50 protein-coding genes and 1 tRNA gene (1 of these 51 only partly in view) are annotated in these 57,671 nt (G+C 68.5%); 29 read left to right on the top strand and 22 right to left on the bottom strand.

The annotated features are described in order from the left end of the window. The first annotated feature begins 461 nt into the window (after nucleotides 1-461). The 8 genes from valS (at nucleotide 462) to FNH24_RS21975 (ending at nucleotide 7,943) form a co-directional block, all read left to right on the top strand. Entirely contained in the window at nucleotides 462-3,062 is a 2,601-nt protein-coding gene (gene valS, locus FNH24_RS22005) for a valine--tRNA ligase (RefSeq protein WP_152364392.1), read from the top strand. Nucleotides 3,063-3,247: 185 nt separating this feature from the next. Next, complete coding sequence (locus tag FNH24_RS22000; protein WP_217428416.1) at nucleotides 3,248-4,207, top strand: carbohydrate ABC transporter permease; 960 nt, start codon at nucleotides 3,248-3,250, stop codon at nucleotides 4,205-4,207. Next, nucleotides 4,204-5,028 (top strand): carbohydrate ABC transporter permease, encoded by an 825-nt coding sequence (locus FNH24_RS21995; RefSeq protein ID WP_152364390.1) that lies wholly within the window; start codon nucleotides 4,204-4,206, stop codon nucleotides 5,026-5,028. The genes FNH24_RS22000 and FNH24_RS21995 overlap by 4 nt, the downstream gene beginning before the upstream one ends. Before the next feature lie 29 nt (nucleotides 5,029-5,057). Continuing rightward, on the top strand, nucleotides 5,058-6,431 hold the full coding sequence (locus FNH24_RS21990) for an ABC transporter substrate-binding protein (protein ID WP_152364389.1): 1,374 nt from the start codon (nucleotides 5,058-5,060) through the stop codon (nucleotides 6,429-6,431). A gap of 97 nt (nucleotides 6,432-6,528) precedes the next feature. Next, nucleotides 6,529-6,960, top strand: coding sequence for a hypothetical protein (locus FNH24_RS21985; RefSeq protein ID WP_152364388.1), 432 nt, complete (start codon nucleotides 6,529-6,531; stop codon nucleotides 6,958-6,960). A 32-nt stretch (nucleotides 6,961-6,992) separates the two neighbouring features. Next, nucleotides 6,993-7,343: an ArsR/SmtB family transcription factor gene (locus FNH24_RS21980; RefSeq protein WP_152364387.1), complete on the top strand. Its 351-nt coding sequence runs from the start codon at nucleotides 6,993-6,995 to the stop codon at nucleotides 7,341-7,343. 37 nt (nucleotides 7,344-7,380) lie between these two features. Then, nucleotides 7,381-7,518 (top strand): hypothetical protein, encoded by a 138-nt coding sequence (locus FNH24_RS31570; protein ID WP_161606258.1) that lies wholly within the window; start codon nucleotides 7,381-7,383, stop codon nucleotides 7,516-7,518. Next, nucleotides 7,515-7,943: a cupin domain-containing protein gene (locus FNH24_RS21975; protein ID WP_152364386.1), complete on the top strand. Its 429-nt coding sequence runs from the start codon at nucleotides 7,515-7,517 to the stop codon at nucleotides 7,941-7,943. Before FNH24_RS31570 ends, FNH24_RS21975 begins: the two co-directional genes overlap by 4 nt. Here FNH24_RS21975 and FNH24_RS21970 read toward each other — a convergent pair. After that, complete coding sequence (locus tag FNH24_RS21970) at nucleotides 7,927-8,526, bottom strand: hypothetical protein (RefSeq protein ID WP_217428414.1); 600 nt, start codon at nucleotides 8,524-8,526, stop codon at nucleotides 7,927-7,929. The genes FNH24_RS21975 and FNH24_RS21970 overlap by 17 nt on opposite strands. 99 nt (nucleotides 8,527-8,625) lie before the next feature. Then, complete coding sequence (nhaA, locus tag FNH24_RS21965; protein ID WP_246187016.1) at nucleotides 8,626-10,599, bottom strand: Na+/H+ antiporter NhaA; 1,974 nt, start codon at nucleotides 10,597-10,599, stop codon at nucleotides 8,626-8,628. 170 nt (nucleotides 10,600-10,769) lie between these two features. Here nhaA and FNH24_RS21960 point away from each other — a divergent pair, with 170 nt between their 5' ends. Next, complete coding sequence (locus FNH24_RS21960; protein ID WP_152364385.1) at nucleotides 10,770-12,404, top strand: extracellular solute-binding protein; 1,635 nt, start codon at nucleotides 10,770-10,772, stop codon at nucleotides 12,402-12,404. Between the two features lie 2 nt (nucleotides 12,405-12,406). Beyond that, nucleotides 12,407-13,417: a LacI family DNA-binding transcriptional regulator gene (locus FNH24_RS21955; RefSeq protein WP_152364384.1), complete on the top strand. Its 1,011-nt coding sequence runs from the start codon at nucleotides 12,407-12,409 to the stop codon at nucleotides 13,415-13,417. A gap of 83 nt (nucleotides 13,418-13,500) precedes the next feature. Here the strand turns inward: FNH24_RS21955 and FNH24_RS21950 are convergent, their stop codons facing one another. From FNH24_RS21950 to FNH24_RS21900, 11 genes are all read right to left on the bottom strand, one after another. Then, a complete protein-coding gene (locus tag FNH24_RS21950) occupies nucleotides 13,501-15,378 on the bottom strand; it encodes a DUF2264 domain-containing protein (protein WP_152364383.1) in 1,878 nt (625 codons plus the stop codon). A 34-nt stretch (nucleotides 15,379-15,412) separates the two neighbouring features. Further along, entirely contained in the window at nucleotides 15,413-17,041 is a 1,629-nt protein-coding gene (locus tag FNH24_RS21945; RefSeq protein WP_246187021.1) for an extracellular solute-binding protein, read from the bottom strand. Nucleotides 17,042-17,043: 2 nt separating this feature from the next. Beyond that, nucleotides 17,044-18,672: an extracellular solute-binding protein gene (locus FNH24_RS21940; protein WP_152364381.1), complete on the bottom strand. Its 1,629-nt coding sequence runs from the start codon at nucleotides 18,670-18,672 to the stop codon at nucleotides 17,044-17,046. A 51-nt stretch (nucleotides 18,673-18,723) separates the two neighbouring features. Beyond that, nucleotides 18,724-20,358: an extracellular solute-binding protein gene (locus tag FNH24_RS21935; protein WP_152364380.1), complete on the bottom strand. Its 1,635-nt coding sequence runs from the start codon at nucleotides 20,356-20,358 to the stop codon at nucleotides 18,724-18,726. A gap of 23 nt (nucleotides 20,359-20,381) precedes the next feature. Then, nucleotides 20,382-22,019 carry a type 2 periplasmic-binding domain-containing protein gene (locus FNH24_RS21930; RefSeq protein WP_152364379.1) on the bottom strand — a complete coding sequence of 546 codons (1,638 nt, stop codon included), beginning with the start codon at nucleotides 22,017-22,019 and terminating at the stop codon, nucleotides 20,382-20,384. Beyond that, nucleotides 22,016-23,662: an extracellular solute-binding protein gene (locus FNH24_RS21925; protein WP_152364378.1), complete on the bottom strand. Its 1,647-nt coding sequence runs from the start codon at nucleotides 23,660-23,662 to the stop codon at nucleotides 22,016-22,018. The genes FNH24_RS21930 and FNH24_RS21925 overlap by 4 nt, the downstream gene beginning before the upstream one ends. A gap of 24 nt (nucleotides 23,663-23,686) precedes the next feature. Next, a complete protein-coding gene (locus tag FNH24_RS21920) occupies nucleotides 23,687-24,646 on the bottom strand; it encodes a carbohydrate ABC transporter permease (protein WP_152364377.1) in 960 nt (319 codons plus the stop codon). Further along, nucleotides 24,643-25,632 (bottom strand): ABC transporter permease, encoded by a 990-nt coding sequence (locus FNH24_RS21915; RefSeq protein ID WP_246187015.1) that lies wholly within the window; start codon nucleotides 25,630-25,632, stop codon nucleotides 24,643-24,645. Before FNH24_RS21915 ends, FNH24_RS21920 begins: the two co-directional genes overlap by 4 nt. A gap of 239 nt (nucleotides 25,633-25,871) precedes the next feature. Beyond that, nucleotides 25,872-27,161 (bottom strand): ATP-dependent Clp protease ATP-binding subunit ClpX, encoded by a 1,290-nt coding sequence (gene clpX / locus FNH24_RS21910; protein WP_152364376.1) that lies wholly within the window; start codon nucleotides 27,159-27,161, stop codon nucleotides 25,872-25,874. A gap of 105 nt (nucleotides 27,162-27,266) precedes the next feature. Continuing rightward, entirely contained in the window at nucleotides 27,267-27,917 is a 651-nt protein-coding gene (locus tag FNH24_RS21905; RefSeq protein WP_175047906.1) for an ATP-dependent Clp protease proteolytic subunit, read from the bottom strand. A 29-nt stretch (nucleotides 27,918-27,946) separates the two neighbouring features. Further along, the gene (locus FNH24_RS21900) at nucleotides 27,947-28,540 is read right to left on the bottom strand and encodes an ATP-dependent Clp protease proteolytic subunit (protein WP_152364451.1); all 594 of its coding nucleotides are present in this window, start codon (nucleotides 28,538-28,540) and stop codon (nucleotides 27,947-27,949) included. A gap of 141 nt (nucleotides 28,541-28,681) precedes the next feature. Between FNH24_RS21900 and FNH24_RS21895 the strand changes: the two genes are divergently transcribed. After that, entirely contained in the window at nucleotides 28,682-29,167 is a 486-nt protein-coding gene (locus FNH24_RS21895) for a glutathione peroxidase (protein WP_152364375.1), read from the top strand. Nucleotides 29,168-29,278: 111 nt separating this feature from the next. On the opposite strand, the gene tig is transcribed toward FNH24_RS21895, so the two are convergent. Then, nucleotides 29,279-30,685 (bottom strand): trigger factor, encoded by a 1,407-nt coding sequence (gene tig / locus FNH24_RS21890; protein ID WP_152364374.1) that lies wholly within the window; start codon nucleotides 30,683-30,685, stop codon nucleotides 29,279-29,281. Nucleotides 30,686-30,859: 174 nt separating this feature from the next. On the opposite strand from tig, the gene FNH24_RS21885 reads away from it, so the two are divergent. The 3 genes from FNH24_RS21885 (at nucleotide 30,860) to FNH24_RS21875 (ending at nucleotide 33,526) form a co-directional block, all read left to right on the top strand. Continuing rightward, the gene (locus FNH24_RS21885) at nucleotides 30,860-31,828 is read left to right on the top strand and encodes an LLM class F420-dependent oxidoreductase (RefSeq protein ID WP_152364373.1); all 969 of its coding nucleotides are present in this window, start codon (nucleotides 30,860-30,862) and stop codon (nucleotides 31,826-31,828) included. Between the two features lie 44 nt (nucleotides 31,829-31,872). Further along, complete coding sequence (locus FNH24_RS21880; protein ID WP_161606257.1) at nucleotides 31,873-32,943, top strand: MFS transporter; 1,071 nt, start codon at nucleotides 31,873-31,875, stop codon at nucleotides 32,941-32,943. A 214-nt stretch (nucleotides 32,944-33,157) separates the two neighbouring features. Then, nucleotides 33,158-33,526 carry a VOC family protein gene (locus FNH24_RS21875; RefSeq protein ID WP_152364371.1) on the top strand — a complete coding sequence of 123 codons (369 nt, stop codon included), beginning with the start codon at nucleotides 33,158-33,160 and terminating at the stop codon, nucleotides 33,524-33,526. 61 nt (nucleotides 33,527-33,587) lie between these two features. Here FNH24_RS21875 and FNH24_RS21870 read toward each other — a convergent pair whose 3' ends face one another. Together FNH24_RS21870 and FNH24_RS21865 are read right to left on the bottom strand one after the other, a co-directional pair. Then, the gene (locus FNH24_RS21870; protein WP_152364370.1) at nucleotides 33,588-34,571 is read right to left on the bottom strand and encodes a nucleotidyl transferase AbiEii/AbiGii toxin family protein; all 984 of its coding nucleotides are present in this window, start codon (nucleotides 34,569-34,571) and stop codon (nucleotides 33,588-33,590) included. Then, a complete protein-coding gene (locus FNH24_RS21865) occupies nucleotides 34,568-35,161 on the bottom strand; it encodes a hypothetical protein (RefSeq protein ID WP_152364369.1) in 594 nt (197 codons plus the stop codon). The genes FNH24_RS21870 and FNH24_RS21865 overlap by 4 nt, the downstream gene beginning before the upstream one ends. A 148-nt stretch (nucleotides 35,162-35,309) precedes the next feature. Between FNH24_RS21865 and FNH24_RS21860 the strand changes: the two genes are divergently transcribed. Continuing rightward, nucleotides 35,310-35,385: transfer RNA gene (locus FNH24_RS21860), tRNA-Pro, on the top strand. Between the two features lie 19 nt (nucleotides 35,386-35,404). Here FNH24_RS21860 and FNH24_RS21855 read toward each other — a convergent pair. Together FNH24_RS21855 and FNH24_RS21850 are read right to left on the bottom strand one after the other, a co-directional pair. Further along, on the bottom strand, nucleotides 35,405-35,809 hold the full coding sequence (locus FNH24_RS21855; RefSeq protein ID WP_152364368.1) for a DUF3224 domain-containing protein: 405 nt from the start codon (nucleotides 35,807-35,809) through the stop codon (nucleotides 35,405-35,407). A gap of 51 nt (nucleotides 35,810-35,860) precedes the next feature. Next, entirely contained in the window at nucleotides 35,861-36,625 is a 765-nt protein-coding gene (locus FNH24_RS21850) for an IclR family transcriptional regulator (protein ID WP_152364367.1), read from the bottom strand. 81 nt (nucleotides 36,626-36,706) lie between these two features. Between FNH24_RS21850 and hutH the strand changes: the two genes are divergently transcribed. Genes hutH through hutI form a run of 6 tightly spaced genes read left to right on the top strand, consistent with a single transcriptional unit; the run spans nucleotide 36,707 to nucleotide 45,144 of the window. Continuing rightward, the gene (gene hutH, locus FNH24_RS21845) at nucleotides 36,707-38,269 is read left to right on the top strand and encodes a histidine ammonia-lyase (protein WP_152364366.1); all 1,563 of its coding nucleotides are present in this window, start codon (nucleotides 36,707-36,709) and stop codon (nucleotides 38,267-38,269) included. 28 nt (nucleotides 38,270-38,297) lie between these two features. Then, a complete protein-coding gene (hutU, locus tag FNH24_RS21840; protein WP_152364365.1) occupies nucleotides 38,298-39,956 on the top strand; it encodes a urocanate hydratase in 1,659 nt (552 codons plus the stop codon). 2 nt (nucleotides 39,957-39,958) lie between these two features. Further along, on the top strand, nucleotides 39,959-41,389 hold the full coding sequence (locus FNH24_RS21835; RefSeq protein ID WP_152364364.1) for a purine-cytosine permease family protein: 1,431 nt from the start codon (nucleotides 39,959-39,961) through the stop codon (nucleotides 41,387-41,389). Then, nucleotides 41,386-42,597 (top strand): allantoate amidohydrolase, encoded by a 1,212-nt coding sequence (locus tag FNH24_RS21830; protein ID WP_152364363.1) that lies wholly within the window; start codon nucleotides 41,386-41,388, stop codon nucleotides 42,595-42,597. The genes FNH24_RS21835 and FNH24_RS21830 overlap by 4 nt, the downstream gene beginning before the upstream one ends. After that, entirely contained in the window at nucleotides 42,594-43,919 is a 1,326-nt protein-coding gene (locus tag FNH24_RS21825; RefSeq protein WP_152364362.1) for a formimidoylglutamate deiminase, read from the top strand. Before FNH24_RS21830 ends, FNH24_RS21825 begins: the two co-directional genes overlap by 4 nt. A gap of 37 nt (nucleotides 43,920-43,956) precedes the next feature. Then, nucleotides 43,957-45,144, top strand: coding sequence for an imidazolonepropionase (gene hutI, locus FNH24_RS21820; protein WP_152364361.1), 1,188 nt, complete (start codon nucleotides 43,957-43,959; stop codon nucleotides 45,142-45,144). A 655-nt stretch (nucleotides 45,145-45,799) separates the two neighbouring features. On the opposite strand, the gene FNH24_RS21815 is transcribed toward hutI, so the two are convergent. Both FNH24_RS21815 and FNH24_RS21810 read right to left on the bottom strand, forming a co-directional pair. Then, a complete protein-coding gene (locus FNH24_RS21815) occupies nucleotides 45,800-46,429 on the bottom strand; it encodes a hypothetical protein (protein ID WP_152364360.1) in 630 nt (209 codons plus the stop codon). A 2-nt stretch (nucleotides 46,430-46,431) separates the two neighbouring features. Then, nucleotides 46,432-47,070, bottom strand: coding sequence for a hypothetical protein (locus FNH24_RS21810; RefSeq protein WP_152364359.1), 639 nt, complete (start codon nucleotides 47,068-47,070; stop codon nucleotides 46,432-46,434). An 88-nt stretch (nucleotides 47,071-47,158) separates the two neighbouring features. Here FNH24_RS21810 and dnaN point away from each other — a divergent pair, with 88 nt between their 5' ends. From dnaN to FNH24_RS21785, 6 genes are all read left to right on the top strand, one after another. Continuing rightward, on the top strand, nucleotides 47,159-48,313 hold the full coding sequence (gene dnaN / locus FNH24_RS21805; RefSeq protein WP_152364358.1) for a DNA polymerase III subunit beta: 1,155 nt from the start codon (nucleotides 47,159-47,161) through the stop codon (nucleotides 48,311-48,313). 46 nt (nucleotides 48,314-48,359) lie between these two features. Next, nucleotides 48,360-49,061, top strand: a complete 702-nt coding sequence (locus FNH24_RS21800; protein ID WP_152364357.1) for a thiamine pyrophosphate-dependent enzyme — start codon at nucleotides 48,360-48,362, stop codon at nucleotides 49,059-49,061. A gap of 2 nt (nucleotides 49,062-49,063) precedes the next feature. After that, nucleotides 49,064-50,008 carry a transketolase family protein gene (locus FNH24_RS21795; RefSeq protein WP_152364356.1) on the top strand — a complete coding sequence of 315 codons (945 nt, stop codon included), beginning with the start codon at nucleotides 49,064-49,066 and terminating at the stop codon, nucleotides 50,006-50,008. Nucleotides 50,009-50,077: 69 nt separating this feature from the next. Next, nucleotides 50,078-50,947: a M23 family metallopeptidase gene (locus tag FNH24_RS21790; protein WP_152364355.1), complete on the top strand. Its 870-nt coding sequence runs from the start codon at nucleotides 50,078-50,080 to the stop codon at nucleotides 50,945-50,947. 69 nt (nucleotides 50,948-51,016) lie between these two features. Next, on the top strand, nucleotides 51,017-51,547 hold the full coding sequence (locus FNH24_RS31565) for a hypothetical protein (protein WP_161606256.1): 531 nt from the start codon (nucleotides 51,017-51,019) through the stop codon (nucleotides 51,545-51,547). Continuing rightward, nucleotides 51,499-52,341: a DUF2786 domain-containing protein gene (locus FNH24_RS21785; RefSeq protein ID WP_161606255.1), complete on the top strand. Its 843-nt coding sequence runs from the start codon at nucleotides 51,499-51,501 to the stop codon at nucleotides 52,339-52,341. Before FNH24_RS31565 ends, FNH24_RS21785 begins: the two co-directional genes overlap by 49 nt. Before the next feature lie 10 nt (nucleotides 52,342-52,351). Here the strand turns inward: FNH24_RS21785 and FNH24_RS21780 are convergent, their stop codons facing one another. Beyond that, nucleotides 52,352-52,936, bottom strand: a complete 585-nt coding sequence (locus FNH24_RS21780; protein WP_152364353.1) for a GNAT family N-acetyltransferase — start codon at nucleotides 52,934-52,936, stop codon at nucleotides 52,352-52,354. A 48-nt stretch (nucleotides 52,937-52,984) separates the two neighbouring features. Next, nucleotides 52,985-55,732 carry a glycoside hydrolase family 3 C-terminal domain-containing protein gene (locus FNH24_RS21775; RefSeq protein WP_152364352.1) on the bottom strand — a complete coding sequence of 916 codons (2,748 nt, stop codon included), beginning with the start codon at nucleotides 55,730-55,732 and terminating at the stop codon, nucleotides 52,985-52,987. Nucleotides 55,733-55,986: 254 nt separating this feature from the next. Here FNH24_RS21775 and FNH24_RS21770 point away from each other — a divergent pair, with 254 nt between their 5' ends. Together FNH24_RS21770 and FNH24_RS21765 are read left to right on the top strand one after the other, a co-directional pair. Then, entirely contained in the window at nucleotides 55,987-57,642 is a 1,656-nt protein-coding gene (locus FNH24_RS21770; RefSeq protein ID WP_152364351.1) for an extracellular solute-binding protein, read from the top strand. A 15-nt stretch (nucleotides 57,643-57,657) separates the two neighbouring features. Further along, on the top strand, nucleotides 57,658-57,671 hold the 5' end (the start) of the coding sequence (locus FNH24_RS21765; RefSeq protein WP_152364350.1) for an ABC transporter permease. Its footprint extends 940 nt past the window's final position; the window shows 14 of its 954 coding nt (coding positions 1-14); its start codon is at nucleotides 57,658-57,660; the stop codon falls past the right edge of the window.

Raw genomic sequence — 57,671 nt, 5'->3', positions numbered from 1 at the left:
GTCCCAACGATTGCTCCCAGGGCCGGTCTGCAGCCTCACCACGGGAACCCAACCACTGTCTTGATGGCGACCCTAGCGAAGCCGACCCGTCCTCTGTCCAGCCGACACGACCAGAAATGATCACTTCGTGGACAGGGTCCACCAAGATCGTGAATCCCTTGATCACGAGTGATCGTTGATCTTCGCCTCAACGCAGCGTTGTATCCGATACAAGGCCGTATCGGCCGACGCGATCATCAGCGATGAAGATCAACTCGGCACCGGATCGATGATCACGACCAGGCCCGGAGCGCCGTTCCGCCACCCGACAGGACTGCTAACGTGATCGGCGGTCAGCAACGAGTCCGGCGACCAGGTCGTTGGCGACGCCGCGCTCAGCCCGATGGCGACCGGACGGTACGTCCTGTCCCGGCGGTAACCAGGATGCGACCGATCGGCCGGATTCCGTAGGATCAACGGTTATGACCGAAACCTCGACCGAACCTCGTACGACTCCTCCGGCTGCCACCGCGCCCGAGGTAGTCGCGCAGGTACGGTCGGTGCCGGACAAACCGGCCCTGGAAGGGCTGGAGGCCAAGTGGTCGGAGCGCTGGCAGCAGGACCAGACCTACGCGTTCGTCCGGCCCGAGCGGCGGGACCAGGTGTTCAGCATCGACACGCCGCCGCCGACCGTGTCCGGCTCCCTCCACGTGGGACACGTGTTCTCCTACACCCACACCGACGTGATCGCCCGCTATCAGCGGATGACCGGCAAGTCGGTGTTCTATCCGATCGGCTGGGACGACAACGGGCTGCCGACCGAGCGCCGGGTGCAGAACTTCTACGGTGTGCGCTGCGACCCGACGGTGCCCTATCAGGCTGACTTCACTCCCCCGATCAAGCCCGATCCCAAGCGTCAGGTGCCGATCAGCCGGCGCAATTTCGTCGAGCTGTGCCACGAGCTGACCCAGGTGGACGAGAAGGCGTTCGAGGACCTGTGGCGCCAGGTCGGGCTGAGTGTGGACTGGTCGACGCTTTACACGACGATCTCCGACGACTCGGCCGCCGTGGCCCAGTGCGCGTTCCTGCGCAACGTGAGCCGCGGCGAAGCCTACCTGGCGGAGGCGCCGACGGTCTGGGACGTGACCTTCCAGTCGGCCATCGCGCAGGCCGAGGTGGAGGCCCGGGACTATCCGGGCGCGTTCCACAAGATCGCCTTCCACAGCGCCCAGGGTCCCGTGTATATCGAGACCACCCGGCCGGAACTGATCGCGGCCTGCGCCGCGCTGCTCACCCATCCCGACGACGAGCGGTTCGCCGGACTGGTCGGGCAGACGGTGACCAGCCCGGTGTTCGGGGTCGAGCTCCCGGTGCTCGCCCACCCGCTGGTGGAGAAGGATCTCGGCTCCGGCCTGGTGATGTGTTGCACCTTCGGTGATCAGACCGACGTGACCTGGTGGCGCGAACTGCAGCTGCCGGCCCGGGTGATCATCGGCCGGGACGGCCGGATCCTGGCCGAGGTGCCGGAGTGGATCCCGGCCGCGGCCCAGGAGGCGTACGAACAGCTCGCCGGCAAGACCACCTTCAGCGCCCGCGAGGCCATGGTCGGGCTGCTCCGCGAGTCCGGTGATCTCGACGGCGAGCCGAAGCCGACCCAGCGCAAGGCGAACTTCTTCGAGAAGGGCGACAAGCCGCTGGAGATCGTGTCCACCCGGCAGTGGTACATCCGCAACGGTGGCCGCGACACCGTGCTCCGGGACCGGCTGCTGGAACGCGGCCGGGAGCTGGCCTGGGTGCCCGACCACATGCGGCACCGGTACGAGGACTGGGTGGGCGGCCTCAACGGCGACTGGCTGATCTCCCGCCAGCGCTTCTTCGGCGTGCCGTTCCCGGTCTGGTATCGGCTCGATGATCAAGGTGAGCCGGACTACGAAAGCCCCTTGTTCGCCGACGAATCCGCGCTGCCGGTCGATCCGAGCACCGACACTCCGGCCGGGTTCGACGAGTCCCGGCGCGGCGTGCCCGGCGGCTTCATCGCCGACCCGGACGTGTTGGACACCTGGGCCACCTCCTCGCTCACCCCGCAGATCGTCTGCGGCTGGCTGCGTGACCCGGAGCTGTTCGAGCTCACCTTCCCGATGGACCTGAACACCAACGCGCACGACATCATCCGCACCTGGTTGTTCGACCGGGTGATCAGGTCGCACTTCGAGCACGGCTCGCTGCCCTGGATCCGGTCCATGATCAGCGGCTTCGTGACCGACCCGGACCGCAAGAAGATGAGCAAGTCCAAGGGCAACGCCACCGTGCCGACCGAGATCCTGGAGAAGTACGGCACCGACGCGGTGCGCTGGCGGGCCGCGCTGGCCCGGCCGGGCCTGGATTCGCCGTTCGACGAGACCCAGATGAAGGTCGGCCGGCGGCTGGCGATGAAGGTGTTGAACGCCAGCCGGCTGATCCTCGGCTACCCCGAGCCGGGTCCCGACGCGACGGTGACCGAGCCGGCCGACCGGGCCATGCTGGCCGAGCTCCGGTCGGTGATCGGCACCGCGACCAAGCACTTCGAGGCGTTCGACTACACCAGCGCGCTCGAGGTGACCGAACGGTTCTTCTGGCAGTTCTGCGACGACTATCTGGAGTTGGTCAAGGAGCGGGCGTACGGCTCCGCCGGCGAGGAGGCGGCAGCGTCCGCACGGGTCGCGCTGAACCAGGCGCTGAACGTGATGCTGCGCCTGCTGGCGCCGATCCTGCCGTTCGTGACCGAAGAGGTCTGGTCCTGGTGGCAGCAGGGTTCGATCCACACCGCGGCGTGGCCGACGACCGAGGAGATCGACGCCGACGGAGACCCGCGACTGCTGGCCGACGTCGCCGCGGCCTTGATCGCCATCCGCGGCGCCAAGTCGAACGCCAAGGTGTCGATGAAGACCGAGATCAGCCACGCCGCGTTCGGTGCCCCGGCGGAGACCCTGCAGCGCATCCGGTCGGTCGAAGTCGATCTTCGCGCGGTCGGCCGGATCACCGGCGGGATCGACTGGCAGGAGTCCGCCGGCGACCTCCGGGTGGACGTCACGCTGGCCGACTGACTCATCGTTCCCTGAGCCTGCCGAAGGGCCAAGGTGATCAACTGTGCTTGCCCTTCGACAGGCTCAGGGAACGAACAACCGCAGCCGGCTTGTCCGGTCACTGGATTAGCTGGTGGGGCCGTGTTCATGGTCGAGCCACGGTCCCGGCGGTAGCGCGTTACCTTCGCTGTTCATGATCAACCATCGTGAGCACGAGCACGGCCGTTCGGGGCGCGGCCGTCACCGCGCCAGTCGATCCTGCGCCGCCCCCACCGCGACCCGCCCGCCGCAACCGCAATCTCCGCAACGCCTTGCTGTTCGGCGCGCTGATCGCGCCGAACCTCATCGTCATCCTGGTCTTCTCCTACTGGCCGACGATCTACAACTTCTACCTGAGCTTCACCAAGTGGGACCTGGTCGATCCGACGCCGACCTTCGTCGGGCTGCGGAACTACCTGTCGATGATCAACGATTCCCGCTTCCACGCGGCGTTGATCAACACGGCGATCTTCACCGGCGTCGGCACGATCGTGAGCCTGATCGGCGGCATCCTGATGGGGCTGCTGCTGGCCACCCGGATCCGGTTCAGCGGCATCGTCCGGACGATCGCGTTCGCCCCACATCTGTTGCCCGGGGCGGCGATCGGCGTGCTGTGGCTGTTCATCTTCGACCCCACCTACGGCTTGTCCCGGGTCGCCTTCGACCTGATCGGGATGGACTCACCGCGCTGGACGACGACCTCGGACTGGTCGGTCTGGGCGATCACGGTGGCCTACCTGTGGCAGCGGCTCGGGTTCGTGACGATCATTTACTACACCGCGATCCTGGACTTGCCGAAGGACGTGTACGAGGCCGCAGCGCTGGACGGCGCCACCGGCTGGCGGCTGCATCGCCATCTCACCCTGCCGCTGCTCTCCCCCGCCACCCTGTTCCTGTCGATCACCGGGCTGATCGGTGCCGCCCAGGCCTTCGACATCATCGCCACCCTGACCGAGGGCGGGCCGGGTGACTCCAGCACCACGCTGAGCTGGCTGATCTACGCCGACGCCTTCCGCGAGTTCGACGTCGGAGCCTCGGCCGCCTCCGCCACCCTGATGTTCCTTCTGCTGCTGGTGCTGACGATCATCCAGCTCCGGATCGGCGATCGGTCGGTGCACTACCAGTGAAGACCCAGGTGCTCCGCCCGATCCTGCTCTATCCGTTGCTGGTGATCACGTTCGCCGTCTTCGCGATCCCGCTCTACTGGCTGTTCAGCACTTCGCTCAAGGCACCGGAGGAGATCTACACCTTTCCGGTCACCTGGTTCCCGGCACTGCCCCGCTGGGAGAACTTCGTCGAGGCCTGGACCGCCGCGCCGTTCGACCGGTTCCTGCTCAACTCGGTGATCACCACCACGGTCGGCACGACGCTGGAGCTGTTGCTGGCGATCATGAGTGCGTACGCCTTCGCCTTCGTGCCGTTCCGCTGGAAGCGGCCGATCCTGCTGCTGATGCTGGGATCGTTGATGCTGCCCGGGCACGTCACGCTGCTGGTCAACTACATCACGATCGGCAATCTCGGTTGGATCAACACTTATCAGGGGCTGATCCTGCCTGGCATCGGCACCGCGTTCGCGATGTTCCTGCTGCTGCAGCAGATGCGCCGGATCTCGGCCGAGCTGGTGGACGCGATGACGCTGGACGGAGCCGGCCACGTGCACCGGCTGATCCAGCTGGTGCTGCCGCTGTCCCGGCCGATGATCATCACCGCGACCCTGATCATCCTGATCGGAAAGTGGAACGACTTCGTCTGGCCGTTGATCGCCACCAACACGGTCACCATGCGCACGCTGCCGATCGGGCTGATGTTCCTCCGGTCCGAGGAGGGCTACAACAACTGGGGTGCCGTGATGGCCGGCACCGTGATCACCGCGCTACCGATGTTGATCATCTTCTTCCTGGCCCAGCGCCGCATCGTCGGCGGTCTCGCCGCCGGCGCGCTGCGCTGACCGTACCCACCAAGAAATCGGAGTCGATCATGACAGAGTCCACCCTGCCCACCCACTCCCGCCGGGCGATGTTGTCCGTGCTCGGCCTGACCGGCGCGGCCGCCGCCCTGGCCGGCTGCGGAGCGCCCGGCGCGAGCACCGAGGGCACGGTCAACAACGCCTATCGGCAGGCGGATCTGCAGGTCCCGCAGGAATACCAGGGCCGCACACCGGTGCTGTTCTGGTCGCCCTGGACGGCCGGACCACAGGACGCGATCAACGAGATGCTGCGCCGATTCAACGAGTCGCAGACCGACATCGTCGCCGTCTCCGAATCGCAGCTGAACTACCAGACCCTGAACCAGAAGCTGACCGCCGCGCTGCAGGCCCGGCAGGTGCCGGACGTGGTCTGCTTCCCGGAGTTGCAGTGGCTGCAGTTCTACTTCTCCGGCGTCTTCGCCGAGCTCGATCCGTACTTCACCGCCGACTGGTCGCTGGACGTCTATCTGGACAACTACGTCGGCGAGGGCGTCGCGGCCGGCAAGACCTACGTCGTCCCGTTCGCCCGCTCGAATCCCTTGTTCTACTTCAATCGCGAGGTGTTCCGGCAGGTCGGGCTGCCGGCGGAGGGACCGAGGACCTGGGACGACCTGGCCGATTACGCACCGGAGCTTGCCAAGATCACGGTCAGCGGCAAACCGCTGCAGGCGATGGCGTTCGGCTCGGCCGACAACTGGTTCGGCCAGGCCCAGATCTGGGCCTGGGGCGGGGCGTTCTCGAAGGAGTACGAGATCACCATCGACCAGGAGCCCGGCGTGGCCTGGCTGGACTGGCAGCGCGACTTCATCCACCGGCGGAAGTTCGGCTATCTGGCCAAGGAGGCGATGACCGACTACACCACCGGCCTCGCCGCCTGCTGCCATGGCTCGACCGCTTCGCTGCGCGGCGCGATGCAGGCCGCGAAGTTCGACATCGGCGTGGCTTTCATGCTGGGCAAGGAATCCGAGCGGACCCAGGTGCCCACCGGCGGCTCCGGGCTGTCGATCGTCAAGGCCGACTCCAAGGACCGGCAGGACGCGGCGGCCGAACTGTTCAAGTTCCTCGCCACTCCGGAGATCGCCGCCTACTGGCACGCCAGCACCGGCTACGTGCCGATCGTCAAGGCGGCCCGGGAGACGAAGACGGTCAAGGAGCTGGTCGCCGAGAACCCCAACTTCGGCGTCGCCCTGGAACAGCTGCCCAACGCCAGGACCGCCGACCGGATCTCCTGGTTCCAGGCCGGTACGGACGAGATCAGCCGAGCCATGACGAAGGTGTACGGCGACAACGTGCCCGCGGCCGAGGCGCTGAGCGGGATCCGGCCGCGGCTCGAGGAGATCATGGCCGACAACCGGGAGGACCTGGAGCGGGTGGTCACCACCTGAGGTCGGACCCGGTCCTCGTGCCGCGGTCTGAGGACCGGGCCGGACGGCTGCACCGCGGCCAGACGATTTCCGACCGCCGCCGACTCAGGCTGGGAGCATGGCTGAAGCAACGATCGGTACCGTCACCACCCCGACGCGCTCCGAGCGGCGTACGTCCTCCCGGCCACATCCCGTCGTCGGACCCTTGGCGCGGGCCTACCTGAGCACCGGGATCGCCGGCGCGATCTTCGGTCTCGGCTACGGGCTCAGCCTGATCGAGTCAGCGAGCTGCACGATCCAGGGCTGGGCCTGTGCCGCGCCGCGGGCCCTGTTGCTCGCGGCCTTCCTGGCCGCCGCCCTCGCCGCGCTGGTCTTCGCCGCGCACCGGACCGGCCTCGGCATGTCCTGGTTCCTGATCACCGCCGGCCTGGTCGGCCTGACGCTGGCCTCCGGGCTGCCGCTGCCCCTGCTCGTCGTCCTGCTGCTGTTGATGCCCGGCGTTGCGGCTGGCTTGGTCCACCTCGTCCGGTCCCGGTGGCCGAAGGGTTGATTAGTTGACACACTCGTGAAATATTCACGGATGTGTCTACGAGTTCGGTCGCCCGGTCCTTCGTGGCCCTGTCGGATCCGCACCGCTGCCAGGTCGTCGAACTGCTCGGTGCCCGACCGCATTCGGCCGGTGAGTTGGCCCGGCTGACCGGACTCTCCCCCTCGGCGATGAGCCGGCACCTGCGCCTGCTGTTGCAGCACGGCCTGGTCACCGACCAGCGCAATCGCGACGACGCCCGGGTCCGCGTCTTCTCGCTCAACCCCGAGGGGCTGGTCGGCTGCCAGGCCTGGCTCGATCAGGTCCAGGCGCACTGGCAGGCCAACCTCGCCTCCTTCAAGCGGCACGTCGAGGGCGGCGCCGGACGAGCCCCGAGCCAACCCTGACCGCGCGGCCCCGCGCTGCCACGAAAGGACCATGATCATGACCGATCAGCCCACGATCCCGCCGGGACGGTCTCCGTCGACCCCGGAGAAGGTGGTCCCCTACCTCGCCGTCAACGGAGCCGCCGAAGCACTCGCCTTCTACGCCGAGGCGTTCGGGGCGGAGGACGAGCGATGAGTGACCTCATCCGCCCCGCCCTCGCGGCGCAGGAGCTCGATGCCGGTTCCGACTTCGTCGTGGCCGAGTGGACCCAACCGGTGTCCCGGAGCGGGCAGCCCGAGCCGGTGGCGCCGCTGCACGTCCACAACGGCGACGACGAGGCCTGGTACGTGCTCGACGGCAGCCTCGGATTCTCCTTCGACGGCAGGGAGTTCGACGTCCCGGCGGGTGGGGCGGCGCTGGCCAAGGCGGGCGTCGTGCACACCTACTGGAACGCCGGCCCCACCGTTGCCCGCTATCTGTTGATCATGACGCCCAAGATCAGGGAGCTGATCGCGGTGCTGCACAACCCGGAGCGGCAGCAGGGCCGGAGCATGCCGGAGATCTTCGCCGCGTACGACTCCGAACTGGTCCCGCCGGAGTCGGTCAGCCGGCGAGAGTGATCCAGGTGATGATCAAGGTCACCGCGCCGAGACCGAAGTCGAGCACCATGCAGGTTTCGGTCAGTGACCGGTTGACCACCTTGTCCCGGCGGTGGTGCACCAGGTCCCAGACGCCGTGGCCGATCGCCGCCAGCGCGGCCAGGTGGGCGGCGAGCACCGGGGTCACCATCATCGCGGTCAGTCCCAACGCGGTGAAGCCGGCGAAGCCGGCGGCCTGCAGACCGAGCTCGCGCCAGCCCGATCGGGGCAGTCGGATCAGGCCGACCACGACCAGGAGCACCGCCAGGACCAGCAACATCACGATCGCGTCCACGGCCGGGATGGCCATCGCCGCCAGCAGTAGGCCGAAGACCACCGGGATCGCGATCCAGCCGGCGGGACGCCAGCCGACGGCGGCGGCGGCGAGGTAACACAGGGCCGCGCCCATGATCACGGTTGCGGTGATGTGGGCATCGACGCCGTCGGCGGAGGTCGCGACGAGAGCGGCCAGCCCGACCACGCTCGGCCAGCGGGCCAGCACCCGGCTCAGCACGGTCGGGGTCCGATGATCATGGGTCGGGGTGTCGGAGATCTTGGTGTTCATGGGACAACCCTGACCCGGGTCGGACGCCGGCGCAGGGTGCGTGGTGTCACCGGAATCCGTGCGGTCCGCACCTAGTGTCCCCCGCCAGGGACACTAGGATCACGACCCGGCCGGCTTCTCCTCCGACTTCTCCGACTCGGCCGCAGTGTCCGCTCGACCCGCCGGCTCCGGATCCGGCTCGGGTGGCGCCTCGACGGCGCCGGGAGGAGCCTCCCGCGACTCGGCCAGTTCCCAGATCAGCCGGGCCGCGTCGTAGGGCCCGATCAGCCGTTCCTCGCCGATGTAGAAGGCCGGCGTCCCGGTGAGTTCCGACGTCTCGGCGTCGATCAGATCGTCGGTGACCCGGGCGGCATGGGCCCGGGTCCGCAACGCCTCGTCGTACGCCTCGAGGTCGAGCTCCAACTGCTCGGCATAGCCACGCAACTGCTCCGGCTCCAGAGCGTCGCTGTTCGCGAACAGCAGGTCGTGCAGCTCCCAGAACTTGCCCTGCTCCGCGGCCGCCTCACTGGCCAACGCGGCCTGGAAGGCTCGCGGATGATCATGTTCGATCGGTAGGTGCCGAAACACGTAGCGCAGGTCGTCGCCGAAGAACTCCCGGACCTCGCGGATCGACCCGGTCGCCCGGGAACAGAACGGGCACTCGAAGTCGCCGTACTCGATCAAGGTGTACGGCGCGTCGACCCGGCCACGGATGTGATCACGTTCGGGATCGACCGGCCGGAGCAGCTCCAGCGGCGGACCCAGATCGCGGGTCTGGCCGCGGATGGCGAAGAAGATCAGTGCCCCGAGCCCGGCGGCGATCAAGGAGGCGGTGAACACGCCGACCCGGGCCTGGTCCTGCAACACCGGGTCGGTCAGCGCCAGATCGACGATGAACAGCGAGATGGTGAAGCCGATCCCCGACAGCGCGGCTCCGCCGACGAGCTGCGGCAGGGTCAGACCCGGCGGCAACGCCCGCGGTCTGAGCCGGGTGATGATCGCGCCGGCACCGGCGATGCCGACCAGTTTGCCGACCACCAGCCCGGCCACGATCCCCCAGGTCAGCCAGGATCCGTAGGCCGCGGCCAGCATCTCCGGCCGCAGCGTGACGCCGGCGTTGGCCAGCGCGAACAGCGGAATGATCACCAGCGCGTTCGGCGGGTGGAACGCGATCTGCAGCCGCTCGTTCACCGAGACGGCGGTGGTCAGCCCGACTCGGGCGGCCCGCTCGTACTTGGCGTTCGGCGACTGCCGGAAAGCCCGCGCCAGCTGGGCGGCCCGCTCGACCGCCTGACGTTTCGGCGGGAACACCGGCAACAGCAGGGCGATCACCACGCCGGCCAGCGTCGGGTGCACGCCGGACAGATACATCGCCACCCAGGTCGCGATGCCGACGACGAAGTAGCCGGCGCCGCGCGCGACCCGCAGCCGGCGCAGCCCGAGGATCAGCCCGAATCCGACCAGGGCCGCAAACAGTGCCGCGAGGTTGATCGACTCGGTGTAGAAGAACGCGATGATCAACAGCGCACCGATGTCGTCGGTGATCGCCAGCGCCAGGATGAACAGCCGCAGTCGGGCCGCCCGGCGCGGGCCGACCAGGGCCAGCACGCCGAGCACGAAGGCGGTGTCGGTCGACACCACGACACCCCAGGCCCCCGCCCCGGGCCCCGACGCGTTCATGATCAGGAAGATCACTGCCGGCAGCGCCAGCCCGGCCATCGCGGCCAGCACCGGCACCACCGCCCGGGACCGGTCGGTCAGCTCACCGATCGCCAGCTCCCGCTTCACCTCCAGCCCGACGGCGAAGAAGAAGAACGCCATCAGCCCGTCGTTGACCCAGTGCTTGAGGTCCATCGAGAACTCGACGTCGCCGAGCGAGAGCCCGAGCTCGGTGTGCCAGAACGCCTGATACGTCCCGCCCGGCAGGTTGGCCCAGATCAGCGCCAGCACCGTCGCGACCAGCAGCAGGGCGGCGCTGCGCGGCTCGTTGTAGGAGAACCGGAACAGGCCGTGCTCCAGCCGGAGCAGCGCCGGCTCCGGCGGTCCCTGGTCCAGTGATCTACCCGGCGTCCCCGGCTCGACCCGCGCGCTCACCCGGTCCTCGCCGGCCGCCGATTTCCCACGAGCAGAGCCTACGACGAGACGCCACGACGGATCCGGCAAGCCCGCGGCAACCGGTTGACAGACATTTGCAGCGCTGTAAACCTGAGGATCCGAGGCGTGATCTCGCAGGTGGCGCCGCAGCCCGACCAAGGAGCCGACCCATGCAGCGTTCCCACGACTCGGTGCTGAGCCGCCGGTCCCTGATCGGCGGCGGGCTGGCCGTCGGCGCGGTCGGCCTGGCCGCCACTGCGTGCAGCAACGAGGGCCGCGGCGGGGCGCCACAGCCGGACGCCGGCGGTGACGGCAAGACGTCGCTGCCGACCCACGTTCGCTACGAAGGAGTGAAGCCGGATTTGTCCGGTGCGGAGCAAGGCATCGACGACGGCTTCCTCAGCTATCCCGAAGGCCCGATCCAGGCGGTCACGGAACCACCCGGTGACGGGCAACCGATCACGGTCATGACCGGCACGACCCAGCCCATCCCGCCGGGACTCAACAACAACGTCTTCTGGCAGCGGCTGAATGAGGCCGTCGGGTCACCGATCGAGATCAGCCTGACTCCGGTCGAGGATTACGGAGACAAGTTCGCGACGGTGGTGGCGGGCAACCGGCTGCCCGACATCTTTCAGGTCGCCTCGGTGGCGCAGCGGGCGCAACTGCTCGCGGCGACCGCGGTCGAGCTGACGCCGCTGCTGGCCGGGGACAAGATCAAGAAGTATCCGCACCTGGCCAACATCCAGACGGCCAGTTGGCGCGCCGGCCTGGTCGGCGGTCAGCTGTACGGAATCCCGATCCCCCGTGGCCCCATCTCCACCCAGGTGTTGTATTCCCGGGCCGACATTCTCGAACCGATGGGGTTGACCGGCGATCCCCGGTCGCTCGACGACTTCGTCGAGCTGTGCGGGCAGCTGACCGACCCGCGCCGGAACCGGTGGGCCCTCACGGTCGCGCCGACCGTCTACGTACGGCAGATGTTCGGCGTCCCGAACGCCTGGTCCCTCGATGGCGACAACCTGGTCAGCGCCAACGAACATCCGGGGCACGAGCCCGCGCTCGAGGCGGTGCGGAAGCTGTGGCAGGCGAAGCACATCAACCCGGACGGCTTCGGTGGCCAGAACACCGACCACAAGATCAGGTTCGGCAACGGGACCTGCCCGCTGGCCGTAGACACCTTCAGCGGCTGGCCCGGCCTGGTCGAGGCGCTGCCCGGTGGCCGCGGCACCTTCAGGATCCTTCCGGTGCCGCTGCACGACGGATCCGGGCCGGGTCGGGCCTGGATGGGCGGGCCGACCCTGCACACCGTGTCGATCAACAAGAACTCCGAATCCCGGATCGAAACGATCTTGAGCTACCTCGACTACCTGGCCGCGCCGTTCGGCACGAAGGAGCACCTGTTCGTCAAGTACGGCCTGGAAGGCGTCCACCATCAGCGGCAGAACGGCAACCCGGTGCTGACCGACAAGGGCAAGAGCGAGACCCGACTCGAGCTGGGGTACCAGGCCGCCGCACCCTATGCACTCTTCGTGCCCACCCAGGAAGGGGGCACCCAGGCGATGTACGACGCGCAGTCCAAGATCATTCCGACCGCGCAGACCAACCCGGTCGCCGGCCTCTACTCCGAGACCGATTCCCGGAAGGGAGCCCAGATCAACAAGGGCGTCAACGACATCGTCGAGGAGATCATCCAGGGTCGGCGGCCGGTCTCCGCCTGGTCCGAAGAGGTCAAGAAGTGGAAGAGCGGCGGCGGGGACCAGATCCGCGACGAGCTGGCCGAGGCCCGTCAAGCCGCCGGCTGATCATGGCGGCGCCGCGATTGATCGACGTCGCCCGCCACGCCGGGGTGTCGATGAAGACCGTCTCCAACGTCGTCAACGGCTATCGACATGTCCGGCCGGACACCAGGCAGCGGGTGCAGTCGGCGATCGACGCCCTCGGCTACCGGCCCAACGCCTCGGCCCGCCGGCTGGCCACCGGGCGGACCGGCACGATCGCGGTCGTCGTCTGGACCACCGACGTGCCCTACTTCGGCGAGATCGCTCGGGCCCTCCAGATCGCCGCCCAGGCCCACGGCCAGCGGGTGGTCGTCGAGCAGCTCACGCCGCGGACCGAGCCGGAGCGGGCCGTGTTGCAGAATCGCGATCGCGGTTTGGTGGACGGCGTGATCTTCCATCCGGTCCGGCTGACCGCCGATGATCTTGCGAACCTCCAGCCGGACTTTCCGCTGGTGCTGCTCGGCGAGGCCATCCGGCCGACGGCGATCGACCACGTCGGCGTCGACAACGTCGCGGCGGCGGCAGCGATGACCGAACATCTGATTCGCGGCGGGCGTCGGTCGATCGCCTTCCTCGGCCGGCAACGAGAACCGATGGGCGAGACCAGCCGGCAACGGTTGACCGGCTACCGACAGGCGTTGGCCGCGGCCGGTCTGCCGCACGACCCGAGCCGCGAACTGTTGCTGGACGGGCTCAGCGCGGACGGCGGCTACCGCGTCGTCGCCGCGGCCCTGGCCGGCGGGACGCGGTTCGACGCGTTGTTCTGTCGCGACGACCTGCTCGCAGCGGGCGCCATCCATGCCCTGCATGATCACGGGGTCTCGATCCCCGAGCAGGTCGCGGTCGCCGGCTGGGACGACCTGCAGATCAGCCGCCACCTCACCCCGTCGCTGACCACCCTGGCCACCGACAAGGCCGGGACCGCCGAGACCGCCGTCGAACTGCTGATCGACCGGATGAACGGATTCACCGGTGCCGGCCGGCACCGGCAGGTCGAGTGGCGGGTCGTCGAGCGCGCGAGCACCCGCGGACCGTGACTCGGTCCGCCGTTTGGGCTCGGCCGGGAGTCCGGGCCGGCGATCGCGGCCGCAGTCAACGCCGACCTCACAGTTCCACGGACTCAGGGTGCGTCCGCCATCCGATCGATGCTGCCGTCGGCCCAGGTGACGACGAGGCCACCGGAGCCGTCGACATCGACGGTCGGCCAGTCCGGTTCCGCTTCGGCGAGCCCGATTGCCACGGCGTACCAGCGGGCGGGTTCGGGGGTGTCGAAGCGGGTCCAGGGGACTTCGAGGTCGGCGCCGAACGCGTTCTGTTCCGGGTGGACGGTGCTGCCGGTGGTGCCGCCGGGGGTCAGGGGATGGACGGTGCTGACCAGGGTGGAGCGGGCGCCGGGGGCGGGGGTGCGCGGCACGGCGAAGCCCGAGATCAGGAGGCGGTCCGGCGCGGACTCCCCCGCCGGGACGTCGCCGAGGCGGACGGCTCGCACCTCGATCGCTCCGCGGAGGATCGAGACACAGTGCAGTTCCGGGCCTGGGTCGAAGCCAACGGCTGGTTCCACACGGGCGAAGTAGGCGAGCTGCCGGCTCTCCACTCGATGATCATCGACACTGCTCAGGTTGATGATCGGCCGCTGCGACCAGCGACCGGCGGAGTCGACCAGGACGACCTGATTGTCCAACGCCTCGGCGGCTCCGCCGGGCAGCGGCACCGGCGCGGTGACCGTCGAGTAGCCGTACCGGTTGTATTGCGGGGCCTCGGCCTTCGGCTCGGCACCGCTGTGGTCGACGCCGTGATTGACCACCCGGACGATGCCGTCGGCGGCGGTCCCGGAGGTGAGCCAGCCGATCGGCCGGATCGGCCGGGCCGTGTCGTCGAGATCGATCGGGGCCGGCTGCTCGGGTTCGGTCCAGACCGTGTGGGTCGCCGGCAGGGCCAGACCGGCCAGGCCGAGGCTGGCCCAGTACGGCGAGCCGGGGCCGGAGTAGGACTGCCGCATCGGGTCGAAGCGGCCGTGCCAGCCGAGGCTGAGCAGGCCGTTGCCGTCGAAGGCGTCGCGGTCGGCGAAGTAGCGGATCGCCCCGACGCAGGTGCGGCGGAGCCGGCCCGGCGGCAACGGGTTGGCGTCGAAGATCGCCCCGGTCCACAGGGCGCCGACGGCGGCGTAGCGATAGACGAGCGAACGACCCTGATACAGCGGTGCCCCATCGGCGCCGAACAGTTCCGCGGCGCTCGCCACGTAGTCGCGGAGCCGTTCCCGGTACGTGTCGAGCCGCGTCTCGATGCCCGGCTCGTCGGCCGACATCCGGCAGTACCAGACCGAGAACTGCTGCATCACCCAGCCGGCGTACCAGTCGATGTTGCCGCCGCGCCCGTCCGGCCGGCCGTCGCTGTACCAGCCGTCGCCGAGATAACAGGAGTCGAGGAACTCCAGGTTGGTCGCCAACTCGTCCTTGTCGTACGGGCCGCCGACCGACCGCAGGAACGCCTGGGTGACGTTCTGGAACCAGCGCCAGTTGCTGAACGAGTACTTGGCGCCGATCGAACCGGCCAGCCAGTCGATGATCCGCTCCTGCGCCCGCGGCGGCAGGACGTCCCAGATCCAGCGGCGCGACTCGTGCAGGGCGATGGCGATCGCGGCCGCCTCGACCCGGGCCTGGCCTCGTTCGGCCAGTGACGGCCACGCTTCACCGGAGTCGGGATCGGTGCCGGCGATCAGCCCGCGGGCATACCAGCCGGCATGATCATGAGGATCGACGTCGGCGCCGGCCAGCCGGAAGCCGGCCGCGAGGAACGACCGGGCGAAGCCCTCCAGGCCGTCGCTGATCGGTCCCGAACCGGAGGACGGGCCGGGCAGGTCGAATCGCGCGTGGTCCGGGGTCGCCCACGGCCGCAGCGCCAGCAGCGACCGGTCGGCCAGGTCCGCCACGTGCCGGCGGGTCCATCCGGTGTACGGCGACAGTTCGCGATCTTCGTCCAGTCCGCGCTGGCTCGTCATCGGCCGGTCAGTCCTCTCGTCGGGTTGATGATCATCATCGGTGCTGCAGCTGGTCCTCGTACTCGGCGCGCATCGCGTCGCCGGCGGTCTGACGCCAGGCCGCGACGAGCGCGTCCAGGTCGGCGATCGGGCGCCGGCCGCGGACGATCTGTTGCAGGCCGTCGGTGAAGGTCCGCTCGGCGCCGGCGGACTTGGTCACCGCCGTGTTGGAGAACAGGCCGACCACCGGATTGGCCATGGTGTTGGCCAGCGACCGGCTCTGGTACGCGTGCTGCACGTCGGTGTCCTCCGGCCGGCCGGCCTGGTAGATCACGGCCGGGGAGTCGGACATATAGCGGATCGGCAGCACGGTGTTGGCGATCCCGGTCTTGGTCAGCAGCGGGTCACCGTCGGCGGTCATCGTGTGATCGACGCCCTCCGCGCCGAACAGCCGGTACAGGTATTCCTCGGTGCCGAACGGCGCCGCCAGCCAGTCCAGCACGCGCAAGATCAACTTGATCTTGTCCGGGGACTCCTGCTTCTTCAGGGAGGTGATCGAATAGCAGCCGTCGCCGATGTGCCAGGCGGCCGGCCGGCTGCCGTCGCGGGTGTACATCGGCATCAGGCCCATCTTGAAGCCCGGCGTGTCGACGTTGTCCAGCACGTGTTGTGTCCAGGCCAGGTAGCCGCCGTGCGACCCGATGGCGAACGTCGCCGCGTTGAAGTTCTCCGACTTCTGCACCTGCCCGGTGAACGTGTCGGGATGGATCACGCCGAGCCGCCACAACTCGATCAGGTCGCCGACGGCCTGCCGGTATTCCTCGGTCTCGAACTGGTGGGTCAGCTTGCCGCCGCTCTCCCGCCACACGTTCGGAGCCTCGTTGATCCCGATCAGCAGCTCGAGCAGCTGGGTCCAGCCGCCGAAGGCCCAGTGCCGCCGTTTCGGGTCGGTCAGCGCCTGGGCGACCTTCTTCAGTTCCTCGAAACCCTTCGGCTCCGGATCGGCGCCCGCAGCCTCGAACCGGTCCAGCCGGAGGAAGACGTAGCTGGAGATGGCGCCGCGCGGGATCGGGATCCCGTAGAGACCGCCGTTGAACACGGTCGGCTTCCAGTGCCGGGTCGGTATGTTGGCCAGGTTGGGGTAGTCCTTGATCGCATCCCCGGCCAGCTGGTCGTCCAACCGGGTGAATCGTTTGTCCAGCAGTTGCGGGAAGTTGGCCACGTCGCGCATCTGCATCACGTCGGGCAGTTCGTTGCCGGCGATGGTGGTGGCGAACTTCGCCGTGTAGTCCCCGCTGGCGACCATCCGCAGGTCCAGCGTGACCCCGAGTCGCTCGTTCAGCCCGGCCCAGTAGCTGTTCTGGTCCGGACCGGGTGGCACGGCGTAGAAGATGTTCCCCATCGCCGAGATCGTCTCGCCGTGGCCCGGGTGCTCCGGAGCGACGGACGGGCGTTCGGCCGGGAAGTGGTGGAAGCCGGCCTCGACGCCCTGCTCGTTGGGCGGCAGGTCCGGGGTGATCCCGGTGTACGGGAGGTAGCTGGGCAGGACCGCGGCGGCGTTGGCCTCCGGCCGGTTCTGCACCTCCCCGCTCTTGGTGGCGCAGGACGACAGCGCTCCGCTGCCCAACAGCACCGCCGATCCGCCGGTGCCGGCCAGCAGGGCCCTTCGGCCGAATGTTTCCATGATCACTGGAGTTGATCTTCGTACTCGGCCCGGATCTTGTCCCCCGCCTGCTGGCGCCAGGTGTCGATCAGCCGGTCCCACTCGGCGAACGGTTTGCGGCCCTGGATGATCGCCTTCAGTCCGTCGGTCACGTTCCGGTCGACGGTGGCGTTCTGGGTGGCCAGGGTGTTGGAGAACAGGCCGTCGGTCGGATCGGCGACCGAGGTCGCCAGGATCTTGGTCTGATAGGCGTGTTGCTGATCGGCGTCGTCCGGGCGGCCCGGCTGGTAGATCACCGGGGGCGCGTCGGCCAGGTAGCGGATCGGCAGCACCGTATTGGTCTGGCCGGTCTTGGTCAGCGTCGGATTGCCCTCGGCGTTGACGGTGTGATCGACGCCCTGCTCGCCGTACAGCCGGTAGAGGTATTCCTCCGTGCCGAACGGTGCCGCCAGCCAGTTCAGCACCCGCAGGGCCAAGGTGAGCTTGTCCGGCGAGTCCTGCTTCTTCAGCGAGGTGATCGAGAAGCTGGCGTTGCCCTGGTGCCAGGGCGCGAGCTCGCTGCCGTCGCGGGTGTAGACCGGGATCAGGCCGAGCTTGAAGGCCGGATTGGACACGTTGTCCAACACGTACTGGGTCCAGCCGAGATAGCCGTCGTGGGTGATCGCGATCGACCCCGAGCTGAACAGCGCCTTGGACTGCAAGCTGTCGGAGAAGGTGTCCGGATGAATCACGCCGAGTTGCCACAGCTCGATCAGGTCGTTGATCGTCTGCTTGTATTCCTCGGTCTCGTACTGATGGGTCAGCTTGCCGCCCTCGTACCGCCAACCGTTGGGCGCCTCGTTCAGGGTGATCAGATGCTTGCGCAACTGGGCCCAGGAGCCGATCGCCCAGCGCCGCTTCGGCGGGTCGGTCAACGCCCGCATCAGTTCCTTCAGCTCGTCGAAGCCCTTCGGTTCCATCGAGACGCCGGCCTGCTCGAACAGGTCCTGCCGGACGAAGCAGTAGTTGCCGCTCGCGCCCCGCGGGATCGGGACCCCGTAGATGCCGCCGTTGTAGATCGCCGCCTGCCACGACGCTTCCGGCAGGTTCGCCAGGTTGGGATAGTTCTTGACCGCATCGCCGGCGAGATGATCATCGAGCCGGGCGAACTTCTTGTCCAGCAGTTGCGGGAAGTTGGCGATCACCCGCATCTGCATCAGGTCCGGCAGTTCGTTGCCGGCGATCGTGGTGGCGAACTTCCGGGACCAGTCCCCGGTCGGCACCATCTGCAGCTTGAGATCGACGCCGAGCCGGTCGTTCAGCCCGGCCCAGTAGGTGTTCTGGTCGGGCCCGGGCGGGACGGCGTAGAAGATGTTGCCCATCCCGGTCAACGGCTGCCCGCTGCCCGGTTTCTCCTGGACGACCTTCGGGTGTTCCCGGGGGAAGTTGCGGAACGCGGGGTCGACGCCGGCCTCGTTGCCGGGCAGGTCGGGCTGCACGCCGCGGTACGGGACGTAGGCCGGCCGGATCACGGCCTCGTTGACCGAGGGCGCGTTCTGTGGGCTGCCGGACCGGTTGCTGCAGCCGGCCAGGGCCCCGCCGCCGAGCAGGGCGGCCGAGCCGCCGGCACCGGCGGCCAACAGGGTCCTCCGGTTCATCGCAATGCTGGTCATGTTTCCTCCTCGAGCGGGCGATGATCACTTCCGGAACGGGCGATCGACGACTCAGCCGGGCGGCGCTGCCTGCAGCTGGTCCTGGTACTCCTGGCGCATCCCGTCGCCCGCTTCGCTGCGCCAGGTCTTGATCAGATTGTCCAGTTCGGACTCGGGCTGCCGCCCCTGGACGATCTGCCACAGGGTGTCGGTGAACTTCTTGTCCGCCGGCGTGTTCTTGGTCGCCGACGTGTTCGAGAACAGACCTTCGGACGCGTTGGCGATCCCGTTGGGAATCACCAGCGACTGGTATTCGTGCTGGACGTCGACGTCCTGCGGCCGGCCGGGCTGGTAGAGCGCTCGCGGAGCGTCGGAGAAGTAGCCGGTCGGCAGGGCGATGTTGGCCGTGCCCTCCTTCGTCTTCACCGGATCGCCGTCGCCGTTGATCGTGTGATCGACGCCCTCCTCGCCGAAGGAGCGGAAGTAGTGCTCGGCGCTGCCGAACGGGGCGGCCAACCAGTTCAGCACCCGCAGGATCAACTTGATCTTGTCCGGTGAGTCCTGCTTCTTCAATCCGGTGATCGAGTAGTTCGGGGCGCCGTACGCGATCGGCGCCAGCTCGGAGCCGTCCCGGGTGTAGGCCGGCATCAGCCCCAGCTTGTAGCCCGGGGTCGCCGTGCCCTCGACGATGTAGCCGCCCCAGGCGGTGTAGCCGTCGTTGGGGTTGATCGCCACCGTGCCGCCGTTGAACATCTGCTTGAACGGGAAGGTGGTGCTGACGCTGTCGGGATGGATCACCCCCGCCTTCCAGAACGTGATCATGTCGGCGATGGTCTGCCGGAACTCGTCGGTCTCGTAGGTGTGGGTGAAGGTGCCGCCCTCCTCCCGCCAGCTGTTGGGCTCCCCGTTGAGCCGGCCCAGCAGGGCCCGGGTCGAGCCGATCAGGCCGAAGGCCCAGCGCCGCTTCTTCGGGTCGGTCAGCGCCTTGGCGGTCGCCAGGAGTTCGTCGAAGCCCTTCGGCTCGGGCGACAACCCGGCCGCCTCGAACAGGTCCTGCCGGATGAAGTGGCAACCGCCGACCACACCCCGAGGGATCGGGATGCCATAGATCGCGCCGTTGTAGACGGTCGACTTCCAATGCCGGGACGGGATGTTGGCCAGATTCGGGTAGTCCTTGATCGCATCGCCACCGAGGAACTCATCCAGCTTGGTGAACCGCTTCTCCAGCAACTGCGGGAAGTTCGCCACCACCCGGGTCTGCAGGATGTCGGGAAGATCGTTGCCGGCGATCACCGTGGCGAACTTCTGCTCCCAGTCGGCGTTGCCGACCATCTGGCACTCGAGAGTGATCCCGAGCTTGGCGTTCAGCCCCTGCCAGAAGGAGTTCTGGTCCATGCCGGGTGGCACCGCGACGTAGATGTGCCCGAGCCCGGACAGGGTCTCGCCGTTGCCCGGCTTCTCCTCGACCGTGACCGCGCGTTCGGCCGGATAGTGGTGGAAGGCGGGCTCGACCCCCTGCTCGGTGCCGGGCAGATCCGGCTTCGCGCCCTCGTTCTCGACATAGGTCGGCAGCTTCACCGCGGTGTTCACCGAAGCGGAATTGTCGTCGTTCTGTCCACCGGTGGAGCAGCCGGCGGCGGCCCCGAGCAGGGCCGCGCCACCGGCGCCGGCCAGAAGTGTCCTCCGATTGAATGGCGGCGTTGCCATGATTCCTCCTCGGACAGCGCCTCTCAGCGCTGCACTGAACCGGACTGTAGTTGATCTTGATATTCCTGGCGCATGCCGTCGCCGACCTCGCTCCGCCAGGTCTTGATCAGATCCTCGGCCCCCGACTCGGGCTGGCGGCCCTGGACGATCTGCCAGAGCTCGTCCAGGAATTTCTTGTCCGCCGGGGTGTTCTTGGTCGCACTGATGTTGGAGAACAGACCCTCGACCGGATTCTGCACCGCGGTCGGCATCACCGCCGACTGGTACTTGTGCTGCAGGTCGACGTCCTGCGGCCGGCCGGGCTGGTAGAGCGGTAGCGGGGAGTCGGCGAAGTAGTTGATCGGCAGCGCGATGTTGGTCTGACCGGTCTTGGTCTTCACCGGATCCCCGTCGCCGTTGATCGTGTGATCAACACCTTCCTCGCCGAAGGACTTGTAGAACTTCTCGGTCGTGCCGAACGGCGCGGCGAGCCAGTTCATCACCCGGAGGATCAGTTTGATCTTGTCCGGGCTGTCCTGCTTCTTCAACGCGGTGATCGAGTAGTTCGGTGCGTTGTACGCCACCGGCGCCGGCCCCGAACCGTCCCGCTTGGTGGCGGTCAGCAATCCCAGCTGGTAGCCGGGAGTCGCCTCACCCTCGGCGATGTAGCCGCCCCAGCCGGTGTAGCCGTCGTTGGGGTTGATGGCGACCGTCGCACCGTTGAACATCTGCTTGAACGGGAACGTCGTGCTGACCGAGTCCGGGTGCAGCACCCCCGCCTTCCACAGCGTGATCATGTCGGTCAGCGTCTGGCGGAACTCCTCGGTCTCGTAGGAGTGGGTGAGCTTGCCGCCCTCCTCGCGCCAGGTGTTCGGCTCGCCGTTCATCCGACCGATCAGGGCCCGGACGGAGCCGATCAGGCCGAACGCCCACCGCCGCTTCTTCGGGTCGGTCAGCGCCTTGGCAGTCGCCAGCAGCTCGTCGAAGCCCTTCGGCTCGGTCGAGACCCCGGCAGCCTCGAACAGGTCGGCCCGGATGTAGTGATACCAGCCGACCGCACCGCGCGGGATCGGGATGCCGAAGATGCCGCCGTTGTAGACGGTCGACTTCCAGTGCCGGGTGGGGATGTTGGCCAGATTCGGGTAGTCCTTGATCGCATCCCCGCCGAGGAACTCGTCCAGCCGGGTGAAGCGCTTGTCCAACAACTGCGGGAAGTTGGCCACGATCCGGGTCTGCAGCATGTCGGGAAGATCATTCCCGGCGATCACCGTGGCGAACTTCTGCTCCCAGTCGGCGTTGCCGACCATCTGACACTCGAGATTGACGCCGAGGCGTTCGTTCAGTCCCTGCCAGTAGGAGTTCTTGTCCACCCCCGGCGGCACCGCGACATAGAGATTGCCCAGCCCGGACAGGGTCTCCCCGCTGCCCGGCTTCTCCGCCACCGAGACGGCCTGCTCGGCCGGAAAGTGGTGGAATGCCGGGTCGACACCCTCCTCGGTGCCCGGCAGATCCGGCTGCACACCCTTGAACTCGACGTACGTCGGCAGCTTGACCGCCGTGTTGACCGCCGCCGAGTTCTCCTCGGTCGCGCCGCCGGTGGAGCAGCCGGCCGCGGCCCCGAGGATCGTCGCACCCCCGGCCCCGGCTAGCAGGGTGCGGCGATTGATCGGTCGACCGATCACCGCGCGCCGCCCACTTCCTGCAGCTGGTCCTGATACTCCTGGCGCATCCCATCGCCGGCGTCGGTCCGCCACTTCTTGATCAACTCGTCCAGGGTGGACATCGGCTTGCGGCCCTGGATGACCTCCTTGACGTTGTCGTTGAAGGCCTTGTCGACCACGGAGTTCTTGGTCGCCGACGTGTTGGAGTAGAGGCCGACGGTCGGGTTGGCGATCGAGTTGGCCAGCACCTTCTCCTGGTATGCGTGCTGGGTGTCGGCATCCTCCGGCCGGCCCGGCATGTAGATCGAGACCGGCGCGTCGGCCAGGTAGCGGATCGGCAGCACCGTGTTGGCGGTGCCGGTCTTGGTCAGCACCGGATCACCGTCGGCGTTGACCGTGTGGTCCACGCCTTCCTCGCCGTACAGGCGGTACAGGTACTCCTCGGTGCCGAATGGAGCGGCCAGCCAGTTCAACACGCGCAAGATCAACTTCAACTTCTCCGGATCCTCCTGCTTCTTCAGCGCGGTGATCGAGAAGTGGCCGTTACCCTGGAACCAGGCCGCCAGCTCGCCGCCCTCCCGGGAGTAGACCGGCATCAGACCCAGCTTGAAAGTCGGGTTCGACGCGTTGTCCAGGATGTATTGGGTCCAGCCCGGATAGCCGTCGGTTGCGTTGATCGCCACGGTGCCGGCGTTGAAGTAGTTCTTGAACGGCATCTGGTCGGAGAAGGCCTCGGGATGCATCACCCCGGCCGCCCAGAGCTCGGCCAGATCGGCGATGGTCTGCTTGTATTCCTCGGTCTCGAACTGATGGGTGAGCTTGCCGCCCTCCTCCCGCCAGCCGTTCGGCGCGCCGTTCATCATCAGCATGTAGCCGCGGACCTGGCCCCACATGCCGAACGCCCAGCGCCGCTTCTTCGGATCGGTCAGCGCCTTCGCCGTCTCGCTCAACTCGGCGAAGCTCTTCGGCTCCGGCGACACACCGGCGGCCTCGAACAGGTCCTGCCGGATGAAGCTGTACGCGCCGACCGCGCCGCGCGGGATCGGGACGCCGTAGATGGCGCCGTTGTAGATCGTCGGCTTCCAGTGCCGGGTGGGCACGTTGGCCAGGTTGGGATACTCCTTGATCGCGTCCCCGGCCAGGTGCTCGTCGAGCCGGGTGAACCGCTTCTCCAGGAGCTGCGGATAGTTGGCGACCACCTGCATCTGCAGCATGTCCGGCAGGTCGTTGCCGGCGATCGTGGTGGCGAACTTCTGCGTGTAGTCGGCGTTGCCGACCATCTGCAGCTTGAGGTCGATGCCCATCCGCTCGTTCAGGCCGGCCCAGTACGAGTTCCGGTCCGGGCCCGGCGGCACCGCGTAATAGATGTTGCCCATGCCGGTCAGGGTCTCGCCGTTACCCGGCTTGCCATCGGTCGCCTTGGGCCGGTCCTTCGGGAAGTTCCGGAAAGCCGGATCGACGCCCTTGTCCGTCGCCGGCAGGTCGGGCGTGACCCCGGTGTAGGCGACGTAGGTCGGCAGCACGGCCTTGGTGTTGGTCTCGGCCGAGTTCTGCTGACCGGTGCTACCGGTGCTGCAGCCGGCCAGCGTGCCGGTGCCGAGCAGCATCGCGGCACCGCTCGCGCCGGCCAAGAGCGACCGGCGATCAAATGTCTTCGCTGACATAGCTTTTCTCCTGGATTTCTGGGACTAACCCTTGACGGCGCCGATCATGACGCCCTTGGCGAAGTGCCGCTGAAGGAACGGGTAAAGGATCAAGATCGGCACCAGCGCCACGACCAGGATCGCCATCTGCAGCGGCAGCTGCGGCGGCAACACCTCGGCCATGCCGACCTGGTCCCCACCGATCGTCGTCTGGTTCACCACGAAGGTGCGCAGGACGAGCGCCATCGGCCATTTGTCGGTGCTCTGGATGTAGAGCAACGCGTTGAAGAACGCATTCCAGTACGCGACCGCGTAGAACAACCCGATCACCGCGAGCACCGCCTTGGACAGCGGCAACACGATCTTGATCAGGATCGTGGCGCTGGACGCACCGTCGATCGCGGCGGACTCGAACAACTCCTGGGGTAACTCCTGGAAGAACGCTCGCATCACGATCACGTTGAACGCGTTGACGAGCACCGGCAGGATCAGCGACCACCAGGAGTCGAGCAGGTTGAACTGCTTGACCACCAGATAGCTCGGGATCAACCCGGGGCTGAACAGCAGGGCGCCGAGCACCAGCATCAGCGTCACCCGGCCGCCGAACGCCCCCGGCCGGGACAGCCAGTACGCCAGCCCGGCGGTCGCGGCCAGCGACAGGAAGGTGCCGATCACCGTGATCAAGATCGAGATGATCAAGGCCCGGGTCACGACACCGCCGGACAGGATCGCCTGGTACGCGCTGAACGAGGCGCCACCCGGCCAGAGCACCATGCCGCCGCCGGACTCGTTGATCGTCTGCTGATCGGCGAACGAGGTCGCGATCACCGACCAGAACGGGATGATCACCAGCAGCACCGAGATGCCGAGCGCGATGAACTTGATCACCTGCACGAGCGGGTTCGGCTTCTCCATCCAGATCGGACGGCTGCGGCCCTTCTTCGAGCGCAGCGGCGGCTCGGAGCCGCCGATCGTTCCGGTGGAGGCCTGTTCGATGGTGGTCATCGTTGATACACCCCTCGCTCGCCGAATATGTGCGCCAGTTTGTTGGCCCCGATCACCAGGGCGATGCCGACGACACTCTTGACCAGACCGGCGGCGGTGGACATGCCCCAGTTGCCGCCGATGATGCCGTTGTTGTAGACCCAGGTGTCGAGCACCTCGCTGGCCTCCAGGCCGACCGGCCCCTGTTGCAGGATGATCTGCTCGAAACCGACCGAGAGGCTGTGCCCGAGCCGCAGGATCAGCAGCAGGATGAACAGGCCCTTGAGCGCCGGCAGGGTGATGTTCCACAGTCGCTGCCAGCCGTTGGCGCCGTCGACCGCCGCGGCCTCGTACTGCTCCTGGTCGATCTGCGAGATCGCCGCCAGGAAGATGATCGTGCCCCAGCCGGCGTCCTTCCAGATCGCCTGCGAGGTGAGCAGCGCCTTGAACAGTTCAGGGACGCCGATGATCTGGATGATCGGCATGTCGTTCTGGACCAGGAAGGTGTTCAGCATTCCGGCGTTGCCGAGCATCTGCTGGAACAGCGCGACCACGATCACCCAGGACAGGAAGTGCGGCAGATACAGCACCGACTGCAGCAGCCGCTTCAGCTTCTCGCCGGCCAGGCTGTTCAGCAGCAGAGCCAGCACCAGCGGCACCGGGAACACCAGCACGGTCTGGATCAGGGTGAGGATCAGCGTGTTGGCCAGCGCGTTGAGGAACGCGGGGTTGCCGTCCCAGAGGAAGGAGAAGTTCTGCAGCCCGACGAACGGCGCCTCGGTGATCTCCAGATACGGCTGATACTCCTGGAACGCGATCACATTGCCCAGCAACGGAATGTACTGGAACAGGATCAGGACGATCGCCCCCGGCAACCCGAGCGCGACGAGCAGTTTGTCCCGGCCCAGTCGTTGGAGGGGACCCTTGCGTCGGTCATCGGCTGAGGTGACCACGTCCTGCATCGGGTCGCCACCGCCGTTCACCGTTCTTGGTAAACGCTTGCCCACGCGAGCGAGACTAGTTGACCCTGCCATCGTTGGGAAGTCCCCCTTCGTTGGAGGCCGGCCGCCGGAGCGGCAGCCGTGTCCTGACGTGATGTCGTGACCGAAGACCTTCTGTGTCCGATTAGGGGCTATCCCAGCCGCGATGGCAAGCGTATGGCAAGGGTTTGCCATCGGTTTGCCAGACCGTTGCGGGCATGTTGAACTACGGCCCCTGCACAGGGCTCAGAAACGGGACTTTCGGCTCAGGCCGACTTCTCGCGGCGCTCGCGCTTGGGCATCTTGTTCCGCGGCACCAGGGTCGGCAGCACGTTGTCGTTGACGACCTCGGCGGTGATGATCACCTGGGCGATGTCGCTGCGGCTCGGCACGTCGTACATGACGTTGAGCAGCACCTCTTCGAGGATGGCCCGCAGACCCCGGGCACCGGTCCCCCGCAACAGGGCGAGGTCGGCGATCGCCTCGACCGCCTCGTCGGTGAACTCGAGCTCGACCCCGTCGAGCTCGAACAGCTTCTTGAACTGCCTGGTCAGCGCGTTCTTCGGCTCGACCAGGATCCTGATCAGGGCCTCCCGGTCGAGCGGGCTGACCGAGGAGATCATCGGCAGTCGGCCGATGAACTCCGGGATCAGGCCGAACTTGACCAGGTCCTCGGGCCGGACGTCCTCGAACGGATCCTCCGACTCGGGCTTGCGTGTGTTGGGGTCGTTGTTGAAGCCGAGCGGTCGTTTGCCGACCCGCTGGCCGACGATCTGATCAAGGCCGGCGAAGGCGCCGCCGACGATGAACAGCACGTTGGTGGTGTCGATCTGGATGAAGTCCTGGTGCGGATGCTTGCGGCCGCCCTGCGGCGGGACGCTGGCCTGCGTCCCCTCCAAGATCTTCAGCAGGGCCTGTTGCACGCCCTCGCCGGAGACGTCCCGGGTGATCGACGGGTTCTCGCTCTTGCGGGCGATCTTGTCGACCTCGTCGATGTAGATGATGCCGGTCTCGGCCTTCTTGACGTCGAAGTCGGCCGCCTGGATCAGCTTGAGCAGGATGTTTTCCACATCCTCGCCGACGTAGCCCGCCTCGGTCAGCGCGGTCGCATCGGCGATCGCGAACGGCACGTTGAGCATCTTGGCCAGCGTCTGCGCCAGATAGGTCTTGCCGCAGCCGGTCGGACCGATCAGCAGGATGTTGGATTTGCCCAACTCGACGTTGTCGTCCTCGGCCCGGCGGGCCGGGTTGGCCGCCTGGGACTGGACTCGCTTGTAGTGGTTGTAGACGGCGACCGCCAGCGCCTTCTTGGCACCGGTCTGGCCGATCACGTACCCGTCGAGGAACTGCCGGATCTGCGCCGGCTTGGGCAACTCGTCCAGCAGTCCGACGTCGGCGCCCTCGGAGAACTCCTCTTCGATGATCTCGTTGCAGAGGTCGATGCACTCGTCACAGATGTAGACACCTGGACCGGCAATGAGCTTCTTGACCTGCTTCTGACTCTTTCCGCAGAAAGAACACTTCAGCAGGTCGCCGCTCTCTCCGATGCGAGCCACGCCTTCTCCTCACTCCTGGGGCGTCTGACTTCGATCCACAGTAACCCGAGGCCCAGACGTTGGGGAACCAATTCTCCCCGCGGGCCGCGACTTCGATTCCCGCCGTCAGGCAGGGATCGCTTTGAGCGACGTCAGGACGTCGTCGATGATCCCGTATTCCTTGGCCTGCTCGGCCGTCAGGTACTTGTCCCGCTCGATGTCCCGGCTGACCTCGGCCTCGTCCTTGCCCGTGTCGGAGGCGAGCATGCTCTCCATCAGGGCGCGGATCCGCAGGATCTCCCGGGCCTGGATCTCGATGTCGGAGGACTGGCCGTAACCGCCCTCGGTGGCCGGCTGGTGGATCAGGATCCGGCTGTTCGGCAGCGCCAGCCGCTTGCCCTTGGTGCCGGCGGCCAGGATCACCGCGGCGGCCGAGGCGGCCTGGCCGAGGCAGACCGTGCGGATGTCGGGCTTGATGTAGCGCATCGTGTCGTAGATCGCGGTCAGCGCGGTGAACGATCCGCCGGGGCTGTTGATGTAGATCTCGATGTCCCGCTCCGGGTCCATCGACTGCAGGCAGAGCAGCTGGGCCATCACGGCGTTGGCGATCTCGTCCGAGATCGGCGTGCCGAGGAAGATGATCCGGTCCTCGAACAACTTGGTGTACGGATCGATCCGGCGCATGCCGTAGGAGGTGCGCTCTTCCCACTGCGGGATGTAGTAGTCCATCCGCGGCGCGTAACTGCTGGGGTCGCCGCCGAACGTGGTCGGGTTCATGGGGTGCTCCTTGTTCACTACGTCGGCGATCACTGGGTCGGCGAGTCGGACGGGATCTGCGCGGCCGAGGTGAACACGTGGTCGATGAACCCGTACTCCCTGGCGTTCTCCGCGGTGAACCAACGGTCCCGGTCGGAGTCGCGCTCGATCTGCTCCAGCGTCTGGCCGGTGTGCTCGGCGATCAGGTTCTGCATCACGCTCTTGATGTGCAGTGACTGCTCGGCCTGGATCTTGATGTCGCTCGCCGTGCCGCCGAGGCCGCCGGAGGGCTGGTGCATCATGATCCGGCTGTGCGGCAGTGCATACCGCTTGCCCTGGGTGCCGGCCGAGAGCAGGAACTGCCCCATCGAGGCCGCCAACCCCATCGCCACCGTCGCGACGTCGTTCGAGATCCAGCGCATGGTGTCGTAGATCGCCATGCCGGAGTCGACCGAGCCGCCGGGGCTGTTGATGTAGAGCCAGATGTCCTTGTGCGGATCCTCGGCGTTCAGCAACAGCATCTGGGCACAGATCGCGTTCGAGTTCTCGTCTCGAACCTCAGTGCCGAGGAAGATGATCCGATTCCTCAGCAGCGACTGATAGACCTGATCGTCGAGCCCGAAGCCCCCACCGCGTTCCGCCATCTGTTCTGCGTTCACGGGCACGAACCTACCCGGTGGGAACCTCGCGGCAGAGGGCATCCCGCCCCTGTTCGCTGACGGCGCACGACACGGGCCGCTGACTCCCGGACGGCGGCCACACGGCCTCCGATTAGATTGGACGGCGTGACCACACTCTCCGACTTCAGCGCGACCTCGATCACCGGCGGCGACATTTCGCTGGCCGACTACTCCGGCCGGGTGACCCTGGTGGTGAACACCGCGTCGAAGTGCGGGCTCACCCCGCAGTACGAAGGCCTGCAGAAGTTGTACGACAACTACGCCGACCGGGGCTTCGTCATCCTCGGCTTCCCCTGTGATCAGTTCGGGCACCAGGAGCCCGGGGCCGAGGCCGAGATCGCCGAATTCTGCGAGCTCAACTTCGGTGTGACGTTCCCGATGTTCGCCAAGATCGACGTGAACGGCGCCGGCGCGCACCCGCTCTGGAGCTGGCTGCGGACCGAGAAGGGCGGCGTGCTCGGTGACGCGATCAAGTGGAACTTCACCAAGTTCCTGATCGGGCGGGACGGCAACGTGATCAAGAGGTTCGCGCCGCAGACCGCCCCTGATCAACTCGGCGACGACATCGAGCGGGCCCTCGCCGAAGCATGATCAACTCATAACGTGCACTGAGCCTGTCGAAGTGCCGAGCCACATGATCATGTGACTTGCCCCCTTCGACAGGCTCAGGACATGCTTCGACAGGCTCAGGGAACGATCAGGTCATTCGGCCTTGGCGCCGACCGGCTCCTCGGTCTCGACCTCAGCCTCGTCGGTCTCTTCGGCCGGGTCGGCCAGGGTGCCGTCGGGCTGCAGCCGGTCAAGATCAACGGCCGCGCCGGCGGTGTCGGTGATCGTCGCCGCCTCCACCACCAGGGCCAGCGCCTTGCCGCGCCGGATCTCGGTCATGTATTCGGTGATGTGCTGCGGGTGCTCCTGCATGTGATCCGCGATCTCCTGCGGATTCTGGCCCTGCCGCTGCGCCAGCTGGATGATGTGCTGGGTCAGGTCGTTCTGATCGACCTGGAGGTCGCGCTCCTCGCCCAACTTGTCCAGCACGATCTGCGCCTTCATCGCGTCCGCGGCCCGCTTCTCGACATCGGCCCAGAACGCCTCTTCGGTCTCGCTCTCCTCGGTCTCGGCGAGGTACTGCTCGAGCGTCATCCCGGCCTGGCCGAGCTGCTGCGTGATCTGGCCCTTGCGCGCCTCGACGTCGGCGGCCAGCACGTTCTCCGGCAGGTCGAAGTCGATCTTGCCGATCAGCTCCTCCAGCACCTTGTCCCGGGCATCGCTCGCCTGCTCCAGCCGGCCCATGTTGCCGAGCCGGGTGCGGATGTCGGCGGTCAGCTCGTCGATGGTGTCGAACTCGGAGGCCAGCTGGGCGAACTCGTCGTCCAACTCGGGCAGGTTCTGCTCGGCCACCGCGGTCACCGTGACCTTGATGTCGGCGTCCTCGTCCTTGTGGGCGCCGCCGATCAGCTTCGAGGTGAAGGTCGTGGATTCGGTGGCGGACAGCCCGGTAACGGCGTCGTCCAGGCCTTCCAGCATGGTGCCGGAGCCGATCTCGTACTCCATCCCCTCGGCCGTGGCGTCGTCCAGCGTCTCGCCGTCGATGCTCGCCTCGAGGTCGATCGTGACCACGTCGCCCTCGGCGGCGGCCCGCTCGACCGTCTCCCGGGAGCCGAACCGTGCCCGCAGCGCGGTCAGTTGCTCGGTGACCCGCTCCTCGTCGACCTCGACCGGCTCGACGGTGACGGCCAGCGAATCCAGCTCGGGCAGCTCGAAGTCGGGCCGCACGTCGACCTCGGCGGTGAACTCGATCAGCTCGTTGTCCTCGAGCTTGGTCACCTCGATGTCGGGCTGGGCCAGCGGGGCCAGCTTGTTGTCGTTGATCGCCTGGCCGTAGAACCGCGGCAGCGCGTCGTTGATCGCCTCCTGCAGCACCGTGCCCCGGCCGAACCGCTGGTCGATCACCATCGGCGGAACCTTGCCCTTGCGGAAGCCGGGGATGTTGATCGACTGGGCGATCGACTGATACGTCTTGTCCATGCTCGGCTTGAGTTCGTCGAACGGGACCTCGACGGTGATCTTGACCCGGGACGGGCTCAGCTGCTCGACGGTGCTCGGCACGTACAAACTCCTGATGGAAGGGCGGGCGAAAGGTCGGCTCTGCGCAGGCTGAAAGCAGCCTCGCGTGAGACCGAACCATCGTAGGCGTCGGCCCCGAAGGGCACCAAATCCCGGCCGCTCGGCGCGGAGTAATGTCACGTTTCAACAACTCGCGCTTTGGGAGAGGACACGTCTGTGACGACTCGTTTTGGGGTCTTCGTTCCGCAGGGCTGGCGAATGGATCTCGCCGACATCGCCGATCCGATCGAGCAGTACGAGGCCATGACCGCGGTGGCGAAGGCCGCCGACGCCGGGCCCTGGGACTCGATCTGGGTCTATGACCACTTCCACACCGTCCCGGAACCGACCAGGAACACGACATTCGAGTGCTGGACGGCCACCTCGACCCTGGTCCGGGACACCAGCCGGATCAACGTCGGCCAAATGGTCGGCTGCAACGGCTACCGGCATCCGTCGCTCTACGCCAAGATCGCCTCGACCGTCGACGTAGCCAGCCACGGCCGGCTCTACGCGGGCATCGGCGCCGGCTGGTACGAGCACGAATGGAAGGCGTACGGCCACGAGTGGCCGGAGCTGAAGGACCGGATGGGCGCCTTCCGCGAGGCGGTCCAGATCGTGCACAAGATGTGGACCGAGGACAACCCGGTCTTCGAGGGCAAGTACTACTCGATCGACGGGCCGTACAACGAGCCGAAGGGTGTCCGGAAGCCGCACCCGTCGCTGTGGATCGGCGGTGGCGGCGAGAAGGTGACACTCAAGCTGGTCGCCCAGTACGCCAACGCGGCCAACATCGGCGGCGGCGATCCGGAGACGCTGAAGCAGAAGGCCGCGATCCTCAAGGGCCACTGCGACAAGGTCGGCCGGGACTACTCCGAGATCATCAAGTCGACCAGCCTGAACGTTTTTCCGATCGCCGACGGGGAGGACAAGGAGAAGGCGCGCGAGCGGGCGTTCCGTGGTCTGCCGGACGTCGCCATCGAGCGGTTCGGCGATCCGATCAAGACGGTGTCGGAGATCAGGGCCGAGGTGGAGCAGCTGGTCGAGGCCGGCGCCGACTACGTGATCTGTTACATCCCGTCGCTCGCCTATGATCACGAGCCGCTGCAGCGGTTCGCCGACGAGATCATCTCGCAGTTCGCCTGATCTCACGATGCGTCCGGCCGGGAGCGGGTCCGGCCGGACGCGGCGTGGGCGAGGATTTCTCCTCGATCGCCTTCGGCATCACCCAGATCCGGCAGCAGTTCGGCCTGGATCCGCTGATGACAGGCGTGGTCAACGCGGCGATCATGGTCGGCTCGGTGGTCGGCGCCTCGGCCGGCGGCATCCTGGTCGACCGGTTCGGCCGCTATCGGCTGTTCATGGCCGACATGATCTTCTTCGTCGTCGCCGCGATCGGTTGCGCCCTGGCCCCGGACGAGTGGTGGTTGATCTTCTTCCGGTTCGTGATGGGCATCGGGGTCGGGCTCGACCTGCCGGTGGCGATGGCCTTCCTGGCCGAGTTCTCCTCCCTGCGCGGTAAGGGAAACCGGTCGCAACGGGTGAACGCCTGGTCCCGGCCTGGTATGCGGCGACCGGTTTCGGCTATGTCGTCGTTCTGGTCGCCTTCCTGTCCTTGCCCGAATCCGGGCAGCCGTTGCTGTGGCGGATCGTGGTCGGCTTCGGTGCCGTGCCGGCGCTGGTCGTGTTGCGGCTACAACGCGGTCGCGTACGGTACGCCGTTGATCATCTCCACCCTGTTCCAGCAGGGTCCGTTGATCACGATCGGCGGCTCGCTGGTGATCAATCTGGTGTTCGGGGTCGGCGGCGGGCTGGTCGGGGTCGCACTGGTCAGCCGGGCCGGATCGCGGCGGCTCGCGCTGGCCGGCTTCGGACTGCAGGGCGCCGCGTTGTTGATCTTGGCATGGGTCGGCATCCCGACCGGCCCCTTGATCGCGATCGCAGTGCTGATGCTGGCGGTGTTCATCTTCGCTCAGGCCGGCGGGCCCGGCGCGCAACTGATGGCGTACGCGACGCTGAGTTATCCGTCCAGCCTGCGCGGCACCGGCGTCGGCTTCAACGAGGCGGTGAAGCGGGTGTTCTCGATCGTCTCGCTGTTCTTCTTCCCGATCCTCGCCGGCGCGCTGAACACCGGCGTCTTCTGGATCATCGCGATCTTCCCGCTGCTCGGCCTGCTGGCCCTGCTGCTGGTCCGCTGGGATCCGAACGGCGTGGACACCGACGCCGAGGAATACGCCGCCCAGCAGCGCGCCGGCGGCTGATCCCGGGCACCGCGGCCGTGCTCAAGTTGTGATCACCGATGCCTGCGCGCCGTCCGGAGATCGCTCACACTGGTGACAACGCAGTACCGATCCCGACCGAACCCCCCTGATCCTCTCGGCGGGATCTGCTCTACCCCGGGAATCGCCCTGGCCCCACCGTCGTGGCCGGGGCGATTTCGGCGTCGGCCGGTCGGGGACCTGCCATGATCGGATCATGATCGACCACATCGGAATCCAGGCCGAAAATCTCGCCGCCAGCGCCGGCTTCTACGACCGGGTGCTCGCGCCCCTCGGCCAGCGCCGGGTGATGGATTTCGGCGAGGCGATCGGGTACGGCAGCGGCGATCATCCCGACTTCTGGATCGGTCGCCGGGAGGACCAGATCCCGAACCGGCCCATCCATCTGGCCTTCGTCGCCCCGGATCGCGACGCCGTGCTCGCCTTCGGCGCCGCCGCCGAGGCCGAGGGAATGGAGATCCTGCACGCACCTCGGGTCTGGCCGGAGTATCACGACAACTACTTCGCGGTCTTCGTCCGCGACCCGGACGGCAACAACGTCGAGGCGGTCTGCCACCACCCGTGATCTTTGCCGTCCCCTTCGGCGACGCTGACCAGGCGCCACCACAACTCCCCGCGTATTCCGTTCACAGCAGGTCGCGATGTTCGGCGACAATCTCGGTGATGTCTTCGAGCGTCGGCCGCACGCCGTAGACCAGTTCCTGAGCTGCCTGCACCCCAACAGCGATCGCAGCTCGCGATTCATGATCTCGATCGAACGCCGGACTTTCGGCATATCCACCGTCCGGGCGCGGTGTCCAGGGAAATCCGGCTTGAGCACTGTGGGAGTTGATGTCCTCAACAAGGGCAGAAAGCCCAGCGTCGCCGAGCGCAACGAGAGCCTGCCTGACGCCGACGTTTGCCAGCAGGCAGTGGATGTCGTAGAAGTGACGCCCGAATTTAGCCAGCGCACCGGTATCCGATCTCGCTGCGGCATCATGGACAGCCGCGATCTTTTCGAGAAGGGTTCGCTCCGGAGACAGGGTCGTGACATCAAAGGGGGCGAATTCTTCCCACACGTGTTCGTCCTCAGGTATTTCAGCGAGCACGAAATCGGTAAGCATCGACCGGTAGGAGTGCACTACGACGGGAAAGGTTCCGCCGCGGCTACCCAGCTCGAGGAGCACCCCCTCCTTCAGTCCGCTGCCGGCCGTCTCCACCGGATAGCGATAGTTCGTGTATCGCTTGATCCCTGTCGTTGAACTACCCGGCACGACGTCGCCAGCCGTGCCAACATGCGCGGACACCTCGGCATCCACCAGTTTCAGGATCTTGTGGCGAGCACCAGGCGCCGCCTCATCGTTGAAGACTGCGATCAGATCGATGTCCTCGGAGAATCTTTGAGTGAGTCCGAAGACGCGGCTCAGACTCGTGCCACCTTTGAAGATGAAGGTCGTGTCGGCGGAATGTCCGTCGGGCAAGCGAACTGGGCGCGTACGCGAGGCCACTCTCAAAACCTCCGTGACCCAAAAATCCTTCTCGATGTATGCAGCACTGATGCCGTAGTAATCCGCAGCCCTCGCGACCAGCACATTCAGCGCGTCGGGGTCGTCACGCAGGCGGACGGTCATGCGGCCGCAAGATCATCGGCCAACCGGACGAAGTTGGATCTCACCGTAACGTGCCGCTCACCATGGACTGCCGCCCGCAACGCGTCTTCGCGAACCTCACCTGCAAGCACAGCCTCCCGAACCTTGCCGACGAATGCGTCCCACCCTGCCTCGATGTAGACCTCGGGAGCACGGAGTAGTTCCAACAGCGCTATCTCCTTCTCGTTCAGATCGACCCTGGACAGATTTCGTCGCAGAACCTGCTTCACGCCGATCAGGTTGTCTACCTGCCGCAGGGTAGACACTTCGAACGCCGACGGAAGTTGGGTCGTCACGCCCCAAGCGCGGGCGGCGGAGTACCCGGCCGGGCCTACCCCACGGGTGCCGAGCACTTCACGGACGACCTGAGTGATCCGCGGCCGAGTCATCCCATACCGTGTCCGGCGGCCGCGGTAGTACAGGCCCTTCCGAATGTGGATGAGCTCGCCATCATGCGCCGCTCTGGAGGCCGCCTTCCGGGCGGCGTCAGGGGTCCCTGGGAGGCTGGCTACCCGCACGAACGCCGCCACGGGCGTTGCCCGGATGGCTGCAGCAGGCGAGATCGACCTCATGTCACTGAAGTGTACCGGGAACGTGACATTGTCCCCGGCTCACGTTGCTACCCATGCTGCGGACTGACAGCCCGCCGATCGCAGTTGGTCCGCGAGCGGCGCCGCCACTAGAATCAGCCGATCCGCTCCGGGAGTTGGTGCCGGAGGACGGGGCGTGGCCCAGTGGCTAGGGCACCTGCTTTGGGAGCAGGGGATCGCGGGTTCGAGTCCCGCCGCCCCGACCATCAGATCCGCAGGGTCGAGTCAGCTCGGGGCGTCGAGGTCGAGGATCAGGTGGTGGGTGCCGTCCGGGTCGACGACGATCGAGCCGGTGCCGGTCAATCCCGCCAGAGCCTCGGTGCCGCTGTCCGGCACGACCAGCAGCTTCTCGTCGTAGCGGTCCTGGCCGTGCGTGGAGGCCAGATGGATCAGGTTGATCGCGCCGGAGCGGCCGCCGATGCTGCCCTCGAAGGACTCCAGGGCGACATAGCTGCCGGCTCCGGTCTCGGTGTTCAGGGCGCCGGTGAACTGGGTGCTGGCCCGGCCCTCGATGTCGCCGGTGAAGGTCTTGATCATGGTGGCGTGGCCGACCGACGCCGCCGTCTTGATCGGCGGGACGTGGTCGGACTCGGTCCAGTCGGAGACGGTGAAGATTCCTCGTACCTGCATGACGACGACCCTAATCGAGCCCGGGCCGTGATCACTTGAACGAATCCGACATCAGGCCGGGGTGCGGCCGCCGAGTCGATCGGACAACTGACCGGCGACCCGGACGACCGCCTCGACCACCCGCTCCCGGACTTCATGATCGATCTCGATCGAGTAGGTGACCGCGACGCTGGCGACCGGGTGGCCCTGGGTGTCCAGGACCGGGCGGGCGATCGTGCTCAGGCCCGGCGTCACCATCCCCTCCTCCACCGCATAGCCGCGGGTCCGGGCGTCGGTGAGCAGCCGGCGCAGCTCGGTCGGCGTGGCCGGGCCGCGGTGATCACGCTGCACCAGCGCCGCCGGTCCCGGGAACAGCGCGGTGATCTGCTTGGCCGGCAGCTCGGCCAGGATCGCCAGGCCGCTCGCCGTCACCGATGCCGGCAGCCGGACCCCGACGTCGGTCACGAGCTGAGGCAGGCCCGGCGCCCGCTCCTCGATCACGAAGAAGACGTCGGTGCCGTGCAGCACTGCAAGTCTCGCGTGCTGGCTGAGCTCGGCGGCCAGCCGGCGCAGCGGTGGTCCGGCGATTCGTTGTAGCAGGCCCTGGCGTTGGTAGGCCGTACCGAGTTCGTACGCGGCGACGCCGAGCGCGTACCGCTGCCGGTCGGCCAGGTGGCTGACGAAGCCATGATCACGAAGGATGCTCAGCAGCCGATAGGTGGTGGACCGCGGCAGCCCCAGCCGGGCCGCGACCGTGCCCGCGGTGACCGGCTCCGATTGCCGGGCGAGCAAGGTGAGTACGGCCAGCACGTGGTCGGCCGCCGGAGCACCGGACATGACCCGATTGTCTCAGATCCGAGACAGAACCTGCCGCGGCGGTACTGGCCGAAGCCCTGCCGGTTGCACTCCAATGAGGTCATGGACACTGTCGACACCGGGCCCGGGACCGTCGAGCTCGGGATCGGGCCGCTCACCGCGGCGGAAGTGATCGCGGTCGCCCGGGACAACGCGGTCGTCCGGCTCACGCCGGAAGCGCGGACCGAGGTGCGCCGCAGCCGCGCGGTGATCGAGGCGCTGGCCGGCGACACCGAGCCGCACTACGGCGTCTCGACCGGCTTCGGTGCCTTGGCGACCAAGCACATCCCGGTCGAACGCCGGGCCGCCCTGCAGGCCGGGCTGATCCGGTCCCACGCGGCCGGCTCCGGCCCCGAGGTCGAGCGCGAGGTGATCCGGGCGCTGATGTTGCTGCGTTGCTCCACGCTGGCCACCGGCCGGACCGGCATCAGGGAGGGCACCCTGGACTGCTATCTGGCGCTGCTCAACACCGGCCTCACCCCGGTGGTGCACGAGTACGGCAGCCTCGGCTGCTCCGGTGATCTTGCCCCGCTGGCTCACTGCGCGTTGGCCCTGATGGGCGAGGGTGTCGTCCGTGATCATGATCTTCGACTGATTCCGGCCGGCGAGGCGTTGCCGGCCGCCGGGATCGAGCCAGTCACCCTGGCCGAGAAGGAAGGTCTGGCGCTGATCAACGGCACTGACGGGATGCTCGGCATGCTGCTGCTGGCCATCGCCGAGCTGCGGTCGTTGATCACCGTGGCCGACCTGACCGCGGCGATGAGCGTCGAGGGCTTGCTCGGCACCGATCATGTCTTCGCCGCCGACCTGCACGCGCTGCGACCGCAGCCCGGACAGGCCTTGTCCGCGGCCAATCTGCGGACGCTGATGGCGGACAGCGAGATCCGGGCGAGTCACCAGGTCGAGGACTGTCCGCGGGTGCAGGACGCGTACTCGCTGCGCTGTGCGCCGCAGGTCGCCGGCGCGGCCCGGGACACCGTTGATCATGCCGCCCTGGTCGCCGAGCGCGAGTTGGCTTCGACGATCGACAATCCGGTGATCACCCTGGACGGCCGGGTCGAGTCCAACGGCAACTTCCACGGCGCACCGATCGCGTACGTGCTCGACTTCCTGGCCATCGTCACCGCCGATCTGGCCAGCATCGCCGAACGCCGGACCGACCGGTTCCTCGACCCCGCCCGCAATCACGGCCTGCCGCCGTTCCTGGCCGGCGATCCCGGGGTCGACTCGGGTCACATGATCGCGCAGTACACCCAGGCGGCGATCGTCTCGGAGTTGAAGCGGCTGGCCGCGCCGGCGTCGGTCGACTCGATCCCGTCCTCGGCGATGCAGGAAGATCACGTGTCGATGGGCTGGGCCGCCGGTCGCAAGCTGCGCCGGGCGGTCGACGGGCTGCGTCGGGTGCTGGCGATCGAGTTGATCACCGCCGCCCGCGGTCTGGAGCTGCGGGCACCGCTGCGGCCGGGCCCGGCCGCGGCGGCCGCGATCATCGTGCTCCGGGAGGCGGGCGTCGCCGGGCCGGGCGCCGACCGCTGGCTCGCCCCGGAGATCGAGACCGCCGTGGGCGTGATTGCCGACGGCAGCCTGCTCGCCGCTGTCCTGGCCGTGACCGGACCACTGCGCTGACCGACCAGAACCGACGGAGGAGATGATCATGGAAGGTGCGAGGCCGGTACGGGCGGCGCGCGGGACCACGTTGACGGCGCGGTCGTGGAGCACCGAGGCGCCACTGCGGATGTTGATGAACAACCTTGATCCCGAGGTCGCGGAGCGGCCGGATGATCTTGTCGTGTACGGCGGCACGGGGCGGGCGGCGCGGGACTGGCGGTCCTTCGATGCGATGGTGCGGACGCTGACCACGCTGGCCGAGGACGAGACGATGCTGGTCCAGTCCGGGCGGCCGGTCGGGGTGATGCGGACCCACCCGTGGGCGCCGCGGGTGCTGCTGGCGAACTCCAACCTGGTGGGCGACTGGGCGAATTGGCCGGAGTTCCGCCGGCTGGAGCAACTCGGGCTGACCATGTACGGCCAGATGACGGCGGGCTCCTGGATCTACATCGGCACCCAGGGCATCGTCCAGGGCACCTACGAGACGTTCGCCGCGGTGGCCGAGAAGCGGTTCGGCGGCACGCTGGCCGGGACCCTGACGCTGACCGGCGGCTGCGGCGGGATGGGCGGCGCACAGCCGCTCGCGGTCACCCTGAACGGCGGTGTCTGCCTGATCGTCGACGTCGTCCGCAGCCGGCTGCAGCGCCGCGTCGATCATCGCTATCTCGACGAGATCGCCGATGATCTTGATCAGGCGATCGCGATCGCCGCCGAGGCCAAGCGGGATCGCCGGGCCTGGTCGGTCGGCGTGGTCGGCAACGCGGCGACGATCTTCGCTGAGTTGCTGCGGCGCGGCGTGGAGATCGACATCGTCACCGATCAGACCAGCGCCCACGACCCGCTGAGCTATCTGCCCGAGGACATCGATCCGGACGACTGGCCCGATTACGCGGCCAAGAAGCCGGAGGAGTTCACCGACCGGGCCCGGGAGTCGATGGCCAAGCAGGTCAAGGCGATGGTCGAGTTCGCCGACGCCGGCGCCGAAGTGTTCGACTACGGCAACTCGATCCGCGACGAGGCCCGCAAGGGCGGCTACCCGCGGGCGTTCGACTTCCCCGGCTTCGTCCCGGCCTACATCCGGCCGCTGTTCTGCGAGGGCAAGGGACCGTTCCGCTGGGTCGCGCTGTCCGGCGACCCGGCCGACATCGCCGCCACCGACCGGGCGGTGCTCGACCTCTTTCCCGACAACGACCGGCTGCAGAAGTGGATCCGGGGTGCGCAGGAGAAGATCAGCTTCCAGGGACTGCCGGCCCGGATCTGCTGGCTCGGGTACGGCGAGCGGGACCGCGCCGGGCTCGCGTTCAACGACCTGGTCGCCTCCGGCCAGGTCAAGGCGCCGATCGTGATCGGCCGTGATCATCTCGACAGCGGCTCGGTCGCCAGCCCGTACCGGGAGACCGAGTCGATGCAGGACGGGTCGGACGCGATCGCCGACTGGCCACTGCTCAACGCCATGATCAACACCGCCTCCGGCGCCAGCTGGGTCTCGATCCACCACGGCGGCGGCGTCGGCATCGGCCGGTCGATCCACGCCGGGCAGGTCACCGTCGCCGACGGCACCGAGCTGGCCGCGGAGAAGATCGCCAGGGTGCTGACCAATGATCCCGGGATGGGCGTGATCCGGCACGTTGACGCCGGCTACGACCGGGCCCGGGAGGTCGCCGCCGAACGCGGGGTGCGGGTCCCGCTCAGCGAAGGAGAATGATCATGACCGGCGCAGCGACGAGCACGGGACCTTCGACCGGCACAGCCGGCGGGAAAGGCGGAGTGATCGAGGCCCGGTCGATCGAGGTGGTGCCGGACGGCGAACGGCACGGGAAGCCGATCAGCCAGTTCACGCTCTGGTTCGGCGCGACCACGCAGATCACCGCGGTGGTCGACGGCGCCCTCGCCGTGGTGTTCGGCGCCGACCCGATCTGGGCGATCATCGGGCTGCTGATCGGCAACCTGCTCGGCGGCGCGGTGATGGCGCTGCACTCGGCCCAGGGGCCGTTGCTCGGGCTGCCGCAGATGATCAGCAGCCGGGCTCAGTTCGGTGTCTTCGGCGCGGCCATCCCGTTGCTGCTGGTGATCGTGATGTATCTCGGTTTCGCCGCCACCGGCACCGTGCTGTCCGGCCAGGCGATCAACCAGATCATCGGCATCTCGCTGCCCTGGGTCGGGATCGTGATCTTCGGCCTGCTGACCCTGCTGATCGCCCTGCTCGGCTACAAGGTGATCCACCGGATGGGCCGGATCGCGACGGTGCTGGGCGTGCTCGGCTTCGGCTTCCTCACCGTGCAGGTGTTCCGCACCGTCGACGTCGGCGCGCTGATCGGCGGCATGCAGTTCGCCTGGCCGCCGTTCCTGCTCAGCGTCGCGCTCGGCGCCGGCTGGCAGTTGACCTTCGGCCCGTACGTCGCGGACTACAGCCGGTATCTGCCGCGGTCGACCAAGCCGCGGACGACGTTCACGTACACCTTGCTGGGCAGTGTGATCGGTTCCCAGTGGTCGATGACCCTCGGCGCCCTGGTCGCCACCCTGCCCGCCCTGGGCGGTCAGACGTTCCTGGCCAACCAGGTCGGCTTCCTCGGCGCGATCGCCGGACCCGGTCTGGCGGCGATCGCGATCTATCTGGTGATCGTCAGTGGCAAGCTGACGGTGAACAGCCTGAACGCCTACGGCGGCTTCATGTGCGCGCTGACCACGGTCGCCGGCTTCCGTCGAACGGCGACGGTGAGCCGGCTGGTCCGCGGCCTCTACATCACCGGGTTCATCGCGGTGTCGGTGATCATCGCGCTCGCCGCCTCGGCCGACTTCCTGGACAACTTCAAGAACTTCGTGCTGGTGCTGCTGATGGTGTTCACTCCGTGGAGTGCGATCAACCTGATCGACTTCTATCTGATCTCCAAGGAGCGAGTGGACGTGCCCAGCTTGTACGACCCGGACGGCCGCTACGGGCGCTGGAACGTCCGCGCGCTCGCCTGCTATGCGATCGGCATCGCCGTGCAGATCCCGTTCCTGGCGCAGAAGCTCTACACCGGGCCGATCACCGAGCTGCTCGGCGGCGCCGACATCTCCTGGATGGTCGGGCTGGTGATCACCGGCGGGCTGTACTACCTGTTGGCCCGCGGCAACCGGGATCGGGTGCCGGCGTGACCGGCGGCGTGACCGGGCTGCTCGAGGCCATTGGGTCGATCGGCCGGGACGCCGGCTCCGGCGGCTTTCGCCGCTTCGCCTGGACCCGGGATGATCATGATCTCGGCGAGTGGTTCGCGGCCGAGTGCACGGCCCGCGGGCTGGACCTGACCGAGGACCGGGCCGGCAATCAGTGGGCCTGGTGGGGCGATCCGGACGCGGCTCCGGGCCGGGCCGTGGTGACCGGATCCCATCTGGACAGTGTCCCCGACGGCGGCGCCTTCGACGGCCCGCTGGGCGTGATCAGCGCGCTGCTGGCGGTGGACCGGCTGCGGGCGGACGGATTCACGCCGGCCCGGCCGATCGGCGTGGTGCGGTTCGTCGACGAGGAGGGTGCCCGGTTCGGCGTCGCCTGTGCCGGCTCCCGGTTGATCACCGGCGAGCTGACCGCCGACCGCGCGCTCGGTCTGACCGACGCCGACGGGATCAGTTTGGGCGAGGCGCTGCGGACCGCCGGCCGGCCGGTCGAGGTCGGCCCCGATCCCGAGGCGCTGCGCCGAATCGGGACCTTCGTCGAGCTGCATGTCGAGCAGGGCCGGGCCATGATCGAACTCGGCGCCCCGGTCGCCGTCGGCAGCGACATCTGGCCGCACGGCCGGTGGCGGATCGACTTCGCCGGTGTCGCCGATCATGCCGGCACGACGGCGCTGACCGACCGGTCCGACGCCATGATCGGGTTCGCCCGGCTGGTCCTGGCGGCCCGCGACGCGGCCGAACGGAACGGCTGCCTGACCACGGTCGGCAAGTCCCGGATCGTGCCCGGCGGGGTGAACGCGATTCCGTCGGCGGCGACCGCCTGGCTGGACGCCCGGGGCGCGACCGAGGCCTCGGTCCGGGCCGCGCTGGCCGACCTCACCGCCGCCGCCGCAGCTGATCACGGCGTCGTCACCGAGGAGTCCTGGACCCCGGTGACCCGGTTCGATCCGGAGTTGATCACCCGGCTGGCCACCCTGCTCGGCGGCGATGATCAGCCGGCTCCGGTGCTCGGCACCGGCGCCGGGCACGACGCCGGGATCCTGGCCCGAGCCGGCATCCCGTCGGTGATGATCTTCGTTCGCAACCCGACCGGGGTGTCGCACTCCCCCGCCGAATGGGCCGAGCCGGACGACTGCGACGCCGGGGTGACGGCCCTGGCGGCGACCCTCGCCGACCTGGCCGGCCGGCCATGACCGCGTCCACCGGCTACTGGGCCGAGCACGCGTTCCTCCCGGACGGGTGGGCGCGCCGGGTCCGGTTCGAGGTAGTGGCCGGACGGTTCGGCGCGGTGATCACCGACGCCGATCCCGAGCCGGCCGACGACCGGTTGCCGGGGGTCGTCCTGCCCGGCCTGGCGAATGCGCACTCGCATGCCTTCCACCGCGCGCTGCGCGGCCGTACCCAGGGTGGCCGCGGCTCCTTCTGGACCTGGCGGGAGGCGATGTATCGGCTCGCGAGCCGGCTCGACCCGGACAACTACCTCGCCCTGGCCCGGGTGGTCTACACCGAGCTGGCGTTGGCCGGCTACACGGCGGTGGGCGAGTTCCACTACCTACACCATGATCAGGGCGGCCGTCCGTACGCGGATCCGAACGCCATGGGCCTGGCCTTGATCACCGCGGCGGAGGAGGTCGGGATCCGGATCACGCTGCTGGACACCTGCTACCTCGCCGGCGGCCTCGAGCCGAACGGCCACCGGCCGTTGGACCCGGTGCAGCAGCGGTTCTCCGACGGCGACGTCGAGCGGTGGCAGTCCCGGGTCGCCGAACTCTCCGGCACCCCGCTGGCCAAGATCGGCAGCGCCGCTCACTCGGTGCGCGCGGTCCCGGCCCATGCCCTCGGCCCGTTGGCCGAGGCCTTCCCGCACGCTCCGTTGCACCTGCACCTCAGTGAGCAGCCGGCCGAGAACGACGCAAGCGTCGCCCACTACGGCCGCACCCCGACCCGGTTGGTCGACGAGCACGGGCTGCTCGGCACCCGGACCACCGCCGTGCACGCCACTCACCTGACCGGCGACGACATCGACCGGCTCGGCCGGAGCGGCACCGCCGTCTGCTTCTGCCCCACCACCGAACGTGATCTTGCCGACGGCGTCGGTCCGGGCAGGGAGTTGCTCGACGCGGGCAGTCCGCTGTGCCTCGGCTCGGACCAGCACGCGGTGATCGATCCGTTCGAGGAGCTTCGCGGCCTGGAGCTGAACGAGCGGTTGATCACCGGCGAGCGCGGCCGGTTCGGTCCGGAGGAGTTGATCACCGCCGCCGGGCCGGCCGGCCATCGCAGCCTGGGCTGGGACGAAGCCGGCCGGATCGCCGTCGGCGCGGCGGCCGACTTCGTGGTGATCGGCACCGATTCTGTCCGCACCGCCGGCTGCGACCCGGAGCAACTGCACTACGCCGCGACCACCGCCGATGTCCGACGGGTCGTGGTCGGCGGTGTCACCCTGGTGGTCGACGGTGAGCACCGCGACGGCACCCCGGACCTGGCCGTGCTCGATCGACTGTGGGAGGAACGATGAAACACCTCTGTGCCCGGGCGGCCGGGAGGACGGCCCGGTGAGCAGTTCGTTGATCACCGGCATCGGCCAGCTGATCACCTGCGACGGCTCGGGCCCGGACGGCCTTGGCGAGCGCCGTGATCACGCGGTGATCGCCGAGGACGGCCTGATCGCCTGGATCGGTGCGGTCGGCGCGGCTCCGGCCGCGGATCGGAGGGTCGACTGCGGTGGCCGCACCGTGATCCCCGGCTTCGTCGACTCGCATGCTCACCTCGTCTTCGCCGGAGATCGCGCCGCGGAGTTCGCGGCCCGGATGACCGGCACGCCCTATGACGGCGGCGGAATCGGCACCACCGTCGATGCCACCCGAGCCGCCTCCGATGATCAACTTCGCCCGCTGGTCGCGGCCCGGGTGGCCGAGGCCCGGCGGCAGGGCACCACCACGCTGGAGATCAAGAGCGGCTACGGGTTGACCGTCGAGCAGGAGGCTCGGACGCTGCGGCTCGCGGCCGAGCAGACCAGCGAGACCACCTTCCTCGGCGGGCACGTGGTGCCGGCCGAGTTCGCCGCCGACCGGGCGGGTTACGTCGATCTCGTCTGCGGCCCGATGCTGGCGGCGGCGAGACCGTACGCGCGCTGGATCGACGTTTTCTGCGAACCGAACTCGCCGCATGCCTTCACCGCCGAGGAATCGCGCGCCATCCTGACCGCCGGTCGGGAGGCCGGTCTCGGGCTCCGGGTGCACGGCAACCAGCTCGGCCCGGGTCCCGGCGTCGGGCTCGCGGTCGAGCTCGGCGCGGCCAGTGTTGATCACTGCACGTTCCTGAGCGACGCCGACATCGCCGCCCTGGCCGACGCCCGGGAGACGACCGTGGCGACCTTGCTCCCGGGGGTCGAGTTCTCGACTCGCTCGCCGTACCCGGATGCTGCCCGGCTGCTCACCGCCGGTGCCACCGTGGCGTTGGCGACCGACTGCAACCCCGGCACCTGCTATTCCTCGTCGATGCCGTTCATGATCGCCCTCGCGGTCCGAGAGCTCGGCCTGACACCCGCCCAGGCCCTGCTGGCCGCGACCGTCGGCGGTGCCCGAGCCCTGCGCCGGACCGACGTCGGCGCGATCATGATCGGCCGCCGCGCCGACCTGACCATGATCGACGCCCCGACGTACCTCCACCTGGCCTACCGCCCCGGAATGCCCCTCACCCGCACCCTGGACCTGCCCGCCGCCCTCCCCGCACCCGAGTAGTCCGAAGCCGCACTCAGGAGCCAGCGAGGCCGACCCACCTCGCTTCGCCCCACCTACTCCGCCTTCGCCCCCACCGCAGAGGGAGCGAAGGCGCAGGAAAGGGGGCGAAGGGCAGTGAGCAGCCCCAAAAGGCCGAACCGGGCTCAAAACACCCAGCCCAGGCACCAGCGACAGTGCACCCAGCACCCGGCGACGACGCCAGCCGGCTCTCCTTCGCCCCACCTACTCCCCCTCCGCCCCCACCACAGAGGGAGCGAAGCCGCAGGAAAGGGCGCGAAGGGCAGTGAGCAGCCCCAAAAGGCCGAACCGGGCTCAAAACACCCAGCCCAGGCACCAGCGACAGTGCACCCAGCACCCGGCGACGACGCCAGCCGGCTCTCCTTCGCCCCACCTACTCCCCCTCCGCCCCCACCACAGAGGGAGCGAAGCCGCAGGAAAGGGCGCGAAGGGCAGTGAGCAGCCCCAAAAGGCCGAACCGGGCTCAAAACACCCAGCCCAGGCACCAGCGACAGTGCACCCAGCACCCGGCGACGACGCCAGCCGGCTCTCCTTCGCCCCACCTACTCCCCCTCCGCCCCCACCACAGAGGGAGCGAAGGCGCAGGAAAGGGGGCGAAGGCAGGCCTTGCAGGTGGGAGGCCGGTGGTATGACTTGATCAGCGGAAGAACTGCTCGGTGTCGGTGGCGACGATCTCGCCGTCGACGTCGAAGATCGACAGCGGGTCGTCGTCGGCTTCGTCCTCGTCGAGTTCGGCGTCCTCCTCGTCGATCTCGACCGGGTCCGGCTGCAGGAAGATCGTCTCCGACCAGAGCGGCCGGACGCCGGCGGCGCCCCACAGGCCGTCGACCCCGCGGGCGTTGACGATCAACCTGATGGCGCGGGACACCGACATCGGCGCGGGGTCCAGGACCGAGGGCGGAGCCTGGCCCGACTCCGCGCCGGCCTCGCCGCCGTCGGTCAGCAGGGCCGACTCGTCGACGATCATGAAATCGGTCCGGGTCAGCCGGGTGATCAGCGAGGATTCGGCCTCTCCGTCCGGCTCGGGCAGCAGGTCGACCAGCTCCTCGAACGGAGCCGGCACGCCGCAGTGATCGAGTTGGCACTCGGCGTAGTCGGCCAGCAACTCCCGGACCGTCTCGGCCGCGTCGTCCAGCTCCGACAGGTCCTCGCCGTCCCGGGCCCGCGCGGCCAGCTCGACCTGGGTCGACAACGCCTCCAGCAGCCGTTCCCCGGCCAGTCGGACCGCCGCGGCGGATTCGGCGGAGAACTCCGCGTCAGCGGTCATGATCACCACGGGTCGACGAAGGAGTACCAGTCCCCGGAGAGGTGCTGGTATTGGATCGGATCCGTTCCGTCGCCGCCCGGCTCGGTGGCGACTCCCTCCCGCTGGGCCCCGGCCGGACCTTCGGGGAGAAAGGCGAAGCCGGCGCCGTTGAGCAGGCCGCCCTCCGGTTCGTAGTAGAGGAAGCCGGTGCCGATCGCCACGCAACGGCTGACCGGATAACTGCCGATCCGGGTCGGGCACGGCCCCTGCCAGACTCCTTCGATCGCCGGCTGCCGCTCGGCCGCCACCTGGTCGAAGGTCGCCGCGTGCGCACCGAACCGGGCCCGCAACGGCAGGTCGGACTCGGCCAGCACGAACAGGCCGATCAGCACCACCGCACCGATGATCACCGCCGGGATCAGCGTCCGCCGGGCAAAGCAGATGATGCCGTTGATCAGCAGGAAGGACGCGGCCATCAGGCTCAGCCCGGTGCCGACCACGGCCATGATCACCTGTGCCCCCGGCACACTGTTGGCCCAGCACAACACCAGTCCGGCGATCACCGGCAGGGCGATCGCGATGATCAGGACGGGCAGCGGCGGATGCCACGGCTGGACCGGTGTCGGCAGCGGCTTCGGCGAGCGCGCCTTGGGTGCGGACATGGCGCAAGCGTATTCGCTGTGAGTCAGCGGCCCGGACCCCCTTGAACCCCCGCACGCTCCGCCCACGGCCAAGCACTATTCTCCGGGGGTGCACATCGTCGTCGACGCCGCCGCGCTGGCCGAGGCCGCGCCGTCCGTGGCCCGGGTCATCCCGAACCGGCCGTCAACTCCGATCCTTGCGGGCATGCTGATCGAGACCGGCTCCGGCGGCGTGTCACTGTCCGGTTTCGACTACGAGTCCTCGGTCCGGATCACCGTGCCGGCGGAGATCCAGCGCCCCGGGAGTGCCCTGGTGCCCGGCCGACTGCTGGCCGAGATCGCCGGCGCGTTCCCGCCCGGGCCGATCTCGATCATCGCCGGCGCCAACGAGGTCGAGCTGTCCGGCGAGGGCACGACCTTCGTTCTGCAGACGCTGCCGGTAGCGGACTATCCGGCGCTGCCCGAGACGCCGCCGGTGGCCGGGACGATCGACCTGGCCGAGTTCGACCGGGCGGCGCACCAAGCCGTGATCGCCGCCGGCCGGGACGAGCTGTTGCCGATCTTCACCGGCGTGTTGCTCGACATCGACGGCGCCGAGCTGACCCTGATGGCAACCGACCGCTACCGGATGGCCGTCCGCAGCCTGGACTGGGAGCCGGCCGACGATCAGGCCAAGGCCCGGCTGCTGGTGCCCGCCCGCGGTCTCGCCGCCGTGACCCGCGGGCTGCTGCCGGGCAGCCGGATCGAGCTCGGCTTCGATCCGGATCCGACCGGCGTGCCGACCATCTCGTTCTCCGGCCGGAGCCGAACGGGTGAGGTCCGGCAGACCTCGCGGCTGATCGATGGGGCCTATCCCGACTTCGGCCCGCTGCTGCTGGTCGAGCCGGACACGACGGTCCGGGTGGCCGTGCCCGCGCTGCGTGAAGCGGTCCGCCGGGCGGCGCTGGTGTTGGAGCGGAACACGCCGCTGCGCCTGAGCTTCGAAGATCAACAGTGCGGCCTGACCGCGGCATCGTCCACCGCCGGCCGGTCCAGCATCACGCTGCCGACCGTGAACGAGTTCCTCGCTCCGGAGCGGGTCGACCTCGCCGGGTTCAATCCGGGCTACCTGATCGACGCCCTGTCGGTGATCGACACGCCGTACGTCGAGTTGGCGATCACCGAGCGACAGCGGCAGTGTCTGGTCACCGGATTGTCCGAACTGGAAGGCAATCCGGACGTTGCCTACCGGCATCTGATCAAGACCCTACGGCTAGCGGACTGAGATCACACTTGAATTAAAGTGAGGTTGAGGTTGCACCCTTGACCGCATGAACAGCTACGCAGACCTGGATCGCCTGCTCGGGCTGATGACCGGGGACGAGAAGCACGGACCGAGCGCGACCTCGACCCTGGACGTGCTCTGGGTGCTGTACGACCGCATCCTCAACGTGACGCCACAGACGGTCGACGACCCGGGCCGGGACCGATTCCTGCTGTCCAAGGGGCATGGGCCGATGGCCTACTACGCCGTGCTGGCCGCGAAGGGCTTCCTCGCCGAGGAGGTGTTGCCGACCTTCGGCGACTACGACTCGCCACTCGGCCATCACCCCGATCGGCTGCTGATCCCCGGCGTGGAGATCTCCAGCGGTTCGCTCGGTCACGGGCTGCCGATCTCGATCGGGCTGGCACTCGGGCTACGGGCTCGAGCCCACCAGCGGGACGATGCCGGCCGCGACCAGCGGCCACGGGTGATCACGCTGATCGGCGACGCGGAGTTCGACGAGGGATCGAACATCGAGGCCGTCGTCTACGCCGGCGCCGTCGGCCTGGCCAACCTGACCACGGTGGTGGTGGACAACCACTCCTCCAGCCACGGCTGGCGCGGCGGCATCGCCAGCCGGTTCGCCGCCGAGGGCTGGCGTACCCACGAGGTGTCCGGTCGTGATCATGAAGCCCTGGCCACCGCCTTCGCCGCCACCGCACCGGACCGGCCGACCCTGGTCGTCGCCGACGTCGAACCGAAAGGATGATCATGACCAGCCTGCGATCCCCCGTCCGAGACCATCGGATCTCCTGGACCGGTGACTACGCCGACGACGTCCGGGAACAGTTCGTGATCACCACCAGCGACCTGATCCGCAACGATTCGCGGGTCGCCGTGGTGCTGGCGGAGATCACCGCCGCCCAGTTCCTCCCGGTCGCGAACGAGCACCCGGACCGGGTGATCAACGTCGGCATCCGCGAGCAACTGATGGCCAGCGCGGGCGCCGGGCTGGCACTGGCCGGCTTTCGGCCGATCGTGCACAGCTTCGGCGCCTTCGTGATCGAACGGGCCTGGGAGCAGGTCAAGCTCGACTTCGGACATCAGGAGCTCGGCGGCATCCTGGTCGGCGCCTACGGTTCGTACGACTGGCCGGCCGGCGGCCGGACCCACCAGGCGCCGGGTGACGTGGCCCTGTTGGACACCTTGCGCGATTGGACCGTCCACGTGCCCGGCCATCCGGCCGAGCTGGACCGGCAACTGCGCCGGGCCGCCCTGGGTGACGACCGGGTCTACCTCCGGGTCGGCGACGGCCAGAATCCCGATCCGCTCGGCCGCGAGGACGACCGAATGGTGCTGCTCCGGGAGGGCCGCCGCGGCACGATCGTCGCCGTCGGACCCACGCTGCACAAGGTGTTGCCGGCCACCGAGGGTCTCGACGTGACCGTGCTCTACGCCTCGACCGTGCGGCCGTTCGACGACGCCACCCTGCGCGCCACGCTCACGGCGCCGAACGTGATCATGGTCGAGCCCTACCTGGCCGGGACCTCCGCCGCCCAGGTGTCCCGGGTGTTGGCCGATCTTCCGCACCGGCAGCTCGGGCTGGGCGTCGGCGATCCCGATCCGCACCGCTACGGCGAACCGGAAGACCATGATCGACTGCACGGGCTGGATCCGGCCGGGATCAGGGCCGCGGTGAGCCGGTTCCTCGAGTGACGTGGCCGGCTCGGCCCACGGACGGCAGAGTCACTTGAAGTCGAGTACGTCTTTACGTAATATTGGACAATGCTTTCGACGAGTGACCGGACGGAGCGGACGACCTGGGGATTGTTTCCGGCGGCAGCACTGAGGCTTCCGGCGCAATACCTGGGCATCGCCCTGATCATCGCGACCCTGCTCGCCGGCCTGGTCGCTTCGCTGGCGGGAACGAGGCTGCCGAGCGCGGTGATCAATATCCTGGCCACCGCGGCGTTCGTGGCCATCATGCTGAGCGTGGTGTTCACGATCGTCTCGCCGGTCGACCGGTCGGCGCCGCTCAGCCTCGGAGCACCGGTCCGCGGTCCCTGGCAGGTGATCAACTCGCCGACCAGTCGGGTGCCGAGCCACGGCACGCATGCGTACGGGCAGGCCTATGCGGTCGATCTGGCGTACGCGCCCCCGGACGTCGACCGCCCGGTCTTCGGCCAGGCCGGCGGGCACTTCCTCGACAGCGCCAGGTTTCCGGCATTCGGCCAACCGGTGATCGCGGTCGCCGAGGCAGTCGTCGTCCGCGCCCACGACGGGCAACGTGATCACCGCAGCCGGTCGTCCTGGCCCGCCTTTCTGTATCTGATGATCATCGAGAGCATCGTGCGCTCCATCGGACCGCCGCGCTGGGTGATCGGCAACCACCTGGTGCTCCGGCTGGCCGACGGCAGCCACGTCCTCTACGCCCACCTGAAGCGCGGCAGCCAGCGGGTCGGGGTCGGCGACCGGGTCCGGGTCGGGCTGCAGCTCGCCGAGTGTGGCAACTCCGGCAATTCGACCGAACCGCACCTGCACGTCCAGCGGCAGGACCGGCCCGGCGTCCTGCTCGCCACCGGTCTGCCGTGGACGATCGACGGCGACGAGCTGCCGCCGAACGGGAGCATCCTCGACGGGCCGACCGCCTCCTGACCTGGCCGGTTCTTCCCGGCCGCGGAGTCGGCAGCCGGTTGTCGGCGCCGCCGGCTAGCGTGCTCGGGCATGAGCAGGAACAGTCAGGCGAAGCGGGCCGCCCGGGCCAAGCAGCGGTCCCGGCAGCGGGCCCACCAGCGGCAGGCTCCGCCGGGCCACAACCCCTGGGCGGATGCTTGGGCCGGCCTCGGCGCCGAACCCCAGCCCAGCGACTTCGACCGCGCCCTGCAACTGCTGCGGTCGGTCGGCCACAGACCTTCGACCATGATCATCGAGGAGCTGGCCGCGATCCCGCAGGAGACCGGTTACGAGACCGCCGGCCGATATCTGCTGGCCTGTGTGCGGGAGTCGTACGGTCACGGCTGGCTGCCGGCCGAGCTGGTCCGGCAAACGCGGCTCAAGGGTGATGCCACCGTCGCCGACCTGGCCGGCTGGCTGGTCGGCGCCGAACGCGCCCTCGACGGGGTGTCGTCGGTCGATCAGCGCTGGCGCCGGCAGTTCGAGTCGGCCGAACCGCCCTCGTTGGACACGGCGGACCGCTGGGTCGCACGGTGGGCGCGGTTGCGCGGCCTCCCCATCCCACCATCGTCGCGACCCTGATCAGGCTGCTCGAGGTCGTCGTCCACCTGCCGTCCGTCCAGTTGCTGGTCCCGCCGCCACCGGGGATCCCGGCCGCCGGCCGGGTGCTCGGGGTGGCCACGACCGACGTCAACCCGATCCTGATCAAGGTCCGGGCGCTGCTCGCCAAGGCCGAGTCGACCGGGCACGAGGCCGAGGCCGCGGCGCTCACCGCCAAGGCCCACGAGTTGATCACCCGGCATGCGATCGACGCCGCGACGCTGGACCACACCGATCAGCGTGACCCGGGCCGGCCCGCCGTGATCCGGCTGGCGGTGGATCCGCCGTATCCCGACGCCAAGGCGCTGCTGCTGCAGATCGTCGCGGAGGAGACCCGGTGCCGGACCTTGTTCGCGAAGGAGCTTCAACTGACGACCGTGATCGGCTACCCGGCCGACCTCGAGGCCGTCGACCTGCTCTTCACGTCCCTACTGGTCCAGGCCCAGCAGGCCCTCGCGCAGACCGCGGCCGGGTCGGCGCCCGGCTCGCGGTCGCGATCGGTGAGTTTCCGATCGGCCTTCCTGCAGGGATTCGCCGGCCGGATCGGGGAACGACTGGCCGAGGTCAATCGACTCAGCTACGCCGACCAGGAGGCCGGCACCTTCCTGCCCGTGCTCCGATCGCAGGAGGAACGGATCGGCGAGTTCATCGACGCCGAACTGGGGGGCCGGACGATCCGGTCCAGCGTCCGCGGCGGTTACGACCCGACCGGCTATCAGCACGGCGTGCTGGCCGGCGACGCCGCCGAGTTCACCGCGGGAGCCGTCCGGCGCTGACCGGCCGGCGTCAGATCGGCCGGTCGATCCGGTGCAGGTGATGCAGCGGCGGGTCGATCGGGTTGTCCGGCACGAGGTCGGCGGAGGCGATCCGGACCAGGCCCGCCTTCTCCAGCGCCCGCCACGACCCGATGTTGCCGGCGGCCACCGGCACGATGATCGCCGGCGCATCCGGGTGATCGATCCAGGTCCGTTCGACCAGCGCCAGGACCATCCGGGTGCCGACACCCCGACCGATCATCCCGCCTTCGCCGATCAGATAGTCAATGGTCACCGTGCCGGGCGGCACCTCGATGTGGGCGGCGACCTCGGCCCGATAGTCGGGGTAGTCGTCGAACCGGGATCGCTGGATCAGGCCGAACGGCACGCCATCGAGCAGGGCCAGGAAGTCCTCCGACGGCTCCTCACCCCGGGCGGCCGGGCCGAAGTCGCGGGCCACTCCCTCGGCCGAGAAGTCATGGTTCCACCAGCGCGCCACGTGAGCCCGGGACAGCCAGCGGGCCAGCAGCGGGAAGTCGGCCTCGGTGACCAACCGGAAGGTGATCGGCTCGAACCCGGCGCCGCCCGCCGGGTGATCTTCCGGTCGATCGGCCATGCGCCATGCCTATCACGCCGGCCGGCGGCCGGGTCGGCGTTTCGAGGGTCAGCTCGCACCGACGGCGCGGATCGTGTCGACGGCGGCCTGCACCAGGCGCAGCCGAAGCTCCCCCCGCACCGGGTCGCGGCCGGCCGGCAGGGTCGCGGGCCGCCAGTGCTCGGTGGCCGGGACCGAGCCGAGCGAGCGACCGTCGAGGGTCACCTCGACCCGGCCGTCGATCCGGCCGGCGCGGCGGATCCGCAGCTCGAGTTGATCATGCAGGCCGAGATCGACGGCGGCGAAGACGATCACACCGTCCTCGGCGGCCACCACCTCGCCGCGCAACGACTCCCGCGGTGCCAGCCGGATCCGCGTGCAGTGGTCGAAGGCGGCCGCCTCCACCGGCCCGGTCAGATCGTGCGGGCCGACGGTCTCGCCGGCCAGGCGTACGGTCTCGACGCACCGGTGGTCGTCGGCATTGGTCCCGACGCCGATCACGTAGTCCCCGCGTTCGATGATCAACTCCGAACGGGTGACGTCGTAGGTCTCGAATGCTCCGGGGTGCAGCTCGAGGTCGACGATCCTGCTCTCCCCCGGCTCGAGCCGGACCCGTTGCCAACCGCAGAGCCGACGGGGGAACTGGAGCCGGTGGGCCGGGGCCGAGACGTAGGCCTGCACCACCTCGACCACGGGACGATCACCCGCGTTGGTGACCCGCACGGACACCCGGACCGGCCCGGCGGCGGCGGCGACGGTCAGGTCCGCATAGTCCACCGGCGCGTAGCCCAGCCCGTGCCCGAAGGAATACAGCGGCGCCTGATCGGAGTACCAGTAGGTGCCGCGGCTGGAGATGATGTCGTAGTCGAACAGGTCGGGCAGCCGGTTGTCCGGGGCCGGCCAGGCCTGGGCCAGCCGGCCGGCCGGTTCGACCGCGCCGGTGATCACGTCGACCACGCCGTGGCCGAGTTCCTGCCCGGCGTGGCTGGTCCAGACGATCGCCGGCGTCGACGCGATCGAGGCGTCCAGCGCGTACGGATAGCTGGAGACGATGATCAACAGCACCCGGTCGGTGGCCGCTCGGGCCGCCCGCAACAGCGCCGCCTGCGGCTCGGGCAGGGCCAGGTCCGGACGGTCCTCGGTCTCCCGGCCGAGCAGATGCGGGTCGTTGCCGGCGGTCATGATCACCGTGTCCGCCCAGGCGGCCGCCGCGGCGACCTCGGCCCGGCCGTCGGAGATCACGGTGATCAGGAAGCGGGTCGCGTCCGCAAGATCTCTGCACTCGGCCGAAAGCCCGCCGGCGACGTCGACCCGCAGCCATTTCCCGGTGCCCTGGTGACGGAGCGACCAGCTGCCGTCGTCGTGCCGATGGAGGCGAAAGCTCTCCTGCACCACCCAGCCGCCGACCCGATCGGCCTCGGCCCGGACCCAGCGGCCGTCCGGGATCGTCCACAATCTTCCGTCGTCGGCGGTGAGGGTGAGCAGGCCATGACCCCAGTCGGTGACGGCGAAGATCGCGGCCGGCTCCGGCCGGCCGCCGGAGGCTAGCAGCCCGTCCGCGGTCAGCCGGCCGGCGACGTTGCGGAGGAAGCCGCTGCTCCCGACCGGCTGCAATGCGATCCGATCCGACCCCTCGACGACCCGGACCTCCCCGCCAGGTCCGGCGGCCTCGCTCAGTGCAGCGGCCAGCGACACGGTGTACGGCGGAGTCCCGGAATACCAGTCGGTGAGCACCCGCTCTGCGAACGGACCGACGACGGCGAGCTTTCCCTGCGGCGGCAGTGGCAGCAGTCCGTCGTTGCGCAGCACCACGACACCGGCCGCCACCGCCTCCCGGGCCAGCTCCCGGTGCTCGGGCCGGTCCAGCTCGTCCGGCCCGATGCCCGCGTACGGATCATGATCATCGAGTTCGCCCAGCTTCTCCCGCAGCCGCAGCACCCGCTCTACCGACCGGTCGACGTCATCCAGGCCGATCAGGCCGTCCCGCAACGCCGCCCGCAACCGCTCCAGCGTCGGCCCGGGATCCCGGCCGTTGTCGGTGAAGCTGTCCATCCCCGCCCGCAGCGCGGCGGCGTGCGAGGTCGGATGATCTTCGAAGTAGGCCTGCGAACCGGCCAGGTTGCGCGGTGCGAAGGCGTCGGAAACCACCAGCAGCGAGTCGTCGGTCCAGGACCTCAGCTCGTCCAGCAGGTCGGCAGAGACGTGGGCCGGGCGACCGTTGATCAGGTTGTAGGAGGCCATCACCGCCCCGACCGCGCCGGCGACGACCGGGCCGCGGTAGGCCGGCAACTCGTACTCGTGCAGCACCCGGCGCCGCAGTTGGGAATCGCTGACGTCGCGGTCCGTCTCGTTGTTGTAGCCGCAGAAGTGCTTCAGCGTCGGCACCACCCGCCACCGATGATCATCGTCGCCGCGCATCCCGGCGGCGTAGGCGCCGGCCAGCTCGGCGGTCAGCCACGGGTCCTCCGAGAAGCCCTCCTCGTTGCGGCCCCAGCGCGGATGCCGGAGCGGGTTCACCACCGGTGCCCACGCGTTCAGGCCGATGTCCGGATTCGCGGCCCGCTTGGCCCGCAGCTCGATGCCGACCACCGCACCGACCCGGCGCAGCAGGTCGCGGTCCCAGCTGGCGGCCATCCCCACGGGCTGTGGAAACACGGTGGCCAGGCCCTCCCAGGCCACGCCGTGAGCGGCCTCGGCGCCGGTGTGGAAGGCGGCCAGGCCGTGCCGCGGCAGCGCCGGCACCGCCTGGTGCAACAGGGCCAGCTTCTCCTCGACGCTGAGCTCCGCGAGCAACGCTGCCACCGGGTCGGCCACCATGCCAGCTCCTTGGATCGAATCGATTCGAAACTGGATTGTGCCACGCGCGACGAAGCTCCGCGGGAAGTCACCGACCCGAGAAGCCAATTTCGCCGGGGCATCGGTGTCGATCCAGTCGCAATCCGCGGAGATCTCTTGCCAGGCGCCGACCGGCGGCTTAGCCTTTCGCTGTCGAAACGCTTCGACAGTGTCTCTCCCGGCCGCGGCCGCCCGCTGTCGCTCGACCCCACACCGATCACGAGGAAGTGACGACCATGACTCCATCCACCGCGTTCGGCAGCCGGCTGAACCGCCGAAGGTTCCTCACCGCGGCCGGCCTCGGTGTCGCCACGGTCGGCGCCGGCGCGGCGCTGGCCGGCTGTTCCGGGACCGGCGCACCCGGCCCGGCCGAGCAGGGCGTCGAGATCCCGGACACCGTGCTGCCCAAGTACGTGCCGGTGGACTATGCGACGCCGGACCTGCCCAGCCAGCACGGGTCCCCACCCGGCTACACGAAGATGCCCGCCGAACTGGTCCGCTCGGTGCCGACCCCACCGGGCAGCGGGATCACGATCAACGCGATGACACCGCTGTGGGGCACGATCCCGCCGAGCAGCGGCAACCAGTATTTCGACGCGGTGAACGAGATCCTGGGCAGCAAGATCAACTTCCAGATCTCCGACGGCACCACCTACGGCGACAAGCTCGCCACCGTGCTCGCCTCGCCGAAGGACGTGCCGGACTGGGTCCAGGTGCCGAGCTGGAACCTGCCGTCGCGGTTCGGCACCGAGATCGTCGGCAACGTCTTCACCGACCTGACCCCGTTCCTGGCGGGCGAGGCCGTGACCAAGTATCCGAACCTGGCCAACGTGCCGACCGATGCCTGGAAGGCGTGCGTCTGGAACGGCAAGCTGTACGGGATCCCCTTCCCCGGAACGCCGATCGGGAACGGGAACTTCTTCCGCGACGACCTGCTGGAGAAGCTGGGCATCACGCCCGAGGTGCGCACCGTCCAGGACCTCTACGACCTGATGGCCGAGATCAACAACCCGGCCGGGAACCAGTGGGCCACCGAGGATCCGTGGAACATCGCCACCATGGCCCACTCGGTCGTCGCCGAGTGGGAACTCGGCGACGGCGGGTTGGTCCACCGGGTGGAGACCGAGGAATACCGGGCGGCCCTGGAGTGGACCGCGCGCGTGTTCAAGGCCGGGTTGGTGCATCCGGATGCCGTCGCCGGCAAGGACGACGAGAGCAAGAGCCGGTTCCAGGCCGGCAAGGCGTTGATCATGTTCGACGGTTTCGGCGGCTGGCACGAGGCGCTGCGGGACAACCTCGCCGGCAACCCGACCTACTCCCAGCGACCGTTCGATCTGATCTCGGTCGACGAGGCGACCAAGCCCGTCTACTGGAAGGGCGCGGGCGCCGGCATGTTCTCGTTCATCAAGCAGAGCGACGATCAGGCCAAGGTCGAGGAGATCCTCAAGCTCGCCAACGTCCTCGCCGCGCCGTTCGGCACCACCGAGTTCCACCTGATCAACTACGGCGTCGAGGGGGTGCACTACACCAAGGGCGAGCAGGGGATCCCGGAGCCGACTTCGTTGGCGGCCAAGGAGTTGCAGCCGACGTACGTCTTCCTGGCCGACCCGCCGGTGGCGGAGTTCCACATGCAGTATCCGGGCTACGTCGAGGAGTACAGCACCTGGCAGCAACGGGCCGGTGAGTTCGCCGCGGAGCCGCTGTTCTACGGCATGAACATCGCCGAACCGAGCCAGTACGCCTCCATCGGCCAGCCGTTCGAAGACCTGGAGGCCGACATCGCCCGCGGCCGGAAGCCGCTCACCGATCTGGACGAGGCGATCAAGACCTGGAAGGCGGCCGGCGGCGAGCAGCTGCGGACGTTCTACTCCGAGATCCTGGACAAGCAGTAGGCCGGGGACGCTTCCATGACGGCATCATC

Source organism: Microlunatus speluncae (genome assembly GCF_009299835.1).
In the GTDB taxonomy this organism is placed as follows: Bacteria; Actinomycetota; Actinomycetes; order Propionibacteriales; family Propionibacteriaceae; genus Microlunatus; species Microlunatus speluncae.
The sequence above is the reverse complement of the archived record's forward strand: the minus strand, read 5'-3'. Positions and strand labels throughout refer to the sequence as shown.

Coding starts and splice junctions, on each gene's coding strand:
- FNH24_RS21975 (WP_152364386.1), top strand. CDS start 7,515: ATGAGTGACCTCATCCGCCCCGCCCTCGCGGCGCAGGAGCTCGATGCC.
- FNH24_RS21770 (WP_152364351.1), top strand. CDS start 55,987: ATGACTCCATCCACCGCGTTCGGCAGCCGGCTGAACCGCCGAAGGTTC.
- FNH24_RS21920 (WP_152364377.1), bottom strand. CDS start 24,646: ATGACCACCATCGAACAGGCCTCCACCGGAACGATCGGCGGCTCCGAG.
- FNH24_RS21790 (WP_152364355.1), top strand. CDS start 50,078: ATGCTTTCGACGAGTGACCGGACGGAGCGGACGACCTGGGGATTGTTT.
- FNH24_RS31565 (WP_161606256.1), top strand. CDS start 51,017: ATGAGCAGGAACAGTCAGGCGAAGCGGGCCGCCCGGGCCAAGCAGCGG.
- FNH24_RS21775 (WP_152364352.1), bottom strand. CDS start 55,732: ATGGTGGCCGACCCGGTGGCAGCGTTGCTCGCGGAGCTCAGCGTCGAG.
- FNH24_RS21955 (WP_152364384.1), top strand. CDS start 12,407: ATGGCGGCGCCGCGATTGATCGACGTCGCCCGCCACGCCGGGGTGTCG.
- FNH24_RS21905 (WP_175047906.1), bottom strand. CDS start 27,917: ATGAACCCGACCACGTTCGGCGGCGACCCCAGCAGTTACGCGCCGCGG.
- FNH24_RS21795 (WP_152364356.1), top strand. CDS start 49,064: ATGACCAGCCTGCGATCCCCCGTCCGAGACCATCGGATCTCCTGGACC.
- FNH24_RS21990 (WP_152364389.1), top strand. CDS start 5,058: ATGACAGAGTCCACCCTGCCCACCCACTCCCGCCGGGCGATGTTGTCC.
- FNH24_RS21780 (WP_152364353.1), bottom strand. CDS start 52,936: ATGGCCGATCGACCGGAAGATCACCCGGCGGGCGGCGCCGGGTTCGAG.
- FNH24_RS21985 (WP_152364388.1), top strand. CDS start 6,529: ATGGCTGAAGCAACGATCGGTACCGTCACCACCCCGACGCGCTCCGAG.
- FNH24_RS21825 (WP_152364362.1), top strand. CDS start 42,594: ATGACCGCGTCCACCGGCTACTGGGCCGAGCACGCGTTCCTCCCGGAC.
- FNH24_RS21855 (WP_152364368.1), bottom strand. CDS start 35,809: ATGCAGGTACGAGGAATCTTCACCGTCTCCGACTGGACCGAGTCCGAC.
- FNH24_RS21945 (WP_246187021.1), bottom strand. CDS start 17,041: ATGGAAACATTCGGCCGAAGGGCCCTGCTGGCCGGCACCGGCGGATCG.
- hutU (WP_152364365.1), top strand. CDS start 38,298: ATGGAAGGTGCGAGGCCGGTACGGGCGGCGCGCGGGACCACGTTGACG.
- FNH24_RS21815 (WP_152364360.1), bottom strand. CDS start 46,429: ATGACCGCTGACGCGGAGTTCTCCGCCGAATCCGCCGCGGCGGTCCGA.
- FNH24_RS21935 (WP_152364380.1), bottom strand. CDS start 20,358: ATGGCAACGCCGCCATTCAATCGGAGGACACTTCTGGCCGGCGCCGGT.
- FNH24_RS21950 (WP_152364383.1), bottom strand. CDS start 15,378: ATGACGAGCCAGCGCGGACTGGACGAAGATCGCGAACTGTCGCCGTAC.
- hutH (WP_152364366.1), top strand. CDS start 36,707: ATGGACACTGTCGACACCGGGCCCGGGACCGTCGAGCTCGGGATCGGG.
- FNH24_RS21870 (WP_152364370.1), bottom strand. CDS start 34,571: ATGACCGTCCGCCTGCGTGACGACCCCGACGCGCTGAATGTGCTGGTC.
- FNH24_RS21940 (WP_152364381.1), bottom strand. CDS start 18,672: ATGACCAGCATTGCGATGAACCGGAGGACCCTGTTGGCCGCCGGTGCC.
- FNH24_RS21900 (WP_152364451.1), bottom strand. CDS start 28,540: ATGGCGGAACGCGGTGGGGGCTTCGGGCTCGACGATCAGGTCTATCAG.
- FNH24_RS31570 (WP_161606258.1), top strand. CDS start 7,381: ATGACCGATCAGCCCACGATCCCGCCGGGACGGTCTCCGTCGACCCCG.
- FNH24_RS21810 (WP_152364359.1), bottom strand. CDS start 47,070: ATGTCCGCACCCAAGGCGCGCTCGCCGAAGCCGCTGCCGACACCGGTC.
- FNH24_RS21835 (WP_152364364.1), top strand. CDS start 39,959: ATGACCGGCGCAGCGACGAGCACGGGACCTTCGACCGGCACAGCCGGC.
- FNH24_RS21800 (WP_152364357.1), top strand. CDS start 48,360: ATGAACAGCTACGCAGACCTGGATCGCCTGCTCGGGCTGATGACCGGG.
- valS (WP_152364392.1), top strand. CDS start 462: ATGACCGAAACCTCGACCGAACCTCGTACGACTCCTCCGGCTGCCACC.
- FNH24_RS21925 (WP_152364378.1), bottom strand. CDS start 23,662: ATGTCAGCGAAGACATTTGATCGCCGGTCGCTCTTGGCCGGCGCGAGC.
- FNH24_RS21850 (WP_152364367.1), bottom strand. CDS start 36,625: ATGTCCGGTGCTCCGGCGGCCGACCACGTGCTGGCCGTACTCACCTTG.
- FNH24_RS21970 (WP_217428414.1), bottom strand. CDS start 8,526: ATGAACACCAAGATCTCCGACACCCCGACCCATGATCATCGGACCCCG.
- FNH24_RS21875 (WP_152364371.1), top strand. CDS start 33,158: ATGATCGACCACATCGGAATCCAGGCCGAAAATCTCGCCGCCAGCGCC.
- FNH24_RS21865 (WP_152364369.1), bottom strand. CDS start 35,161: ATGAGGTCGATCTCGCCTGCTGCAGCCATCCGGGCAACGCCCGTGGCG.
- FNH24_RS21960 (WP_152364385.1), top strand. CDS start 10,770: ATGCAGCGTTCCCACGACTCGGTGCTGAGCCGCCGGTCCCTGATCGGC.